Source organism: Nocardiopsis lambiniae (assembly GCF_031845465.1).
GTDB classification, from domain to species: domain Bacteria; phylum Actinomycetota; class Actinomycetes; order Streptosporangiales; family Streptosporangiaceae; genus Nocardiopsis; species Nocardiopsis lambiniae.
On sequence record NZ_JAVREP010000025.1, the window covers coordinates 1 to 57,098 of the forward strand.

The following is a 57,098-nucleotide window of genomic DNA, read 5'->3' on the forward strand; positions in this document are numbered from 1 at the left end:
CCCCCGCCCCCACCCCCGGTTCACCCCCCCGGAACTCGCCCGGGTCCTCGGACGGCCCGAACCCACCGCCGAACAGTCCGAGGTGATCTCCGGCCCCCTGGAACCCGGGGTGGTCATCGCCGGCGCGGGTTCGGGCAAGAGCGAGACCATGGCCTCCCGGGTCGTGTGGCTGGTCGCCAACGGGTACGTGCGTCCCGAGCAGGTCCTCGGTCTGACCTTCACCCGCAAGGCCACCGCCGAACTCGCCGAACGCGTGCGCAAACGCCTCGACCAGGTGCGGGAGAAGCTGGGCGAGGACGTGATCGGTGAGGGCGTCCTCGACGGCGAGCCCACCGTGTCCACCTACAACGCCTACGCCGGGCGCATCGTGGCCGACCACGCCCTGCGCGAGGCCGTCGAACCCACCGCGCGGCTGCTCAGCGAGGGGCAGTCCTGGCAGTTGGCCGCCCGGATCGTCGGCGAGTACGACGGGCCCATGGACCTGATCACGGTGGGCGCGGACACCGTCATCGAACGGGTGCTGCACCTTTCGGGGGAGATCTCCGACCACCTCACCACACCGGAGAAGGTGCGCGGCATCGGGCGCTGGCTCCGGTCACAGGTGGACGTCCTGAAGAAGACCACCAAGGAGACCCGCGACCTGGTCGACACCCAGCGGCGGCGCGAACAGCTCCTGCCGCTGGTGGAGCGCTACGAACACGCCAAGCACATCCGGGAGGCGATGGACTTCGGCGACCAGATGGCGCTGGCCGCCCGCATCGCCGAGCACCATCCCGAGGTCGGGCTCATCGAACGCGGCCGGTTCCGGGTGGTGCTGCTGGACGAGTACCAGGACACCAGCCACGCCCAGCTCGTCCTGCTGCGCTCGCTGTTCGGCGAGGGACACGCCGTGACCGCCGTCGGTGACCCCTGCCAGTCCATCTACGGGTGGCGGGGGGCGATCGCCGCCAACCTCACCCGGTTCCCCACCGACTTCCCGGCCGCCCCGGGCCGCCCCGCCGCCGTGCGCGAGCTGTCCACGAGCTTCCGCAACGGCGAACGGATCCTGGGGGTGGCCGGCTGGATCTCCGAGGAACTGCGGGCCGAGGCCGCCGAGGTGCCGATCCTCTACCCGGGACCGGCCCGTCGCGGGCGGGGACGGTCCGACGTCGCCCTGTTCCGCACCGAGTCCGAAGAGGCCGCCTGGATCGCCTCGCGCATCGCCGACCTGGTCAAGGGGGTGCGCCGCGACCCGGAGACGGCGCCGGACGGGCTGCCCTGGCCGGCCGGTGAGACGGGCTGCGCCCGGGACGGCGGGGTCGGACCGGGCGACATCGCGGTGCTGTGCCGTCGCCGGGCCCAGTTCCCGGCGCTGCGCGAGGAACTGGAGGCGCGCGGAGTCCCCGTCGAGGTCGTGGGCCTGGGCGGACTCATGCTGGTGCCGGAGGTGCGCGACATCATCGCGACCCTGCGGGTGGTGCACGACGCGGCGGCGGGAAACGAACTCGCCCGGCTCCTCACCGGGCCGCGCTGGCGGTTGGGGCCGCGCGACCTGGCGGCGCTGGGGGCGCGGGCCACCGAACTGGCCCGGCACTCCCGGCGCGACCTCACCGGGGACGGGCCCGAGGACGACGACCGCGACGACGTGCTGCGTCGCACCGTGCTGGACCTGACGGCCGAGAGCGGCAGCCTGGTGGACGCGGTGGACGACCCGGGGGCGGTCGAAGCCTACTCCGAACTCGGGTACGAGCGGCTGTCGCGACTCTCCGAGGAGCTGCGCTCCCTGCGCAAACTCGTGGGGCAGCCGTTGCCGGACCTCATCACCGAGGTCGAGCGGATGCTGGGACTGGACATCGAGGTGGCGGCCCGCAGCGGTCGCGAACCCCTGTCGGCGCGCGCCGATCTGGACGCGTTCGTCGACCACGCCGTCCGGTTCGTCGGCAACAGCGAGGACCCCGGTCTGGGGAGTTTCCTCGGTTACCTGCGGGCTGCGGAGGAGAACGAGAGCGGCCTGGCGCCGGGGGAGCGGGTCGGCGGATCCGACAGCGTCAAGCTCATGACCATGCACGGGGCCAAGGGGCTCCAGTGGCCGGTGGTGTTCGTGCCGGGGATCAGCGGGGGACGCAACCCCGTGTTCCCGGCCGCCGCCCGCAACGCCCTGGCCTGGGTCAGGGCCGACCACCTGCTGCCCTACCCGCTGCGAGGGGACCGCGACAGCCTGCCCGTGCTGGGCGGTGTGGACAAGGGGGCGATCACCGCGTTCAAGGAGGAGGAGACGGCCCGCCACCTCATGGAGGAACGCCGCCTGGCGTACGTGGCGGTGACCCGGGCCTCGTTCCTGCTCGTGTGCACGGGGCACTGGTGGGGGCGCACGGGGACCACGCCCCGGGGCCCGTCGGTCTTCCTGGAGGAGATCCGCGAGGCCTGTGAGCGGGGGGCCGGCCGCGTGGTCGCGTGGGCGGAACCGCCGGAACTCGACGAGACCAACCCGCACGACGACGAGGAGGGGGAGGCCGTGTGGCCGCCCCTCCAAGGCGACCCGCAGAGCGACGGGGAGGCCACCCCGGACACCCTCGCGCAGGTGGAGGGCGCGGTGACCCGCCGGGCGCAGATCGAGGCGGGCGCCGTCCTGGTGGAGCGGGCCCGGGCGGCGCTGCGCGAGGGGAAGGCGGTGCCTCCGGACCCGGCGCGGCACGAGAAGCTGGGCCGACGACTTCAGGGGTGGGAGCGGGACACGCACCTTCTCCTGGCGCACCGCGACCGGGAGGCGCACCGGGCCGACGACGGGACCGTCCAGGTGGAGCTGCCCGACCACCTGTCGGTGTCGTCGATGGTGTGGCTGGCCCGCGACCCGGCGGGGCTCGCCCGGCAGATCCGGCGGCCGTTGCCCCGTCCGCCGGCGCCGCACACGCGGCGGGGGACGGCCTTCCACACCTGGTTGGAACGGCGGTTCGGGCTGGGAACGGCGACCCTCCTCGACGACCTGCCGGGGGCGGCCGACGAGACCGCCGGGGAGGACGAGGACCTGGAGGAGCTTCAGCGGCTCTTCGAGGAGAGCGAGTGGGGGAGACGGATCCCGAGCGAGGTCGAGGTGCCGTTCGAGACGGTGATCGGCGACCGTCTCATCCGCGGCCGGATGGACGCGGTGTTCCACGACCCGGAGACCGGACGTTACGACGTGGTCGACTGGAAGACGGGGCGCCCTCCGCAGAACGCGCGCGAGCGGAGCGCCGTCGGTGTACAGCTCGCGGCCTATCGGCTGGCCTGGGCCGACCTCCAGGGCGTACCGCTGGAGGAGGTGCGCGCGGCGTTCCACTACGTGCGAGCGAACGAGACCGTGCGCCCCTCGGACCTTCTGGACGCCGACGGCCTGGCCGCCCTCATCGAGTCGGTCCCCGAACCCGGCGGCTCCGCTCCGACGGACGGGGCGTCGGCCCCGGGGGAGACCCGCCCGGGCCCGGCGTCCCCCCGCCGCCCGAAGCGCGACCCCCGTCCGCGCGGCGACGCCCGCCCGGACGACGGTCGGGTCGACCGCGCCGTGGAGTGAGTCCGGTCGTGCGGACCGCCCCGGGTGCGAAGGGGAAAAGGGTCGGCGTGGCTCGGGCGGACGTGCGAGGATCGGCGGCCATGGAGACGATCGCGACCGCCGTCGCGGCACGGCACGGCACGGGATACCGTCCGGTGAGGTGACGGCCCTGCCCGCCGGGCTGGCCGACCATGTGCTGGCACTGGGGGACGCACTCGTGCTGAGGATCCCCCGGGACTCCGCTTTCGAGGAGGATCTGCGCAAGGAGGCGGCGCTCATCCCCGCCGCGCGCGCCGCCGGGGTGCGCACACCGGCGCTGGTCGGGTTCACCGAGGGCGCGCCGCCGACGATGCTGCTGGAGCGGGTCCCCGGCACCGACCTGGTCGGGCGCGAACCGAGCCGGGGCGTACTGGTCGACCTCGGGGAACAGCTGGCGAGAGCGCACGCGATCCCCGTCCCGCCCGGCCTTCCCCGTGACACCGGGCCCCCGGATCCGGTGGCCCTGGTCGGCCGCGTACGCGACGACGGTCTCATCGACTCCGGAACCGCCGACCGGCTGCGCGCCTGGTGCGAGGCCCTCGCCGGCCGGTCGCCCGCCGAGGTCCGACCCACCCTGATCCACGGGGACATCGCCCCCCCAGAACCTCATCGTGACCGCGGACGGCGCTCTCTCCGGGATCGTGGACCGGGGCGACGCGTCCGTGGCCGACCCCGCCACCGACTTCGCCAAGCTGCCGCCCGCCTGGCTGCCCGCCGTGCTGGAGGGTTACGGCGGCGAGGGTCGGGAGGCGCGGGTGCTCCGGCACCACTTCACCTGGGCCCTCGGCCGGTTGGCGTCGCCGGACCCCGTACCGGGGCGACGCCACTGGACGGCGCCGCCCCTGAGCCGGATCCTCGGTCTGCTGTGTTTCCTCGCGTCGGGCCCGCCCGAGCCGTGGCCCTCGCTCGCCCCACCCTCCTGATCCCCCTCGCACGTCCCGGCGCGCGGCGAACCGGAACCCCTCAAGCGCCCGTGGCCGAATCGGTGGTCGTGCGGCATCACCGTGGTCGACCGCCTCGTCGGCTGAACGTGCGACGGTGCCCGGCGGGAGCGCCGAGGGGCCGCGCGGTGGGGTGCTCGGGCCTCAGCCGGCGAGCAGAGCGTCGATCTGGCCCATCGCGCCCTCCATGCCCTCGTCCATGCCCATCTCCATGAGTTGCTCCATGTGCTCCCTGGACCGGAACGTGGAGCGGATCACCATGCGGGTGCCGTCGCCGTGCGCGGAGATCTCGACGGATCCGTGGGCCGTGGGCATGTCGGTGCTCGGGGCGCCGTCGGCGTCGGAGAAGCCGTCCACGAACTCCAGGGCCGTCGGCGGGTTCACGGAGACGATCTCCCACCGGCCCCGGTGCTTCTCACCGTCGGGGCCGGTCATGTGGTACGTGACCTTGCCGCCGGGGGTCAGGTCGTGTTCCTCGACGGTCGCGGGGTAGGTGGGCGGGCCCCACCACCGCTCCAGCTGACGCGGGTCGGCCCACAGCCGCCACACCCGCTCGACCGGGGCGGAGAAGTCGGCGGTCAGGGTCAGGGAGAGGTCGTCGAAGTTCTTGTCGACGCTGGTGACGCTCATCGGTCCGTCTCCTTCGGTTCGTCCGGTCCGGTGGTTCCGGCCGGTTCGGCGAGCAGGTCGACCATGCGGTCGACCCGTCCGCGCCAGAGTGCTTCGAGGTGGTCCAAGGCCTGCCGGGCCCGTCGTACGCCGTCGGGATCGGTGCGTACGCGCTGCTCCCGCCCGTGCCGTGTCTTGGTGACCAGTCCCGCCCGTTCCAGTACGGCGACGTGTTTCTGAACCGCCGCGAAGCTCATCGGGTACAGCTCGGCGAGCCGCGACACGGACGGTTCGCCTTCGATCGAGCGGCGAAGGATGTCGCGCCGGGTGGTGTCGGCCAGAGCGTGGAACAGACGATCGGCGGCCTCTTCATCTACAACCATTTGGTTGTACGTTAGCGCGTGCCGACGACGAAATGAAGGGAGCGCGGGGTGCCGCCGGGTCGTGGACGGCGGGACCGGCCGACGGTAGCGTGACCGACCATGAGCGTCCTCGTCATCGGTGGTAGCGGGTTCCTCGGCGGCGAGGTCGTCCGGCAGGCCCTGGAGGCGGGCCATCGGGTGGCCGCGACGTACGCGACACGTCGGCCCGACGGCGAAGGGGTGTCGTGGTCCCCCCTGGACGTCCGGGACCGCCGACAGGCGATCGACCTGATGGCCGCCGCCCGGCCGGACACCGTCGTCAACGCCGCCTACCGACAGGACGACTGGGCGATCACCGCCGACGGCGCCGCGCACGTGGCGCTCGCCGCCGCCGCGACCGGGGCTCGGCTGGTCCACGTCTCCAGCGACGCCGTGTTCTCGGGCGCCGCGGTCCACTACGACGAGACGGCGGACCCCGACCCGATCACCCCCTACGGTGCGGCCAAGGCCGCGGCCGAGACGGCGATCAAGGCCATCGACCCGGGCGCGGTGATCGTCCGCACCTCGTTGATCGTCGGCGACGGAGGCTCGGTCCACGAACGTCGGGTGCACGACCTGGCGGCGGGAAGGCTCGGGGGAGTGCTGTTCACCGACGTCGTGCGCTGCCCGGTCCACGTCCGCGATCTGGTCGCCGCGCTCCTGGAGCTCGCGTCGTCCGAGCACGGGGGCGTTCACCACGTCGCCGGGGCCGACGCGGTCAGCCGCCACGAACTGGGCGTGCTGATCGCCCGTCGGGACGGCCTGGACCCGGCCGCGCTGCCTTCCGGACGGCGCGCCGACACCGGCCTGTCGGGACCGACGGACGTGCGCCTGGACTGCGCGGCCACACGGCGGCGACTCCCGCACACCGACCTGCGCGGTGCCCGGGAGTTCCTGAGCTAACCACACGTTCCCACGGTCGGCCGCCCCGTGCAGGCAGCCGAGCAAGGCGGAACTTGCTCTTACTGTGAGGGAAAAGCAGGCGATGTGGGGCATTGCTCAGGTTGATGTGCTTCAGGCTCTCGTGCAAGAGGGTGACGCGGCCGATTCTGTCGGCTCCCGATGGTGGCGGAAATCCGAGGCGCAATTCGTACCGGAGATAGGTGCTGGTGGCTTTTGCCTCCCGGCCGAAGTCATCCTCCACCGCTTCGGGAACGATCATCTCCGCTGCAAAACTCATTTCACGTTCATGAGTCCCATAGCCGTTCCAGAAAAGCTCTCGTGGGTCTCCTGAGCGCTCCCCTCCTGTGCCTCGTACCTCGATCGCGGCTTCGATGAGCGAACGGCTGGACAGCAAGCTCAAGAACTGGATCACGTCGAACAGGTTCGACTTTCCTGTTCCATTTTCTCCGGCGATGCACGTGAACGGTCCGAAATCAACCTCCAGCCCGAGCAGGTTCTTGAAGCCGTTGACCTCCAGTCGGGTGAGCATGCGATCCCCTCTCCATCACTGCCGGGTCCTTCGGCCGCCCGTATGCGGGACGTCGGTCGAGGAGAAGGACGACCGCATGACATACGGTCAATCGGCGATCTAGCAAGCCGAACCGGCGAACCGGTCGGCTCGGCGCCACGGATCCGCTCGGACACCCCTCGGGGGTGCGACCGCCCGGACCTCGGACGGCCGCACCCGTCGTCGCCTCACACCACGCCGAAGACGAATCCGCCCGGGGACTTCGTGTCCTCGCCGAAGAGGTACTCCCGCGCCGACAGCACGAACTCCTCCCGGCTGATGTGCCCGTCGCCGTCGATGTCCACGTGCGCGAACCGGGTGCGGGCGTCCGCCTCGGTCGCGCCCAGCGCGGCCGCGTAGACCAGGAACTCCGCCAGGCTGATCCGCCCGTCCCCGTCCTCGTCCAGCAGGTCGAACACGGCCTCGGCCACCGCCTCCGCCGCGTTGAACCGGCTGCGGTCCTCCGACGCAGCGTGCATCGCCGTCACGAACGCCTCGCGCTCCAAGCGGTCCTCGGCCCCCGAGTGCCGCACCAGTTCCTGCCACAGCGACCGGTAGGCCGTCTCGATCGCGTGCGCCTTGGGCTCGGTGGGGTCCAGTACGTAACCGGTCACGTACCTGTCCACGAGCCGTTGATAGTCCGCCCAGGTCGCGACCTTGTCCCCGTCGGTGTCGAGCACGTCGAACAGCTCGTTGAAGCGGGCGATGATCGCCTCGGAGGGGGTGACGCTCACGTGGTTCCTTCCATCGGTCGGGGCGGGCGGGTCCCACCCCTGTCGTACGAGTCCCATGCTGCCGAAAAGGTTCCCTCCGCGTGCCGTTATCGGCGTGTTCACCACGCGCGCCGGACGACCTCCCGCCCTCCGGACCAGGGGATCCACGCGACCGCGGTGCCCCGGCGCCCTTCGGTCGGGTGCCCGGGCACCGTGGACCGTGTGCACCGAGCGCGGTGCCCCGGTGACGCCACCACCGGGAGGGGAGGTGGGCGCCGAGCGTCCACGTGTCCGGGTCTAAGGTCGAGTCCGACAACGACGTCGAGACGAGGACACGAGGATGGACGTACGCACCTACATCGAGGAGAACCGGGACGGTTTCCTCTCCGCACTCAAGGAGTGGCTGGCGATCCCCTCGATCTCCGCCGACCCCGAGCACCACGATGACGTGCGCGGATCCGCCCGGTGGCTGGCCGATCACCTCACCGCCACCGGTTTTCCCACCGTCGAGGTGTGGGAGACCCCCGGGCTGCCCGCCGTGTTCGCCGAATGGCCGGCCGCCGACCCCGACGCGCCCACGGTGCTCGTCTACGGCCACCACGACGTGCAGCCCGTCGACCCCGTCGAGGCCTGGGACACCGACCCCTTCACCCCCACCGAGCGCGGCACCTCCCTGTTCGCCCGCGGCGCCTCCGACGACAAGGGCCAGGTCCTCTTCCACGCCCTGGGTGTACGCGCCGCCCTGGCCGCCTCCGGCGCCGACGCCCCGCCCGTCACCCTCAAGTTCCTCGTCGAGGGTGAGGAGGAGTCCGGATCGGTCCACTTCGCCGACCTCATGCGCGCCAACCGCGACCGCCTGGCCTGCGACGTCGTCGTCATCTCCGACACCACCATGTGGGCCGCCGACACCCCGTCCATGTGCGTGGGCATGCGCGGCGTCACCGACGTCGAGATCTCCCTGTACGGCCCCGACCGCGACCTGCACAGCGGCTCCTTCGGCGGTGCCGTCCCCAACCCGCTCCAGGCCATGAGCGGCCTGCTCGCCGCCCTGCACGACGATGACGACCGCGTCGCCGTCCCCGGGTTCTACGACGGGGTCGTCGAGGCCGACGCCGAGGAGCGCGAACTCATCGCCCGCCTGCCCTTCGACGAGAGGGAATGGCTGGCCACCGCCGCCTCCACCGCCACCTGGGGTGAGAAGGGCTACAGCACCCTGGAGCGCGTCTGGCTGCGGCCCACCGCCGAGATCAACGGCATGTGGGGCGGTCACACCGGTGCCGGTGGCAAGACCATCGTCCCCCGCTCCGCGCACGCCAAGATCAGCTTCCGCCTCGTCCCCGGCCAGGAGCCCCTGGAGATCCAGGCCCGCGTCCGCGCGTTCGTCGAGGCCCGGGTCCCCGCCGGCCTGCGCGCCGAACTGGAGTTCGGCGGCGGCGTGCGCGCCTGCGCCTCCGACCTGTCCTCCACGGCCCTCAAGGCGGCCCGCGCCGCGATGGAGCGCGCCTTCGGGGTCCCGGTGCTCTTCACCCGGGAGGGCGGCAGCGGCCCCGAGGCCGACATCGCCGACATCCTCCGGGCCCCGCTGGTGTTCGTCGCCGTCGGACTCGACGAGGACCGCATCCACGCCCCCAACGAGAAGGTCGAGGTTCCGCTCCTCCTCAAGGGCGCCGAGAGCGTCGCCTACCTGTGGGAGGAACTCGGCGGCGGGGTCTGAACCGGACGGGTTCCGCGTTCGGGCATGACGCGGGACCCGATGGTGTTACTCCTTTAGGCATCGGCCGCGCCCCTCCCGGGGCGCGGCCCGCCCGATCCGCACGTTCCCGGAAGGCCTCATGCACGTCGACACCACCCCCACCCTGTCCCGCGCCGCCGTCGACCCCGTCGCGCACCGCCGCTCGGACGACGCCTGGCTGGAGAAGGCGTGGGCGGACCCCGACACCCGGGTCCTGGAACTGGAGGGCGGCGACCCCCTCTCCCACGGGTGGAAGGCCCTCATGGCCAAGCAGTCCCGGGCGCTCGCCACCACCGAAGGTCCGCCCGCGCTGGTCCTCACCTCACCGGAACGGGCACCGGAGGGGGAACGCTACCTGCTGGGGGAGGCCGACGGCCGGGCCTACTTCGCGGTCCGCTCGCCCCGCGAACTCACCGAACGCGACGGAGCCCGTCCCGCCTCCCTGCGCGAACTCGGCCCCCTGCTCGGCGACCACGACACGGGGCTGCTCACCCGCGCCGTCGCCCTGGCCAACTGGCACGCCACCCACCGGTTCTGTCCCGCCTGCGGATCGCCCACCGTCATCTCCGCCGCCGGCCACCTGCGCACGTGCGAACGGGAGGGCCGCGAACAGTTCCCCCGTACCGACCCGGCGGTCATCATGCTGGTGCACCGCGAGCAGGAGGGGGAGCAGGAGATCCTGCTCGGCAACAACCCGCACTGGGACGCGCGCCGCTTCTCCGTGCTGGCCGGGTTCGTCGAGGCCGGCGAGTCCCTGGAACACGCGGTGATCCGTGAGGTGGCGGAGGAGGCGGGGATCGTCGTCGAGGCCCCCCGCTACCTGGCCTCACAGCCGTGGCCGTTCCCGCGCAGCCTCATGATGGGCTACACCGCGCGCGCCGTCGGCGAGACCGAGCGCACCGACGACGAGCTGGGCGCCCTGCGCTGGTTCACCCGCTCCGCGCTGGCGGAGACGGCGGCAGCCGGTGAGATCGTGCTCCCGGGGCGGATCTCGATCGCCCGCACCCTCATCGAGCACTGGTACGGGGGAGAGCTCCCCGGCCAGTGGTAGCCGGGGCGGCCGTCGCGCGGCGAAGGCCCCGAAGCCGACCGCTCCCGACACGGTCGCCTTCCGGACCCCTTCGAGCCCTCGCCCGTCCGTCCACCTCGGGAAGGCCCCGACGGCCGGCCGTTTCCCCGTCGCCGTCCCCGGGTGCCCGGAGAACGGGACCGGGGTGCGAGAGGGCGCGGTGGTCGTCATCGTCCCCGGGACGTCCACTCCACCGGCCTCCGGCACCCCGCGAGCGCCCCAGGGCGTGTTCGACGGGTCATTCCGCCTCGCGACCCCCGGGCGCTCTCTCGCCGCGCCGCCGGAAGGCCGACCCCGGGCCGACCCGCGCCTGTCGTCTTGCGAGAGAGCGACTGGAGGCCACTCGTGTCACTCGGCGCAAGCGTCGAACCGAACGAAAGCATCCGCCGAACACGCCCTAGTTCGAGTTCGCGCCGGGGGAGACGCTCAGCTCGTCCGGGAGCACCATCAACGGACTGGTACTGCTCTCCACCACGTCACGGGCCAGGTCGGCGACCTTGCGTCCGCGCGAACGCGCCGATGAGCGCAGCCGCTCGAACGCCTCGCGCGTCGGCATGGTGTGCCGCTCCGCCAGGACACCGATCGCCTGCTCCACCACCACACGCGAATGCAGCGCGTGCTCCAGCTGGGCGATGGTGTGGCGCAACCGTTCCACCTCCGTGGCGCCCTCCGGCGCCCGACCGGGCGCCTGCGACCGGGGCCGCTCCCCGCCCTCCTCCTCCGTGAGCAGGTCGGCGAGGACCATCGCGCTCACCAGGTCGGGCAGCTCGTGCCCGTTCCCCACGCGCCACCCCGTCGGGGTGCGGCGCACCACGCCGACCGCGTCGGCGACCGCTATGTCATGAGAACTCACGTCGTCCCCCAACTCAACACTCCCCGTCGTCATCCGTCCGAGCCGTCAGCGGCCGGCGCGGTCGTGCCGGGGACGCCCCTCGGGGTTCTGGGGGGCCGCCGCCCCGCGGGAGGGAACCCACGGGGCGGCGTTTCTCCGACCTACGACAGCTCGGCCAGCTTCTTCTTCACCTGAGCGAGCGACGGGTTGGTCATCGCCGCTCCGTCACTGAAGACCACCGTCGGGACCGTTTGGTTCCCGTTGTTGACCTTCATCACGAGTTCCGCGGCCTCCGGGTGTTCCTCGATGTCCACCTCGTGCCCGGTGATCCCTTCCCGGGCCAGCTGGCTCTTGAGCCGCTTGCAGTACCCGCACCAGGGGGTGGTGTACATCGTGAAATTCTCGGTCGCCGTGCTCGTCATCTCGCTCACGTTCTCTCCGTCCTGCGGTCGGCGTTCCACGCCCGGTCCCACATCCCAACACCGTGGGCTCCGGTCCGCTTCCCTCGACCGCGCGACACAACGTGGGACGCCTCACAGGGCCGGGTGGTTCTGAAATGTGTCATTCGGCTCGATCGGCCCGCTCACGCGTCCCGGCGGTCGCTCCGACCCCTGTGCCCCCTTTCGGAACCGCCCTGTGGACAGGTGCGGATCCGTCCTCCGGGAGACCGATACTTGAGAGACTGTCCCCGGAACAGCACAACCGTCTCGACCACCCTCAGGAGCACCATGGACCCCGACCGCGTCCTGGAGGGACTGGACCCGGAGCAGACCCTGGCGGCGCGTGCGCTGCGCGGCCCCGTGTGCATCCTGGCCGGTGCCGGAACCGGGAAGACCCGCGCCATCACCCACCGCATCGCACACGCGGTCGCCGCCGGAGTGGTCTCCGAGCAGCAGGTCCTCGCGGTCACCTTCACCAACCGCGCCGCCGGTGAGATGCGCGGTCGCCTGCGCTCCCTGGGCGCCCCCCGGGTACAGGCCCGCACCTTCCACGCGGCCGCCCTGCGCCAGCTCTCCTTCTTCTGGCCCCAGGTCATCGGTGGCGAGAAGCCCACCCTCATCGACAGCAAGATCCAGGCGGTGGCCCGCGCGGCCCACTCCGTCGGCGTCCAGCCCGACCGCACCGGCCTGCGCGACCTGGCCTCCGAGATCGAATGGGCCAAGGTCACCCAGGTCCGCCCCACCGACTACGAGCGCGTCATCGCCAAGACCTCCCGCCAGGCCCCGATGCCCGCCGGCGAGGTCGCCCGGGTCTTCGAGGCCTATGAGGAACTGCGCCGCGAGCACAACCTCCTCGACTTCGAGTCGATGCTCGAACTCACCGCGGCCATGATCAACGAGTACCCGGCCATCGCCCAGCGCGTCCGCGACCAGTACCGCTATTTCGTCGTCGACGAGTTCCAGGACGTCAACCCGCTCCAGAAACTCCTGCTCGACGCCTGGCTGGGCGACCGCGACGACCTGTGCGTGGTCGGCGACCCCAGCCAGACCATCTACTCCTTCGCCGGCGCCACCCCCTCCTACCTCACCGGTTTCGCCGCCCGCTACCCGCACTCCACCGTGGTCGAACTGGTCCGCGACTACCGGTCCACCCCGCAGGTGGTGCGGGTCGCCAACCACGTCATCTCCCAGGCCGGCGGCACCACCTCCGCCGGACACCTCACCCTCCAGGCCCAGCGCCCCGACGGGCCCGACCCCGTCTACCAGGAGTACGAGGACGAACCCGCGGAGGCCACCGGGGTCGCCCGCAAGATCGGTGTCCTGCTGGAGGAGGGCGTCCCGGCCGGCGAGATCGCCGTCCTGGTGCGCACCAACGCCCAGTCCGCCGCCTACGAACAGGCCCTCACCGACCAGGGGGTGCCGTTCACCGTGCGCGGCACCGCCCGGTTCTTCGAACGCCCCGAGATCAAGAAGGCCGTGCACCTGCTGCGCGGCGCCCGGCACGAGGCGGCGGGGGAGGAGCCGGCCCCGCTCATCTCCACCGTCCGTCAGCTCCTCGGGCAGATCGGCCTCACCGATACCGCCCCCGAGGGCCGTCAGGCCCGCGAACGCTGGGAGTCGCTGACCGCGATGGTCCAGCTCGCCGAGGACATGGCGGCCAAGCCGCATCCGGACGGCACCCCGGTGACCATGAACGACCTCGTCGAGGAACTCGACGTGCGCATGGCCACCGAACACGCCCCCGGGTTCGAGGGTGTCACCATCGCCTCCCTGCACGCCGCGAAGGGCCTGGAGTGGGACGCGGTGTTCCTGGTCGGCCTCACCGAGGGCATGATGCCGATCATCTACGCCGAGACCGACGAACAGGTCGAGGAGGAGCGTCGGCTCTTCTACGTCGGCGTCACCCGCGCGCGCGAACACCTGGCCATGTCGTGGTCGCTGGCCCGCTCCCCGGGCGGTCGCAAGAGCCGCAAGCCCTCCCGCTTCCTCGACGGGCTGCGTCCGGCCTCCCCCACCACCACCGCCCGACGGGCCGAGCGCAAGCGCGGCGGCCCCGCCCGCTGCCGGGTCTGCGGGTCCTCCCTCACCGACGCGGCCGAGCGCAAGCTCGGCCGCTGCCTGGACTGCCCCTCCAGTTACGATGAGGCGCTGCTGGAGCGCCTGCGCGACTGGCGACGCGCGGTCTCCCAGGAGCAGAAGGTGCCCGCCTACGTGATCTTCACCGACGCCACCCTCCAGGCCATCGCCGAACAGGAGCCCTCGGGGCTCTCGCAGCTGGCGGCGGTGTCCGGTGTCGGGGCCGTGAAACTCGACCGCTACGGTGAGGCGGTGCTCGCGCTGGTCTCCGGTGCCGACCCCGTCGCGGTCACCGAAGGTCGGGACGCCCCCGACGACGAGGAGGACACGCCGGAATGAACGACAGAGTCGACGAGAGCCGACAGCAGTCCCTGGCCGACCTGTTGGCCGTGCTCGACCTGGAACGGATCGAGGTCAACATCTTCCGGGGCAGCAGCCCGGAGGAGGGCCCCCAACGGGTCTTCGGCGGGCTGGTCGCCGGCCAGGCGTTGGTGGCGGCGGGCCGCACCGTACCGGCCGACCGCTACGTTCACTCCCTGCACGCCTACTTCATCCGCCCCGGCGACCCGACGGTCCCGATCGTCTACGAGGTCGACCGGGTCCGCGACGGCCGATCGTTCACCACCCGCCGGGTGGTCGCCATCCAGCACGGCAAGGCGATCTTCACCCTGTCGGCCTCCTTCCACAACGAGGAGCCGGGCCTGGACCACCAGACCCCCATGCCCGACGTGCCCCCGCCGGAGGAACTGCCCAGCACCCGCGAGCGACTGCGCGCCGAGTTCGGCCGGATCCCGGGGTTCGTGCGCTGGCACCCCATCGAGTTGCGCCCGGTGGGCCCGCTGTCCTACGAGGCCGAGCGCGACCCCCGCCTGCGCACCGCCGTGAACCCGGTGTGGCTCAAGGTCGACGGCGAACTGCCCGACGACCGGCTCACCCAGGTGTGCCTCATGACGTACGCCTCCGACCTCACCCTCCTCGACACCGTGCTGTTGCGTCACGGGCGTTCCTTCGCCGGGATCTCCATGGCCAGCCTGGATCACGCCATGTGGTTCCACCGGCCGTTCCGCGCCGATGAGTGGCTGCTCTACGCCCAGGAGACCCCCAGCGCACAAGGGGCCCGCGGGCTGGCTCGGGGGCTGGTCTACACCCGGGACGGACAACTCGTGTGCTCCGTGGTGCAGGAGGGCCTCATCCGCGTCGTCGACGCCGAGGGCTGGTCCGACGCCGTGCGCTCCGACTCCGTTTGACCGGTACCGGTCGAGGTCCCGCGGTGGTCCCCCGAGAACGCCGGGGATTACCGCGGGAACGTGGCCGGATCCGGACGTTTTCGCAGGTGGAAAATAGGTTGCTTGTTTTCGTGGGCAGCCCCTAGTCTGTACATCGTCGCCAAGACCGTTCTACCGGCGCGGGTGAGAGATTCCCGTCGCCCGACTCTGAAGGAGGTGCCCGATCCAATGACGAACATCACCACGAACTTCGTCGCGCAGTCCCGTCAGTCGCTGACCGCTGCTCCGGGCACCGCCATGCGCGGTCTGTCCGGCGGCCTCGCCCTCCGCGGCGAGCGCGCCATCGCCTGTGGCGCCTTCACCGGCGCCGGCTCGGTCTGGAGCGAGGGTGCTCTCCAGGGCACCCGTATCGGTGAGGGGATCCAGGGAGGTCTCGGAGGTTTCGGCCTCCGTCCCGGTGCCCAGGTGATCCTCGCCGCCAAGTCCGAGTCCCATGGCAGTGGTGTGTCCACCGGCAATGAGAGCGCCCGTGACCGAGGCGCGCTGACGGCGGATCACGTCGAAGAAACCCCGCGTCGTTACGGCGCATCGGGTGAGTGTTCACGGAGAAATCCGGCCTGGTAGAACAGGTCGAGAGTTTCGACCCGTGGCCGCGGACCCCGATCTAGGGGCCGCGGCTTTCTTTGTATCCTCGTCCGCTCGATCTCCCCCAGGGAGGCAGAGCAGGCGTCTGCATCGCAAGTCAGGTCCCACACCGGACCGGTTCCGGTGAACCGAGAACACCGACCGCGTTGTACGAGACGAACAAAGATCTTGGAGGGCACCGATGCTCGCGTCGGTCCTGGAAACGCCCTGGTTGGGCGAGGCCGAAATCCCCTGCCGCCTACAGCCCGACCTGTTCTTCGCCGAGGCCCCCGCCGACGTCGAGGCGGCGAAGGCCGTCTGCGGCGCCTGCCCGGTCCGCGAACAGTGCCTGTCCGACGCCCTGGACCGCAAGGAACCGTGGGGCGTCTGGGGCGGACAGCTGTTCGTCGCCGGTCAGATCGTGGCGCGCAAGCGTCCGCGCGGCCGTCCCCGGAAGAACCCGGCTCCGGTCGCGGCCTGATCACCGCGCCGGAACGCACACCACCCCCATCGCACGACACGAACCTCAGAGAGAACGAAGACACATGATGATCCTGGAAATCCTGACCGTGGCCAAAGAGATGGACACCGAGAGCCGCGAACACCAGGGGCGGCGACTCACCGCCCGAGAGATGCGCGCCCGCCAGCGGGAGCAGCGTCGTGCGGAGAACGCGATCATGGAAATCGCGTGGTCACGTCTCTGTTGACCCGGTGATCGGGATGGTGGCCACCGAGGGTGACCACCGCACCCGATGAACCGGGTCGAGAACAGGGCGGACGCATCGCGGAGCCGGTCCGGGACCGGGCGGGGACCCCAGAAAAGGGGTCACCGTCCGGTCTCTTTTTCATGTACGGATGATCAAGAGATCTTCTCCGGAGGCCTCCGAGAGGGCCTGAGGGGAAGGCCGGAATGCCCCAGGTCAACGCTGAACGCTCGACGGGGTGGCGTTTTCCGAGCATCGACGCCGATCGGGTCGTCCCCGTGAGATCAATGACATAACAGGACAACACACTCCTGTTCGAGAGCGCTCTCCTCGGCTACCGTAAAGTTCGTGCCCTCGAACACCAAAATCGAGGTCCGACGCAGTCCTCGCCGCCGACGCACGGTCTCGGCTTACAGGGACGGGGACACCACCGTCGTCCTCGTGCCCGCGACGTTCTCCCGCGCAGAGGAAAAGCGCTGGGTGGGCCGCATGCTGCAACGACTGGAAGCCCGCGAGGAACGCCGTCGCCCCGGTGACGGGGAACTCCACGACCGGGCCGTCGAACTGGCCCGGCGTTATCTGGACGGAACCCGGCTGCCCGACAGCGTCCGCTGGGTGGACAACCAGAATTCCCGGTGGGGTTCGTGCACCCCCGACACCCGCACGATCCGTATCTCCCGACGCGTCGCCGGAATGCCCGAATGGGTCGTCGACTACGTCCTCATCCACGAACTCGCGCACCTGTTCATCCCGCATCACGGCCGGGAGTTCTGGGAACTGGTGCACCGTTATCCCAAGGCCGAGCGCGCCCGCGGCTACCTGGAGGGGTTCAGCGCCGGTTCGCGCGCCGAACCCTGTGGTCCCGAATTCGTCCCCGACGAGGAGACGCTCGACTCCACCGAGGTCGCCCTCGAAGAGGAGTGAATCGGCAGGCCCGGCAGCCGATGCCGGTCCTCCGGTGACGCGGGTCCGCGCCCGGGGCGGTGCCCGCCGCGCCGACACCGGACGGAACGGACCTCTCCGAGAAGCCCGCCATCCCCTCATCGGTCGAGGGGCTCGACCACGGACCGGCCGTGCCCCACTCCCTCCGTCGGGGAGGGCGGGTCGGCCCGTACCGGGGCCCGGACCGCTCAGCCGACGCCCAGGATCCCCGCCGAGAGCAGGCCCCCGTCCGAGAACAGGACGGTCGACGGGACCGGGCGGCCGTCGCGGTCGCCGGAGGGTTTCACCGGACGTAACCCCGATGGGCGGCGACCGCCTCGACCGCGGCCGAGACCAGGGAACGGGTGACCTCGTCGGTGGGCTCGGGCAGCGCCTCCACCGGGAACCAGCCCAGGTCGGCCGACTCCTCGGGGTCGATCACCGGCGTCGCTCCCGGGGGTGCCAGCACCGCGTACTGCACGTCCAGATGGAAACTCCCCCCACCGCACGGCACCGCGTGACGGTCCAACCTGACCGGCTCCGGCAGCAGCGTCAGATCCTCGATGCCGGACTCCTCGACCGCCTCGCGCAGCACCGCCGCGCCCAGGGTGGCGTCCCGCGGTTCGCAGTGCCCCCCGGTCTGCAACCACATCCGGTGGACGCGGTGCAGGGTCAGCACCACCCGGTCGCCCTCGGCCGAGATGACCGCCGAGCTGGCGGTGATGTGCCCGGGCAGGCAGGAACGCCACATCGCGTCCGGGTGGGTGTCCAGGTGGTCCACGTAGGAGCGGCGCAACCCCTCCTGGCGCTCGTCGGGCGCGGCCCAGGCGGACAGCACCGCCCGGGCGTCGGCGTGCAGCGACACCTAGGAGTCCTCTCCCGGCTCGTCCTTCCTCGGGTCCTTCTCTCCCTCGTCCTTCGCGACGCCCGGCGCCTCGTCGGTGAGCGCCGAGATGTCGAAGTCGGTGTCGGTGAACGCGCCGCCGCTGACGAACGCGGCCGGGTCGTCCAGATCCTCGCCGGTCGGCATCAGGTCCGGGTGCTGCCAGACCGCGTCGCGACCGTCGATCCCGCGTGCCTCCTCCAGCGCCGTCCACAGGGCGGAGGCCTCGCGCAGCCGACGCGGCCGCAGCTCCAACCCGACCAGGGCCGCGAAGGTGTGCTCGGCGGGACCGCCGGTGGCCCGACGGCGCCGGGTGGCCTCGGCCAGGGCGTTCGCCTGCGGCAACCGTCCGTCGACCGCGCCCGACACCACGATCGCCACCCAGCCCTCGATGAGGGCCAGAGTGGTCTCCAGCCGGTTCAGCGCCGCCTTCTGCTGCGGGGTGTCCTCGGGCTGGAACAGGCCCTGACCGCCGCCCGCGCCGCCCAGCACCTCCTGGAGCGCCTCGGGGTCGGTGAGATCGATCTCTCCGAGCCGGTCCTCCAGGCCGCTGACGTCGAACGACATGCCGTCGGCGTACTCGGCGACCAGTCGGAACACGTGCGAACGCAGCCACGGCACGTGGGCGTAGAGCCGGTGCACCGCCGCCTCGCGGGCGGCCAGGTACAGCCGCACCTCGTCGTCGGGGATCTCCAGTCCTTCGCTGAACTTCTCCACGCCCAGGGGCAGCAGAGCGGCGTTGCCCTCGCCGGCCAGCGGCAGCCCGATGTCGGCGGTACCGACGACCTCCTGGGACAGCTCACCGACGGCCTGACCGGCCTGCTGGCCGACCATCATGCCGCCCATCTGCTGGATCATGCCGAGCAGGGGGCCGGCCATCGACCGCATCTCCTCGGGCAGGCTCTGCCCCATGGATCGCACGGTCTTGCTGGTCAACGGGTCACAGAGCTGCGACCAGGAGTCCATGGTCTTCTCGATCCACTCCGACCGGCTCCACGCCTGGATCGACTGGATCCCGGAGGGCAGCGCGGTGGACTGGTCGAGCCACAGGTCGCCCAGGCGCAGGGCCTCCTGGACCTTGGCGTAGTCGGCGGGCGGCACACTGGGGTCGCCCTTCTGCGCGACGACCTGTCGCGCTATGTCCTTGGCCATGCTCCAGTTGATGCCCGACGCCGAAGCGGGTCGGTCACCGCCGGGGGCGGGTTGGGCCGACATCATGTCGGCGAACTGCCGCAGCATGTTCGCCATCTGCTGCGGATCGCCGAACGGGAATCCGTCCGGCGTACCGGAGTCCCCTCCGCCCGGGCGGCCGCTGCCGGCACCACCCGAGCCGGAGTCGCCGGGGCGGCGTCCGGACTCGTCATCGGGATCGTTCGGCATGCTGAAACCGAAAGGCAGGTCGCTCACAATCAGACCTCAGGCAGGATTAGGTTTGGTCTCCACTGTCACGTTAGCTGGGAGTCGCCCGGAGTGAATACCGAAAGCAACCAGGTTCGCCCAGAGCACAGCCGGTCCGGAGGGGCCGGGGTGGTGGTCGCGGTCACCGGTGCGGCCTCCGGGGTCGGCCGGCTCCTCGTGCAACGCCTGGCCGGGGCGGAAGGTTCCGCGGTCCCCCGCGAGGTCATCGCCATCGACGAGGAGTTCGCGGACCTGCGCGGTGTCACCTGGCGCATCGCCGACGTGTGCGACCCCGGTCTGGTCTCCCGCCTGGGCGGCGTCGACGTGCTGGTGCACACCGCCGACGACCGTTCCCTGGACACGAGACCGGCCCGACGGCGCGCGCACAACATCCGCGCCGCGCAGACCGTCCTGACCGCCGCCGCCGCCGCGGGCGTCCCCCGCGTGTTCCTCATCACCAGCACCATGGTCTACGGCGCGGCACCGGACAACCCGGTCCCGTTGCCGGAGAACACCCCCCGTGTCTCGGACAGCGGCGACGGTCTCATGGGCGACTTCGCCGAGATCGAGGCGTTGGCCGAACGCGCCCGTCGCGCCCACCCGGGCCTCACCGTCACCGTGGTGCGCCCCGCGCCGCTGGTGGGCCCCGGCCTGGACACCCTGCTCAGCCGGCACTTCTCGGCCCCGCGCCTGCTCACCGTCAAGGGCCGCGAACAGCATTGGCAGTTCTGCCACGTCGAGGATCTGGCCGGAGCGCTGGCCTTCTGCGCGCTGCGCGGGGTGGACGGCCCGGAGGGGGTCATCGCGGTGGGCGGCGAGGGTTCCCTCACCCAAGGGGAGGTCGAGGAGATCGCCGGGATGAAGCACTTCGAGGTCCCCGCGAACCTGGCCTTCGGCACGATCCGCCGGCTGCACCAGGCGAAGATCACCCCGGCCGCCGAGGGGGAGCTGAAGTTCCTGGTCCACCCGTGCGTGGTCGACTGCTCGGTGCTGCGCGAGGCCGGGTGGAAACCCGCCTACGACAACGGGGCCGCCCTGAGCGGCCTGCTCGATTCCAGGGGAGGGCCGGCCCTGGTCGGTCGGAGCATCGGCCGCAAGGAGGTCGCGGTCACCGCCGCCGGCGCCGCGGGCGCCACCGCGGCGGCCATCGGTGCGGCCGTCACCATCCGGCACCTGCGCAAGCGCAAGGGCGGTTGATCCGTCCGCGGTCACCGCGGCCCCGTGGTCGGACGCCCCGCCGCCCGCCCCGGACCACCGCCGATGCGCGGGGCGGGACGATTGGTACCTTCGTAACGTGGAACAGATCACTCTCGCGTCCGTTCGCGACACCCCTCTGTCGGTGGACGAGGTCCTGGCGGCCGTCACCGACCCCCGCGCCGGCGGTACCGCCGTCTTCATCGGTACCGTCCGCGATCACGACCACGGCCGTGACGTGGCCCGCCTGGGCTACTCCGCGCACCCCACCGTCGAGGCCATGCTCCGCTCGGTGATGGAGAAGGTGCTCGCCGACACCTCGGTCCCCGGCCGGCCGGTGGTCAGGCTGGCCGCCGTCCACCGCGTCGGCGACCTGGAGATCGGTGACCTCGCCGTCGTCGTCGCGGCCTCCGCCGAACACCGCGAGGAGGCCTTCGCCGCCTGCCGGCGGCTGATCGACGACCTCAAGGCACAGGTGCCCATCTGGAAGCACCAGGCCTTCTCCGACGGGGACGAGGAGTGGGTGGGGGCGCCCTGACGCACCCCGTACACCGACGGCAATAAGGTGTGCAGCATGGTTCGTCGTGTCATGACCCTTGTTGTCGCCCTCGCCCTTCTCGTCGGGCTCGGGGTCGGCAGCCGCTACCTTCCGATGCCCTATCTGGTGGCCGGTCCGGGCATCACCCTCGACACGGTGGGCCGGACCGAGGAGGGCCCGGTCATCCGGATCGACGGGGCGGACAGCTACGAGCACGAGGGCTCGCTGTCGATGGTCACGGTGCAGTACGCCGGCGGCCCCCAGCGCCGACTCGACTTCCTCACGGTCGTCCGCGCCTGGTTGTCACCGACGGAGGCGGTCCTGCCGGAGGAGCTGCTGTTCCCCGCCGGGCGCAGCCCCGAGGAGGTCAGCGAGCGGCAGACCGTCCAGATGAACGACTCCCAGACCAGCGCCACCGCCGCGGCCCTCAACCAGCTCGGCCTCGGCTACGACGCGATCCCCGTGGTCGGCGACACCGTCGAGGGCATGCCCGCCGACGGGCTGGTCGAGCCCGGTGACGTCGTCCTCGCCGTCGACGGCGAGAAGGTCCTGACGCGTTCCGAGGGCGAACCCGGCACCGTCGTCGGCACCGCACTCGTCGTGGAGCGCGTGGGTTCGCGCGAACCCGGGGAGCCCGTCGTCCTGACCCTGGACCGGGACGGCGAGGAGATCGAGGTGGAGATGGTCTCCGAACCGGGCGAGGAGGGCCGGGCCGCCGTGGGCGTCCTCATCTCCGACGAGATGGACTTCCCCATCGAGGTCGACATCACCGTGGGCGACATCGGCGGCCCCAGCGCGGGCATGATGTTCGCCCTGGGCATCATGGACCGCCTCAGCGAGGAGGGGCTCACCGGCGGCGCCTCCATCGCCGGTTCGGGCACCATCACCTCCGCCGGCGAGATCGGCGGGGTGAGCGGGATCCAGCAGAAGATGGTGAGCGCCCAACGGGCCGGCGCCGGCTACTTCTTCGTCGCCGCCGACAGCTGCTCCCAGGTCTTCGAGTCCGCCGCCTACGGCGAACTGGAGGTCGTGAGGGTCGAGACCCTCACCGACGCGGTGGAGGCCCTGGAGACCATCCGCACCGGTGAGGGCGAGCTGACCCGCTGCGAGTAGCGGCGGTGAGGGGCGGGGGAGGCCCCGCCTCCGGGCCGCCCGCCACGGCGAGGCGCCGTCGGCCTCCGGCCCGACCACCGAGGGTCGTGGGTGACGGGGGCGACCGACGGCCTCAGCCGTCCAGGTCCAGGGTCAGGGCCAGCGCGGAGGTCAGCGCCGGGATCAGGTCGGCGCCGTTGAGCACCGACTTCTCCTCGTCGTGGCTGCGCATGCGCATCGCGCAGTGCCGGGCGCCGTCCCGCAGCACGCCCGCGACCATGCGGATCTCCTCGGTCTCCCGGCCGTCCGCCGTGGCGTCCTCACCGGGGGCCAGGGTCTCGTCGGAGCCCTTCACCACCAGCCGCTCCATGACCAGCGCGCAACCGGCCACCCCCTCCGGCCACATGATGCGGCCCAGCGCCTCCTCCAACGGCAGGTCGGTGGGGAGCGGATCCTGCTCGACCGGCGTCAACTCCTTCGGATCCGGAGTGCCGGTGACGCCCAGCATCTCGGCGAGGGCGGGTTCGGCGGCCAGCAGGTCGACCGTCGGCACCAGGGCGTACAGCCCCAGCGGTCGGTCCCACCCCTGCTCGGCTGCGTGGCGTTCGAGGTCCATGACGGCTTCGCGAATGTTCGACACGTTTCCATAGTGGCCGATGTGGGAACCTCGCCGCTCCCGTTCGCGGACAGTAGGGTCACAAAGGCACCGGCGGGTTGCCTCGCCGATACACCAACGATGCGACCTTGTCACCCCCGAAGGACGGATTTCGGGAACTCCGAAGGGCCTAAGTGAAGTTCTCCGTTAACAAGGCGCTGCACGCGCACCGAACGCACCTATCAAGCCATAACGAGGGGGAGGCGTGAGCTTCCGATCGCCCGGCGCACCACCTGCGCGCATGCCTCGTCGATCAAGGTTGCTCGCGCCAGTCGCGGCGACCGTGGTCGTCATCATCGCGGGGTTGATGTTCGCCGCGAACTTCTGGACCGACTACATGTGGTTCCAGTCCGTCGGCTACACCTCGGTCTTCCTGACCGAACTCTGGACACGGGTGCTGCTGTTCGCCGTGGCCGCCCTGGTGATGGCCGTCATCGTCGGCGCGAGCATCTTCTTCGCCTACCGGGCCCGCCCCGGTATCCGGCCGATGAGCCTGGAACAGCAGGGCCTGGACCGCTACCGACAGTCCATCGACCCGCACCGCAAGCTCTTCTTCTGGCTCGCCGTGGGCGCCCTGGCCCTCCTCTCCGGCGCCGCGGCCAGCGGTGACTGGCGTTCCTACCTGCAATTCGCCAACGGCGTCGACTTCGGGGTGACCGACCCCGAGTTCCAGATGGACGTCGCGTTCTACGCGTTCGTCTACCCGTTCATACGGATCCTGCTGGGCTACCTCTACGCCGCCGTCATCCTGGCGTTCATCGCGGCGGTCATCGTCCACTACCTGTACGGCGGTGTCCGTCTTCAGAACGACACCGGACAACGCGCCACCCCCGCGGCCCGGGTGCACCTGTCGGTGCTGCTCGGGTTGTTCGTGCTGCTGCGCTCCGGTTCGTACTGGCTGGACCGCTACGGGCTGGTCTTCTCCGAGCGCGGCTACACCTTCGGTGCCTCGTACACCGACGTGCACGCCGTCAAGACCGCCCTGACGATCCTCACCGTCATCTCGGTGATCTGCGCCGTGCTGTTCTTCGCCAACATCTACTTCAAGAACACCATGGTCCCCATGGCCAGCCTCGGCCTGCTGGTGCTGTCCGCGGTGATCGTCGGCGCGGCCTACCCGGAGATCGTCCAGCGCTTCCAGGTCAACCCCAACGAGCAGCGCCTGGAAAGCCCCTACATCGAGCGCAACATCGAGTCCACGCGTGAGGCGTACGGCATCGACGACGCTGACGTGGTCGCCTACGACGCCACCACCGAGCTGAGCGCCGAGGAACTGGTCCAAGAGGCCCAGGGCACCACCGTCCGTCTGGCGGACCCGTCCGTGGTCTCGCAGACCTTCCAGCAGATGCAGCAGGTCCGCGGCTTCTACCAGTTCCCGGAGGTGCTGGAGGTCGACCGCTACCCGGACGCCGACGGAAACCTGATCGACACGATCGTGGCCGTCCGCGAGCTGGACGGTCCGCCCTCCGACCAGGACAACTGGCTCAACCGGCACCTGATCTACACGCACGGCTACGGGTTCGTGGCCGCCGCGGGCACCCAGATCGACGCCGAGGGCCGCCCGGTCTTCACCGAGTACAACATCCCTCCGCGCGGTGAGCTCAGCGACGTCGTCGGCGACTACCAGGAGCGCGTCTACTACGGTCGCGAGGGCGCCGGCTACGTCATCGTCCAGGCCGAGGAGGAGTACGACTACCCCCTCGACGAAGAGGGCGAGACCGCCGACGTCCCCACTCCGGAGGACGCGGTCGAGCCGGAGGTCGGCCCCAGCCCGGACGACGCCCAGGCCCCGGCCGACGCCGACACCGAGACCACCGACGAGGAGGCCCCCGCCGAGGGCGAGGAGGCCACCGATGACGACAGCGGTGCCGCCGGCTCCAGCGGCTCGCAGGCCTACAACCGTTACGACGGCAGCGGCGGCGTGCAACTGGACTCGTTCTTCGAGCGGATCCTGTACGCGATCAAGTACCAGGAACCCAACATCCTGCTCAACAGCGCGATCACCGGTGACTCGCGCATCCTCTACGAGCGGGACCCGCTGGACCGGGTCGAGAAGGTCGCCCCGTTCCTCACCGTGGACAGCCGCCCCTACCCGGCGATCGTCGACGGCAAGATCGTGTGGATCGTCGACGCCTACACCACGTCCGACGGTTACCCGTACGCCAACCGGATCGACTTCACCCAGGCGGTGACCGACACCTTCACGGACGGGACCCTCCAGCCGGTCGGCGCGCTGCCCGGCAACCAGGTCAACTACATCCGCAACTCGGTCAAGGCCACCGTGGACGCCTACGACGGCACGGTCACGCTGTACGCCTGGGACGAGGAGGACCCGGTCCTCAAGACGTGGATGAGCGCCTTCCCCGGCGTCATCGAGGACAGGGACGAGATGAGCGACCAGCTCATCGACCACCTGCGCTACCCGGACGACCTGTTCAAGGTGCAGCGCGAGATCATGCGCGAGTACCACGTCACGAACGCCGCGGCCTACTACGGCGGCCAGGACTTCTGGGCGGTGCCCAACGACCCGACCGGCGCCACGGACCGGCCCGAGTCGCCCTACCGCCAGACCATCCAGTACCCGGGCGACGAGGAGGCCAGCTTCTCGCTGACCACCACCTACGTGCCCCGGGGCCGTGAGAACCTGGCGGCCTTCATGGCGGTCAACAGCGACCCGCGCTCCGACGACTACGGACAGCTGAAGCTGCTGGAGCTGCCCCGCAGCACGGTCATCTTCGGTCCGGGGCAGGTCCAGAACGCCTTCGACGCCGACGCCAACGTCCGCGAGGTGCTGCTCCCATTGGAGCAGTCCAACGCCGAGGTGACCCGGGGCAACCTGCTCACCCTGCCGTTCGCGGGCGGTCTGCTCTACGTCGAGCCGCTGTACGTGCAGGCGGGCGGCGGCGGTGCCGCCTCCTTCCCGCTGTTGCAGCAGGTGATGGTGGGCTTCGGTGAGGAGGTCGCCATCGGCAGCAACCTCCCCGACGCGCTGAGCAACCTGTTCGACGGCGCCGCCGCGCCGCCGGCCGAACCGGAGGGTGAGGAGGAGGCCCCCGAGGAGGAGGCCCCCGAGTCCGAGGCCGGCTCCGGCGGCGACCAGGACCTCACCGACGCCCTCAACGAGGCGGTCGAGGCCTGGGAGGAGTCCCGCGAAGGCCAGGAGGAGGCCGACGAGCGCCTCCGTGAGGCCCTTGAGGCCATCGAGGAGGCCCTCGCCGAGCAGGAGGGCGGCGACTAGCCGTTCGCCGGCACACGGCACTCCACGGGGCGGGATCCGCAAGGGTCCCGCCCCGTTCGTATCGCGCCGATTCGCGTTCCCGTCCAGGGCACGCTACTCTGAAGACACAACGACGCGGGGTGGAGCAGTTCGGTAGCTCGCTGGGCTCATAACCCAGAGGTCGCAGGTTCAAATCCTGTCCCCGCTACCAAGGCCCGGACCCGGGATGTATTTCCCGGGTCCGGTGTTTTCCCCGGTTCATTCCCTGTGGACGGGCCGGGGGGAAGATGTTCTTCGCGAACATCCCGCATCCGGAGTTCGCAGCCGGATGATCAGGCCCGATCTCGATCGTTCCCCTCACGGGAAACGATTTGCGGCCCGGAGGGAAAGCCTCTAAAGTAGAGATCAACGACGCGGGGTGGAGCAGTTCGGTAGCTCGCTGGGCTCATAACCCAGAGGTCGCAGGTTCAAATCCTGTCCCCGCTACTGAAATCGGGCCCGGAAATCCAATGGATTTCCGGGCCCGAGTCTTTTCCAGGAGAAGCGGATTCTCCTCCGCCGTTATCGCGGCCCCACCATCACGCCCACGGTCCGGGATCGGTCGGGTGGGCGGGGGCTCCGGGCGCCGTCGGGCGAGGGGACGCGACGACGACGCCCGGAGGTCTCAGCGGGTGCGGCCCTCCACGAGTTCCACCACACGGTGGGCCCGCTCGGCGACCTTCGGGTCGTGGGTGACCACGACCACCGCCGAGTCGCGGATCCGGGCCTGCTCCAGCAACTGGTCCATGATCATCTTGCTGCTGTCGGCGTCCAGGGCGCCCGTGGGCTCGTCGGCGAGGATCAGCGCGGGGTCGCGACTGAGCGCCCGCGCCAGGGCCACACGCTGCTGCTCACCGCCGGAGAGCTGGTGCGGCTTGGAGTGGAGACGGTGCCCCAGCCCCACCGCCTCCAAGAGCTCGCGGGAGCGCGACCGGCGACGCAGCGCCGGTTGCCCGGCGAGCACCAAGGGCACGCCCACGTTGGCCAGTGCCGTCCGCCGCTCCAACAGGTGGAACTGCTGGAACACGAACCCGATGCCCTCCCCGCGCAGCCGTGACCGGGGACCCTCGCCCAACCGGCTGGTGTTCACCCCGTCGAACACGTACTCCCCGCCGCTCGGCCTGTCCAACAGACCGAGCAGGCTCAGCAGGGTCGACTTGCCCGAACCGGACTGGCCGACGATCGCGACGATCTCACCCCGGTGCACCTCGAATGTGCAGTCGTGCAGCACGTCGATCCGGGTTCCCGACACCATGAAGTGCCGGGTCAGACCCTCCACGCGCAGAAGCGGCGCCGACGGCGGCACGGCCTCCGGCGCCAGGGGGGACGGCATGCCCACGGACATCTACATCCCCTCCTCTTCGAGGTAGTGGTCCTCGTCGTCGCCTTCGTCCGCACCGGGGACGTCGAAGCGCGGGTCGAGGGGGATCGGGTCCATGACCTGCTCGCCGACCTCCACACCGGAGACGACCTCGATGAGCGATCCGTCGGAGACGCCCAACTCGACCTCGCGGGTCTCCTCGGTGCCGTCCTCGGCGATCACGATCACCTCACCGGAGCCGGTGGTGCCGCGCACCGACGTCACCGGGACGACGATGACGTCCTCGGCCTTGCCGGTGCTGATCGAGAGCTTCCCCTGGACGCCCTCGAACACCTTCGTGTCGGAGGGGACCCGGCAGGCCAGTTCGCCGCCGCCACCACCGCCACCGCCGCCGCCCTCCTCCATCGAGAAGTCGAACTCGTCGGTGCTCTCCTGCTCCTCGCCGTCGCCCCGGGCCGCTCCCAGGGAGAGGAAGTCGCACTGGGCGGGCGGCGGGCCGTTCTTGATCTCCAGGAGGATGTCCTTGGGCTCCTCGTAGAACCGGTACAGGTCGTTGGCGGGGATCGTGGCGACCGCCCGGTACACGTCCGGGGCGACGGAGGCCACGACCGCGCCGGGCTCCAGCACGTCGCCGACCTCCACGTCGGCCAGCCCCGACACCTTGCCGGAGACGGGCGCGTACAGGCTGACCTCACGGGTCACCGGGGCGGCCGGCGCCTCGTCCTCGCCGCCCGCCGCGGACTCCTCGGTGATCTTCACGTTGATGATGGGCGCGCCCTGCTCCACCTCGGCGCCATCGGTCACCCACAGGTGGGCGACCTGGCCGCCCTTCTTGGCCTTGACGCTCCTGCCGGGCTCGGCCTGGACGGTGGCGTCCAGCACCATGACCGAGTCGACCGTGCCCAGCTCGACGGGGTAGGGGACGCCGTTCACGTCGAGGGCGCCGTCGGAGATGAACTCCTCTCCGGAGGATCCGCCCAGTCGGGACATCAGGAAGTACCCGGAACCGGCGATGGCGATGACGAACAGCAGCGCCGCCGCGCCGATGATGATCCACTTCTTCACGTGTGTCTCCTATTCCCGCAGTCCGGCGACGACGGACGAGCGCAGTGCCCGAAGGGCGGGGATGACTCCGGCGAGCAGGCCGACACCGGCGGCACTGCCCAGGCCGACCAGTACGGCGGTCAGGGGGATGGTGAGGGCCACATCGGGCGGCAGGTCGATGAACGAGGCCGCGATCACCCCGCCCGTTGTGACCAGGACCCAGCAGCCGAGCAGGGCGAGGACACCCGCGACCAGCGACACCACGACCGACTCCATCACCACGGCGACGAACAGGGTGAACCGGGTGGCGCCCAGCGCGCGGTAGGTGGCCAGTTCGCGACGGCGCTCGCGCACGGTGACCAGGCCGACGTTGAGCACGCCGAGCAGGCCGGTGGTGAGGGTGATGGCGGCGATGCCGATGAGGCCGATCGACAGGTAGGTGATCAGCTCGTTGACCTCCTCGGCGTAGTCCGCCCGATAGCTCGTGAGGGCGTCCTCGGACAGATCCGGACCCCAGCGCTCGGAGGCCGACATCATCCGATCGGAGAAGACGGTGCCCCAGGGGTCCTCCGCCGCCGTGTCGGAGGGGTCGATTCGGACGAGGTACTCGAAGTCCTTCAGGGACACGGGCGCGGTGGCGCCGTCCTCGGAGGTCTCCACGGCCTCGCCGAAGATCAGCTCCTCGGTGGCGGGCGCGCGCAGCAGGTAGGCGCTGTACCAGCCGAAGTCGAGGGTCGAACTCTGCGAGACCCCGACGACGCGGACGTCCATCCAGTGGTCGGTGCCGATCTGGACGGTCGTGACGTCGCCGAGGTCGGCGGCCAGGGTCTGGTTGACCACCATGACCGGGGCCAGGGACCGGGAATCGGCCTCCGTGAACCAGCGGCCCTCGGTCATGTTGATCCGGCGGATGTCTGCCAGGGTGGCGTCCACGGCCCGGAACTCCACGTCGCGGACGACCTGGTCGCCGGAGCGCATGGAGGTGTTCCCGATGGAGTGGTAGATCGACACGTCCTGGCCGCCGGCGCGGTGGAGGTCCTCCTCGAAGGCCACCACGTCGGTGACCTCGCCTCCCCAGAGCCCGACGCTGAGGGTGGCGGGGCGGCCGGCGTTGGCCTCGCTGTAGGAGACGGCGAAACGTTGGCCGAAGTCGCCGGCGGTGACCACGGCGATCAGTGAACCGACACCGACGACGATGCCGGCGCAGGACAGGATGGTCCTGGCGATATTGGCGCGGGAACCGGCGAAGGCGAGCAGGATCCCGGCCACGAGGGAACGCAGCATACGGTCCCTTCCCAATGTGTGCGTGGGGTGACGCCGCGTCGAAGGCGGCGTTGTGAAGGCCCGCGGGGGCGGTGCCTCACGGACATCATCGCGGAGCCCGTGGGTTTCGGTTCATGATCACTGGGGGATTTTTGTTTTTTCGGCGCCCGGTCGCGGGGGCCCGGGGGGAGAGCCGTCCCGCTCGCCGTCACATTTCGAAACCATCGCAGGTCAAGGGGGTTCCAGTGGTGCTCTCCGACCAGAGCACCGTGTACACGCCGGGAGGTGGTCCGCCCTCGCCCTGCTCGGGATAACGGACATGAGACCACTCCCCGGGGGCCGTGTCCGTTTCCAGGGTGTGGACGTCATCGTCCGGAGTGCGGACCGTGACGGTCACGGGAGCCGGGTCGACGTCGTCGGGCGGCAGGATCCCCAGTTCGACCGGGCCCTCCTCGACGTCCGCGCGCGGTGCCTCGGTGCGCCAGGCGCCCTCTCCCGGAACCTCGGCGGTGTCCACGGCCGGGACGCACAGGAGGAGGCCGGGGTCGAAGACGGTCTCGGGCGGGGCGGTGGGGGCGGCGTCGGTGTCGGACGCGCGCACGGAGTCCGCGATCATCGCGTCGAGTTCGTCGGGCGTGTAGCCGTGGCCGCCGCCGCAGGCGACGGTGGTGAGCAGCAGCACGGCGGTCGCACCCAGGCGACCTGAGAGAGGAGTGAGCGTCGGCACACATGACACGCTACTACTCTCCGTGTTATGGCCGATGCCGATCGTGTCGATCGGTGCGTCCGGAACCCGGATCTCGGGGTGTTCCGCGACACCGAACGCCGACTCACACCGGACGCAGCGGCGTCGGGCCCCCGTTCAGCCAGGTGAGCGCCCGATCGTGCAGGACGCCGTTGGTGCACACCAGCGGCCCGCCGTCGACGAATCCCTCACCGCGCAGGTTCGTGGCCCGGCCGCCCGCCTCCTCCAGGATGATCGGCAGCGGTGCGGCGTCCCACAGCGACAGCTCCGGCTCGGCGGCGATGTCCACCACACCCTCGGCGACCATCACGTGCGACCAGAAGTCGCCGTAGGCGCGGGTGCGCCACACCGACCGGGTCAGGCCCAGGAACGACTCCAGCCGACCCTGCTCCTCCCAACCCGTCAGGGACGAGAAGCTCAGTGAGGCGTCCGACAGCTCGGAGACCTTCGACACGCTGCAACGCGATGCCTTGGACAGGCTCCGCCCCTGCCAGGCGCCGCCGCCCAGGGAGGCCCACCAGCGGCGGTACAGCGCCGGGGCCGAGACCACGCCGACCACCGGCCGGTCGCCCTCCAACAGGGCGATGAGCGTGGCCCACACCGGAACGCCGCGTACGTAGTTCTTGGTGCCGTCGATCGGGTCGATCACCCACACGCGGTTGCTGTTGCCGGTCTTGCCGTACTCCTCGCCCACCACGGCGTCCCGGGGACGGGCACGCGACAGCACACCGCGGAGCGTCTCCTCGACCAGGCGGTCCGCCTCGGTCACCGGGGTCAGGTCGGGTTTGGTGTCGACCACCAGGTCCAGCGCGCGGAACCGCTTGAGCGCGATGTCGTCGGCGGCGTCGGCGAGCACGTGGGCCAGTCGCAGATCATCGTCAAAGGACAGCATGGGCGGTAACGCTACCCTCCCGGGCGCGGACATGGCCAAGGGGCTCCACCCGAGTGATCGGAGTGTTGTCGAGAAGGCTCCTCCGGGGGCGGACACGGGGGGTGGGAGTCGACGCGGTCGGGTGCGACCATGGGGGAATGGATACCAGACAGGGCGGACCGGTCCGGGAACGGCTGATGGACGCCGCCTACGCCGAGGTCGTCTCCGGGGGGTGGGGCGAGCGGCGCATGGCCGACATCGCGGCCGCGGCCCAGGTGTCCCGCCAGACCCTGTACAACGTGTTCGGCAGCAAGGAGGGGCTGCTCCAGGCCGTCGTCGTGCGCGAGGTCAACGCACTGCTCGACGGGGTGATGCGGGTCCTGGCCGTCGAGCACGGCGATCCGGCCCACACCGTGAGCCGGACCGCGCGTCTCATCCTGGACACCGCTCGGGACAACCCGCTGCTGCACGCGGTGGTCACCGGTGACCGCGAACTGCTGCCGGTCCTGACCACCCGCTCCCGCCCCCTGCTCGGGGTGCTCGGCGACCGCATCGCGGCCTCCCTGCGCGAGAACCGGCCCGACCTCGATCCGGCCGTGGCCGAGGCGGTCGCCGACGTCGGTGTGCGTCTCACCGTGTCCTACGCCCTCCAGCCCATCGATCCCGCCGAGGCGGCGCGCCGGGTGGAGACGGTGACGCACGGAATGCTGCTGGTCGGCCACCGGGAGGGGTGTTGACCGGAGAGGACGCGGGCGAGGAGCTGCGGGCGTACATCCGTGAGGGACGGATCACGTCCATCCCGGTGCGCCGCCCCGCGCGACTGCTCCTGCTCGACCGGGTGGCGCGGGCGTTCGAACCCGGCGTCCGGTACACCGAGGCCCGGGTCAACGAGGTGATCGGCGTGTTCAGCGCCGACGTCCCGGCGCTGCGCCGGGGCCTGGTGGACGAGGGGTTCCTGGAGCACGACCGCGTCCATTACTGGCGCTGTGGCGGCACCGTCGACCTGTGAACCCCGCTCAGGCCGGGTCCCGCAGGAGCCGGTCGACCAGCCCGGCGCCGTCCTGGTCCCCGTGTCCGTCGGCGACGTGCCGTTCCATGAGGTCGGCGTAGGGGCGCAGCAGTTCGGTGCTCATCCCCTGTTCCTCCGCGGTGCGCAGCTGGGTGTCGTAGCCCTGCGACTGCATGGCCAGGTTGGAGACCACCCCGGTGGTGAGGTCGCCGCCCTCCAACCGCTCGGCGAACCCGCCGGCGGCGTCCGACAGCATCGCTCCCACCCAGCCCTCAAGGAGCCCGGCGACCTCTCCGAGCGGGACCCCCGACCTCCGGGTCAGCGCGAAGGCATGGGTGATCCCGGCGAACATGCCGTTCATGGCGCTGAGCAGGGCCACGTCCAACAGGGCGGCCAGGCCCGGGTCCTCTCCCGAGAACCGGGTGCCGGTGGGCACCGCCAACGTCTTCTCGTGCTCGGCGAACGCCTCCGTCGATCCGCTGTAGAACGTGTAGGCGCCCGACTCCGCGACGCCCACCATCGGCGGGACGGCCATGATCCCGCCGCTGACGAACCGGGCCCCGCGCGCGGTGGCCCACTCCGCGCGGGCGCGCGCCTCCTCCGGGGTGCCGGTGGTGATGTCCACCAGGTCCTTGCCGGTCAGGTCCACCCCTTCCAGCACGGAGCCGACGGAGGCGTCGTCGAGCAGGCAGGTGACGATGAGCCGCCCGGCGGCCACCGCCGCGGCCGGATCGACGGCCACGTCGGCACCGGCGGCGGCCAGGGGCTCGGCACGGGACGCGGTGCGATTCCAGGCGGTGAGGGGGCGGCCGGCGGCGAGCCAGGCGCGGCCGAACGCGGCGCCCATGTCGCCCAGTCCGAGCAGGACGACGCGGGTCGGGTCAAGGGTGTTGTCCGTCATGTCGACTAGGCTCGCGCCGGGCGGGAACGCCCACAAGTACGCACTTCGAAGTGGGTGCTCACCCCGGGGTGAGCGTGCAGGAAGGGGGAACACGGTGGCTCTTCGCCGTCCGGGGTCGTATCACTGCGGGACCTCCGCCGCCATGGACGTGATCGGCGGCAAGTGGAAGATCGTCATCCTGTGGGCGCTGGGCGAGCGCCCGCACCGGTTCGGTGGACTGCGCCGCACCCTGGACGGCGTCTCCGAGAAGGTCCTCGCCGCCCACCTGCGCGAGATGGAGGAGGACGGGATCGTCCGTCGAGAGGACTTCGACGAGGTTCCGCCCCGGGTGGAGTACTCCCTGACCCCGCTCGGCGTCTCCCTCAACGAGGCTCTGGAACCCCTGGGCGACTGGGGGAACGGCACGTCATCGGCCGGAACCCCACCGGCGGAGGCGCCGGCGGGGTTCCGGACCCCGGGCAGGAGGACGTCCCGGGGGAGGAGGAGCGCCGGCCGCGGGCCGTCCGCTGAGGTCGGCGGGCGGGTGGAGCGGAGGGGCCGCGGTGGGTGGGATCAGGGCTCCCGCTCGTGTTCCTCCTCGACATCGCCCTCGCGGCTCGCCAGCAGCCTGCGCAGCGATGCCACCCGGGCCGGGTCGGCCCCGCCCCGCGCCAGGGCCGCCTCGACGGCGCAGTCCTCGGCGTCGGCCTGGTGGGTGCATCCCGCCGGGCAGTCCGAGGCGAGGTCGGCCAGGTCGGGGAAACCCTCGACGATGGTCTCCGGGGAGATGTGCGCCAGCCCGAAACTGCGCACCCCGGGGGTGTCGATCAGCCATCCGCCCTCGAACGGCAGCGCGACCGCCGAGGTCGAGGTGTGCCGTCCCCGGCCGGTGACCGCGTTGACGTGGCCCACCGCCCGATCGGTGCCCGGGATGAGCCGGTTGAACAGGGTCGACTTGCCCACGCCCGAGGACCCGACGAGCACGGTGGTGCGTCCGGCCAGCTGTTCCGCCAACCCGGTGAGGTCGCCGTCCGGACTGAGCACCTCGTAGGGCACGCCCAGCGGCGCGTACACCTGGAGGAGTTCGTCGGGGCTCGCCAGGTCGGCCTTGGTCAGGCACAGCAGCGGGGTCAGCCCGGCGTCGTAGGCGGCCACCAGGCACCGGTCCACGAACCGGGGCTGGGGGGCCGGGTCCGCCAGGGCGCACACGATCGCCAGCCGGTCCGCGTTGGCCACGATGATCCGCTCCACCGGGTCGGTGTCGTCGGCGGTGCGGCGCAGCACCGAGCTGCGCTCCTTGACCCGCACGATGCGCGCCAGGGTGTCCGGGAGCCCCGAGAGGTCGCCGACCACGTCCACCCGGTCGCCCACCACGATCGACCCGCGGCCGAGTTCGCGGGCCTTCATGGCCACGATCCGGTTGCCCTCGACCAGACAGCGGTACCGTCCCCGGTCCACGGCGGTGACCAGGCCCTCCACCGCGTTCTCGTGTTTGGGGCGGGTGCGGGTGCGGGGGCGCGAACCGCCCCGGGCGCGCACCCGGATGTCGTCCTCGTCGAGGTGGCGTCCCCCGCCCCGGATACCGCTCATGCCAGGGCCTCCGCCCACAGACCGGGGAAGTCCGGCAGGGTCTTGCGGGTGGTGGCGATGTTCTCCACCTCCACTCCGGGCACCGCGAGCCCGATGACGGCGCCGGAGGTGGCCATGCGGTGATCGTCGTAGGAGTGGAAGACGCCGCCGCGCAGCGGCCGGGGCTCGATGATCAGGCCGTCGGGCAGCTCCTCGACCGCACCGCCCAACCGGTTGATCTCGGTGGCCAGCGCGGCGATGCGGTCGGTCTCGTGTCGACGCAGGTGCGCGATGCCGGTCAGCCGGGACGGCGTCGAGGCCAGGGCGGCCACCGCGGCGATGGTGGGCGTCAGTTCGCCCACCTCCCGCAGGTCCGCCTCCAGACCCAGGACCCGACCGGTGCCGCGCAGGGTGAGGGCGCCGTCGGCCCACTCCACCTCGCCGCCCATCCGGGTGAACAGAGAACGCAGGTGGTCGCCCGGCTGGGTGGTGCGCTCCGGCCAACCGTCGATGGTCACCTCGCCGTCGGTGACCAGGGCGGCGGCCAGGAACGGGGCCGCGTTGGACAGGTCGGGTTCCACGGTGATCTCGGTGACCTTGATCGGCCCCGGCTCCACCGCCCACACGTCATCGCCGACCGTCACGGTCACCCCGGCGGCGCGCAGCATCTCCACCGTCATGTCCAGGTGTGGGCGGGAGGGCACCGGCGCGCCCTCGTGACGCACCCGCACACCCCGCTCGAACCGGGCGCCGGCCAGCAGGAGCGCCGACACGAACTGGGACGAGCCCGAGGCGTCCAGGACGACGTCGCCGCCCCGGACCCGGCCGGTCCCGCGCACGGTCATGGGCAGGGCGCCGTCGGTGTCGTCGATGGCGGCGCCCAGCGCGCGCAGGGCCGCCAACAGCTCGCCGACGGGCCGTTCGCGGGCCCGGGGGTCGCCGTCGAAGTGCACGTCGCCCGCGGCCAGCGCGGCCACCGGGGGCACGAACCGCATCACGGTGCCCGCGTTGCCGACGTCCACCGAGGCCGGACCGCGCAGAGGGGCGGGCGTGACCACGAGGTCGTCGCCGCGTTCGACGACGACGGTGCCCAGCGCCCGCAGCGCCCCCACCATCAGTTCGCTGTCCCGGCTGTTCAGGGGACGGCGCACCAGGCACGGCGTCTGCGACAGCGCGGCCAGGATGAGTGCGCGGTTGGTCACCGACTTCGATCCGGGCAGGGTGAGTCGGGCGCGGACCGGACGGTCGGCGACGGGAGCGGGCCAGTGCTGTGCTGCTGCGGTGTGCTCGGGCATGCCCCAAGGTTATCGGTCGTGCTTCCCTGAGGCTTATCCTTGGTGGGCCATGGTGTATCTGGATCACGCTGCCACGACCGAGGTCCGCCCCGAGGTGGTCGCCGACGTGGCGGCCGGGCTCGGCGCCCTCGGTAACCCGTCCTCCCTGCACGGTCACGGCCGCGCCGCCCGTCGCACGGTCGAGGAATCCCGCGAACGCGTCGCCGAGTCCCTCGGGTCCACTCCGCACGAGGTGGTCTTCACGGCGGGCGGCACCGAGTCGGACAACATCGCGATCAAGGGCCTGTACTGGTCGCGCAACGCCGAGGACCCGCGCCGAAGACGCGTCATCACCAGCGCGGTCGAACACCACGCCGCCCTGGACCCCGCCCACTGGACGGCCGAGCACCAGGGCGCGATCCACGAGACGCTGCCCGTGGACGCCCTGGGCCGGGTCCGCCCGGAGACCCTCCGCGAGGCGATCGAGCGCGACCCCGACTCCGTCGCCGTGGTGTCGGTCATGTGGGCCAACAACGAGGTCGGCACGGTACAGCCGATCGTCGAACTGGCCGCCGTCGCCGCCGAGCACGGCATCCCCTTCCACACCGACGCCGTGCAGGCGGTGGGCGTGGAACCGATCGACTTCGCCGCCTCGGGGGTGAGCGCCCTCACGGTCAGCGGGCACAAACTCGGCGGTCCGGTGGGCACCGGGGCCCTGGTGCTGGCGCGCGGACTGACCCCGGTGCCGATCCTGCACGGCGGCGGTCAGGAACGCGACATCCGTTCGGGGACCCTGGCCACACCTCTGGTGCTCGGTCTGGCCACCGCCGTCCACCTGGCGGTCATCGAGCGTGAGAAGCACGTGGAACACCTGAAAAACCTGCGCGACTCCCTGGAGGAGCGGGTGCGCGCCGTGGTCCCCGACGTCGTGGTCAACGGCGACCCGCGCGGGCGGCTACCGGGCATCGCGCACCTGTCGTTCCCCGGCTGCGAGGGCGACGCCCTCCTCATGCTCCTGGACGCCAAGGGCGTCTCCTGCTCCACCGGCTCGGCCTGCTCGGCCGGGGTCGCCCAGCCCAGTCACGTGCTGCTGGCGATGGGCGCGGACCCCGACACCGCCTCCAGCAGCCTGCGCCTGTCCCTGGGGCGCACCTCCACGGAGGCCGACGTCGACGCCCTGGTCGAGGTGATCGGCCCGGCCGTGGAACGCTCCCGCGCCGCCCTGGCCAAGCGGCGGCGCGGGTAGCGGCGGTCACCCGCAGGGGATCCCGGCTAGCCGGCGCGGTGGACGGTGACCGACTCGATCACCACGTCCTCCGCCGGTTTGTCGTTGGGACCGGTGGCCACCGTGGAGATCTCCTCGACCACGGCCATCGACGCGTCGTCGGCGACGTACCCGAAGATCGTGTGCTTGTCCTCCAGGTGCGGCGTCGGCTCGACCGTGATGAAGAACTGCGAACCGTTGGTGCCCGGACCGGAGTTGGCCATGGCCAGCACACCCGGCTCGTCGAAGGTCTCGCCGGTGCCGACCTCGTCCTGGAACCGGTAACCGGGGCCGCCGGTGCCGACGCCCTCCGGGTCCCCGCCCTGGATCATGAAGCCGGGGATGACCCGGTGGAAGATCGTGCCGTCGTAGAACTCCGGTTCCCCGGTGACCGGGTTGGCCGGTCCGGCGCCCTCGGCGAGCCCGACGAAGTTGGCGACCGTGACCGGCGCGACGTCGGACAACAGGTCCACCGTGATGTCGCCGCGGTCGGTGTGCAGGGTGGCGCCCTCCACGTCGCTGACGTCCACGTCCGGGACCTCGGCGCCGTCCGGTGCGGGGGCGGAGTCCGTGGCGCCCGGGTCGGCGGCGGTGCCGTCGTCGCCGCAGGCGGTGGCCGTGAGGAGGAGGACTCCGGTCACGAGGGTCGTGGTCAGGGTGGACAGGCGCATGTGATCACTCTCAGGACGGGACGGCGGGGCGCCACTCAGGCTACCGACCCCGCCCGTCACCCGCGCCCCGTCAGGGCCGCGTCTCCTCCGGTCCGTCCTCTTCGCGGCGTTCGGCCTGCTCACGCGCGCGGCGACGCTGTTCCTCGGCGCGCTCACGGCAGCGGCGCAGGAATTCCTCGTCGTCCTCCGGGGTCACGCCCCGGGCCCGGTTGGGGTGGTCGTATTCGGGGAAAGGGGAGGAAGGACGCACGGGACCGGCCTCGACCCGCGGCGGCCGACCCAGGGCGAACCACAGCAACGCCCCCAGCTTGGGCAGCAGCAGGACGATCACCGCCCAGGCGGGTTTGGGCAGCAGCCGTACGGCGTCGGCATCGGATCCGATGACGTCGAACAGCGCGTACACCCAGACGGCGAGCGCCACGATGAAGAACATCAGGTAGAGGTAGGCCACGGGATCTTCCTGTTTTCGGGGGAGCGTTCGACGTGCCGGGTGGCATTGTCAGACCTTGTACTGACTTATCACGGATCGCCGCACTCCATCGGTCGCTTGACCGGGCACCTCGCTCCGGGAGAGGCTCGACCCACGGGGCCGTGCGGTGTCGATCCCAAGGAGGTTCGGCCCCGCCGGGCGACGGGAGAGGATGATGGGCGTGAACACTGTATTGCCCTCGGCGGTATGGCTCCCCTTCGGCGAGCGGATCCTCCGGGCCCGCTCCGACAAAGGACTCTCGCGCGCCGAACTCGCCGCCACGGTCGGGGTGAGCGACGACAAGATCGGCGAGGTGGAGAGCGCCCGCTGCCGGCCGGCCCGCTCCCTCGTCGAACGGGTGGACACCGCGCTGGGAACCGACCACCAGCTGGTCGACGCCTGGGCGGTCGCCCTCCAGGCGGAGGCGTTCCCCAACGAGTTCGGGGACCTGCGCGAACTCACCGTCCACGCTCCGGAGGTGTGGGAGACCCAACCCGTGGTCATCCCGCCCTTCCTGCGCACCCGAGAGTACTCGTGGGCGGTGCTGCGCCCCAGCTACTTCGACCTCTCCGACACCGAGGTCGAGGCCATGGTGGAGGAGGAGATGGCCCTGAGGGCCGCGATGACCGGCCCCGAGGGGCCCTCGCTGCGCGTGGTCCTCAACGAGACCGTGCTCCGCCGCCCCCAGGGCGGCGCCGACGTCCTCAACGCCCAACGCGACTTCCTCGCCGACCTGGTGGCGGCGGGCATCGTCCGGTTGGGCATGATCCCCGAGAAGTCGCCCCGGCACCCGGAACTGGGCGGCCCCTTCCGGCTCATGGAGTACGGGGACCGGGCACCCATCGTGTACGCCTTCGCCGCCCAGGGCGGTGAGCTGATCACCGACCCCGAGCAGGTCACGCGGTGCTCCATGGTCCGCGACGCCATCGAGGAGGTCACCGTGGAACTCACCCCCGACTCGGAGGTCCTCACCGCGCGGTGGCCCGAGGGCTGATCCCGGGGCCGCGTTCCCACCCGCGGGCCTTGGGGTGGGGTCCCCTCATGGGCTAGGTTGCCGGCCATGGATATCGCGATCACATCCGGATACGTCGTACCCGTCGACGGAGACCCCATCGACGGCGGCACCGTTCTCATCTCCGACGGCAGGATCACCGCGGTCGGGCCGGACGGCCGGGTCACCGTTCCCGAGGGCGCCACCGTCGTCGACGCCTCCGGCAAGTGGGTCCTCCCCGGCTTCGTCGAGGCCCACGGGCACATCGGCATCGACGAGGAGGGCATCGGCTGGGCCGGTGACGACACCAACGAGATGACCGACCCCAACGGCGCCCGCATGCGCGCCCTGGACGCCATCAACCCCGCCGACCGGGGCTTCGTCGACGCCCTGTCCGGCGGCGTCACCAGCTCGGTGGTCAAGCCCGGGTCGGGCAACCCCATCGGCGGGCAGACGGTCGCCATCAAATGCTGGGGCCGCAGCATCGAGGACCGGCTCATCAAACAGCCCGCCAGCGTCAAGAGCGCGCTCGGCGAGAACCCCAAGCGGGTCTACGGCAACAAGGACAAGCTCCCCTCCACCCGCCAGGGCGTGGCCGCCGTCATCCGCGACGCCTTCACCAAGGCCCAGGACTACAAGGCCAAGCGGGCGCAGGCCGAGGCCGAGGACAAGCCCTTCGACCGGGACAACACCCTGGAGGTGCTGGTCCGGGTCCTGGACGGTGAACTCCCCTGGTGCCAGCACACCCACCGGGCCGACGACATCCACACCGCCATCCGACTGGCCGACGAGTTCGGGTACCGGTTGATCGTCAACCACTGCACCGAGGGCCACCTGCTGGCCGACGAACTGGCCGCCCGGAACATCCCCGTCATCACCGGTCCGCTGATGACCAACCGGTCCAAGGTCGAGGTCAACAACAAGACCCTGGCCAATCCGGGCATCCTGGACCGGGCCGGGGTGAAGGTGGCCCTCACCACCGACCATCCGGTCGTGCCCATCGAGTTCCTGATCCACCAGGCCACCCTGTGCGTGAAGGAGGGCATGGACCCGGTGTCGGCGATCCGCGCCCTCACCGTGAACCCGGCCGAGATCATGGGCCTGTCCGACCGCGTCGGCTCCCTCAAGCCGGGACTGGACGGCGACGTCGTCGTGTGGTCCGGCGACCCGCTCGACGTGATGAGTCGCGCCGAACGGGTGTTCATCGAGGGCCGCGAGGTCTACACCTACGACTACGAGGCCCGCCGCGGGGTCGCCGTCGACGCCTATTACCGCGAGTCGTGAGGCGGGTCCGGGGCCGGGCCGCCGCGCGCGGTCCGGCCCTCGGGCCGTGACCCGGGTCCCCAGGGCGGGAAACGAGGTGGTCGTGGCCGACGATCCACGGTGACCCACCGATCTGCGGTCAGGGTCCTCGGAAGGCGTGCGGAATCGGTCGGGACGACGGAGCCCGACCCGCTCCGGGAGGACACCATGACCACCCACGACCTCGCCGCGGTCCCGCGTCGCGTCGACCGTGGCTGGGCCCGGGATCGGAGCGGACCCGACACCACCCACGACCTCGCCGTGCGGCTCCCCGGTGGGGAAGGGCGGACGGTGCGTCGCGCGGGGCACCGTCCGCCGCACGTCACACGAGGCGCGATCGGCGGGGAGGGCCGCCCACGGTCGTCCCCGGGTCCCCGAGGGGCCCTCGACCCCTCCTCGAACCCGGACGGCCGGCCTCCGTGACCGCGCTCAGTCCGTGAGGGAGATCCGGCGGAAGGGGAGGTCGCCGAAGACGGTCCCGCCCCCACCGGCCGCCATCACGGTGACCCGTTCCGACTCCAACCGCTTCCGGACCGACTCCGCGTCGGTCTCCGCCGGGAACGGCGTCAGGACGATCGGCGCGCCCGCGGCCATCGGCCCGAGCAGGAGTTCGGCGCCCTGGCCGAGCGAGCGCAGCGGCTCGTCGGAGGCCGCGAACAACGCCATCCGGTCGGCGTCGGTCAACCCCCACCGCTCCGCGCGGGACCGGGCGTCGGCGACCAGGTCCGCACCCGAACGGTCCGCGTCCACGCGCAGCGCCGGCGTCCCCGGGTCCACCGGGTAGGGGGAGAAACGGTCGCCGTGGGCGCGCACCTCCACCGAGTAGTCCTGCACCATCGGCGGCACCTCCCGCAGCGGCAGCCCCAACGGGTGCAACGAGGTGCCCACGACCTCCTCGGCGCCGCTGTCCAGGGCGGCCTCCAACCGGTCGGCGTCGGCCACCGCGACCAGGGCGCCCTCGGGCAGGTCCGGTCCGGTGGCGATCTCGGCGATGGCCCCGACCGACCAGCACGCCGTCAGCCACACCAGGGACTGCCAGTGCACCGGCAGGGCCAGGACCACCCGGTCGCCCGGCTGCGCCCCGAACCCGTCCACCAGCATGTTCGCGGTCTTGGACACCCAGTTGTCGAACGTGGCCCGGGACAGCTCCACCCGGCCGCCGGAGGCGTCGTAGGAGGTCGTGAACGGGCGGGTGGGATCGGCGGCGACCAGGTCGCGCCACAGCTGCGCGGGAGTTTCGGACATGGCCCACACTCTAGGTGTTCCGCTCTGGGAGGTGGGTGACACGGGAGGCGGGAGGGCCGCCGATCGCGGTGCGCGGCCCCGAGGCGGCGGGTCCGTAACGAACCCCCGCCGGGTGTGCGTCGGGGTGACGGGAAGTGACACAGTGGCCTCATGCGTTTGCCTCCCGGACGATTCCTCGCCCGTGTCACCGCGCTGCCCGCGATCGCCGTCTCGGCCTGGCTCCTGGTTGCCTTCCCCCTTCTGGCACTCGGCCTGTTCACCCCCTGGATCGCCCTGATCCTCGGGGCCCCCGCCGTGATCGCGGCCGGTGCGCTGGTGCCGCGGCTCATCCCGGACCCCGACGAGGACGTGCCCTGGTGGCCCGTCCTCCTGGTCCTGGTCATCACGGTCGCCTTCGCCATCGTGCAGATCGCCTACCACGCCGAGGCCCTGGTCATCCGCCGCGACCCCGCCTCCTACGCCATGTACACGGTGTGGATCGCCGAGAACGGGTACCTGCCGATCCCGCAGCAGCGCGACCTCATCGCCGGGAACGACCCCGCGCTGAGCTACCAGAGCCTGGCCCACTACGAACGCGGCGACGCCATCTGGCCCCAGTTCATGGCGGGCGCCCCCCTCATCACCGCCATCGGGTACTGGATCGGAGGGCTCGACGGCATGCTCGTCGTCACCCCGATCCTGGGCGCGCTGGGCGTGCTCACCTTCGCCGGGCTCACCGCCCGACTGGTCGGCGCCCGTTGGGCCCCCCTGGCCGCCCTGGTCCTGGCCCTGTGCCTGCCCCAGCAGTGGGTGAGTCGGTTCACCTACAGCGAGCCCGTCACCCAGATCCTCCTGCTCGGCGGGCTGGTCCTCGCCTACGACTCCCTGGTCCGGCGCACGCACATCTCCGACCGCTGGTCGCGGGACCGGACCCTGGCGGGCATCGCCGGCCTGGTGCTCGGCCTGGCACTGGTGGTCCGCATCGACGCGATCCGCGACCTGTTGCCCGTCGTGGGGTTCATCGCCCTGCTCCTGCTCGCCCGACGCGGGCAGGCGCTGCCCCTGCTGGGCGGCCTGGCACTGGGCGTCGGCCTGGGCCTGTACGCCGGGTACGGCCTGTCCCTGCCCTATCTGGAGTACCTGTCGGACTCCCTCGACCCGCTGCTGATGATCAGCGGCGGTGTCATCCTCGCCGCCGTCATCGGTACCGCGGTCCTGTGGCGGTACGGGCCGCCGCACACGGACCGGGTGCGGTGGCTGCCCAACACGGTCGCCGCCCTGGCCCTGCTCACCATGGTCGGCTTCGCGATCCGCCCCCTCCTCTGGCCCGACCACGGCCACGGCAGCGACTTCACCGACGGCTGGGTCGCCTATGTCCAGTCCCGGGAGGGCCTGCCCGTCGAGGGCAGCCGCACCTACTACGACATGAGCCTGTACTGGGTGGGCTGGTACGTGGGGCTGGGCACCGTCCTGTTCGCCTCGCTGGGCGTGGCCCTCGTGCTGCGCCGCCTCACGTCGTGGCGCGACCCCCAGTGGCTGCTGCCCGCCATGCTGCTGGTGTGGTCGGTGGCCACCACCCTGATGCGCCCCGCCATCACCCCCGACCACCCGTGGGCCAGCCGTCGTCTCATCGTCCTGGTGATCCCCGCGTTCGTGCTGTTCGCGGTCTGGTTCCTGGCCTGGCTCACCCGCTACTGCGCCATCGCCGTGCGTGCGGAGAGGGACGCCTCGCCGGTCCGCGCGCTGCCGGTGGTGGTCGCCGCCGGCGCGGCCGTGGCGATGATCGGCCCCACCGCCATCACCTCCTTCGCCGGGATCATGGGGTACCGGCAGGACGTGGGGACCGTGGCGGCCACCGAACGCCTGTGCGCCGCGTTACCCGACGACGCCTCGGTGATCGTCGTCGACTCCGGGATGGCGGGCAACTACATGCCGCTGCTGCGCAACGTCTGTGGTGTGCCCACCGCCGCCCTGAACGACGCGACACCGGAGAACGTCGACCGCGTCGTCGCGGGGATCCACCAGCGGGACCGTACCGCCGTGCTCGCCTCCGAGGACTGGGACCAGCTGACCTCCCTGGCCCCCGAGAGCGAACCGGACCGCCCCTTCCACGTGGTCGCGCAGATGGATCCGAGTACGCTCATGGCACCCCCCACCGGTCATTGGAGCTTCGTCGGGAGCGTGTGGATCACGGTCGTCCCCGACCCCTGATCCCGGCCCCCGTCCCATCCCCGTCCCCACCCGCTGAAGAGAACGTATGAGCCAGACACACGACGACGCCCGATTCCGCTCCGAGGCCCGCCCGTCGCCCACCACCCCCGACGGAGAGCCCTCGGCTCCGGTACCCCCCTCTGCCGAGGCCGCCGACCCACCGGTGCGGGTCACCATCGTCCTGCCCTGCTACAACGAAGAGGACCACGTCGTCGACGAGGTCAAGCGCATCTGCGCGGCCATGGACGCGTCCGACTACGGGTACGAACTTCTGGCCGTCGACGACGCCTCCACCGACGGCACCCTGGAACGGCTCCGTGAGGCCGCCCCCGCCCACCCGCACATGCGGATCATCGCGTTCGGCCACAACGGCGGTTCCGGGACGGTCCGCCGCATCGGCAGCCAGCGGGCCCGCGGCGAGTTCGTGGTGTGGACCGACGCGGACATGAGCTACCCCAACGAACGCATCCCCGAACTCGTCGCCCTGCTCGAAGAGGACCCGGAGATCGACCAGGTGGTGGGGGCCCGCACCCAGGAGATGGGCAGCCACAAGGCGCTGCGGGTGCCCGCCAAGTGGATCATCCGCAAGATCGCCGAACGCCTCACCAACACCCGCATCCCGGACCTCAACTCCGGCCTGCGCGTGTTCCGCCGCGACGTCGCCCGCCCCTACCTGCGGCTGCTCCCGCCCGGGTTCTCCTGCGTCACCACCATCACCCTGGCGTTCCTGTCCAACCAGCACCCGGTGCGGTACGTGCCCATCGAGTACGCCAAGCGGGCGGGGAAGTCGAAGTTCCACTTCGTCGGCGACGCCTACCGCTACATCCTCCAGGTACTGCGCATGGTCATGTACTTCAACCCGCTCAAGGTGCTGATGCCCCCGGCGCTCACCCTGTTGGGCGTCGGCGTCGCCAAGTTCGTGTTCGACCAGGTGCGCAACCCGCTGTACATGCCCAACAACACCGTCATGATCCTCATGACGGGGCTGATCATCGCCGCGCTCGCCCTCTTGGCCGACCTCATCGTGCGCTCCCGGAACGGGGCGTGAGCACCGTGCGGGTCGCCCTGGTGGGCCCGGCCCACCCGTACAAGGGCGGCGGCGCCCGGCACACCACCGAACTCGCGCACCGGCTTCGGGCGGCCGGCCACCCGACCGTGGTCGAGTCGTGGCGGGCCCAGTACCCGGCGGCGCTCTACCCCGGGACGCAGACCGTCGACGAGCCCGAGGGGGAGCCCTACCCCGACACCCGTCGCGACCTGGCCTGGTACCGACCGGACGGATGGTGGCGGATCGGGCGGCGGCTGGCCCGGGAGAACGACCTGGTGGTGCTCACCCTGTTCTCACCCGTGCAGGTGCCCGCCTACCTCGGGGTGCTGGCGGGGGCGCGGTCGGCGGGCGGTGAACGCACCCGGGTCGTGGCACTGTGCCACAACGTGCTGCCGCACGAGCGTCGTGCCGTGGACGTGTCGCTGGTCCGGGCGCTGCTGCGGCGGGTGGACGGGGTGCTCGCCCACTCCCACGAGCAGGCCGGCCTGGCGGAGGGGATGCGCGGTGCCGGGTTCGACGCCCCCGTCACCGCGGCGCTGCCCCCGCACCTGCCCGCCACCGGGGCCGTCGTACCCCCGGCGCCGGGAGAGCGCCGGAACCTGCTCTTCCTGGGCATCGTCCGCCCCTACAAGGGCGTCGACGTCCTGCTGCGGGCCCTGGCGGCCGGGGCGCCGGACGACGTGACCCTCACCGTCGCCGGGGAGTTCTGGGGTGGGACCGCGGAGCAGGCGGCGCTGGCCGGGGAGCTGGGACTCGCCGACCGGGTGCGGCTGCGCGACGGGTACGTGCCCGCCGAGGAACTGCCCGGGCTGTACGCGGCGACCGACGCCGTGGTGCTGCCCTACCGGACCGCCACGGCCAGCCAGAACGTGTGGCTGGCCCACGAGCACGGACTGCCGGTCATCGCGACCCGGGCCGGCGCCCTCGCCGACCACGTCCGCGAGGACGTCGACGGCCTGCTGTGCGCCCCGGGCGACGTGGACGACCTGGCCCGCGCGCTCGACCGCTTCTACGCCCCCGGCGCTCCCGAACGGCTCCGCGCCGGGGTGCGCCCGGTCGACCCGGAACCCTTCTGGGCCGACTACGTCGACCGTCTGCTGGCGGCCTGAGCCCGGGAGCCGCGCCGTCCACCGCGCGGCTCCCGGGCCCCGACCGGCTTCCTACAGCGGCCAGTCGTCGGTCCAGCCCATCTCCTCGTAGACGACGTACCGAGTGTGCTCGCCCGGCCGCCGCCAGGCCGCATGGGACGTCGAAGGCTCGATGACGATCGTCTCGTAGGAGAGCGGCATCGCGGTCTCCGGGTCGAACAGCAGCCGGTATTCGAACCGCCCCGAGGTGCCTTCCCCGGCGGTCTGGGAGATGCCGACCGCCGGGCGCCCCAGAACGTCCTCGCCCTCGAAGGGCACCGCCTCCGGGGCCTGGGCGATCATCGCGTAGATCCCCGCCCGCACCTCAGGCGATGCCGGCAGGACGGCGGCGTCGTGGTAGGGGAGCAGGGGTTCGTTGCCGGGGCGGACCGTTGTGCCCAGGCCGAACTCGTGCCGAAGCCCGTCCGGATCGGCGGGCAGGTCGAACACGTCCGAGCCCTCTGCGAGGAAGCGGTCCCCGACCGGGGTGTACCGGTCCTCGTACGGTTCGCCCAGCTCCAGGGGGAACTCTCGGGGGATCTCCATCTCCTCCCCGTACAGGGTCTCGGTCCACCGCTGGGGGGAGCCGTCCCGCTCCCAGGCGGCGCGCTGCCCCTCGGAGGCCAGTTCCCAGCTGTTGCCCAGGGGCCGGCCGACCGACTGCCAGGAGGTGGTGTCCCGCCAGTACTCGGCCGGGCTCCGGTACAGGATCGCGTAGGGGTCGTCCTCCGGCCCCACCCCCATGGACTCGGTCCGTTCCACGCTGGTGTACCACACGGTCCCGGTCTGCTCCTGGGCGCCGATCTTCTCGATGAGCGGCCCCATGGTGTCGAGCGGATCGGCCCCCACGGTGCCCTCGGTCGCCTCTTCGGAGGGGTCGGTGGCCGGGCCCACACCGACCGTGAGCGAACCCGGGAACACCACCAGCGCCAGGAACACGGTGGCCGCCGCGACCAGCGCGACACCGCTCAGCACCAGTGGCAGCATGCGTGGCCGGCGCACCGACCGGAGGCCTTCGCCGCCCGGCCGCCAGCCGGTCAGCAGCGCCAGTTCCTCCGGGGAGCGTTCGGAGATCTCGGACCTCAGGGTCCTCAGGTGGTCGAGCTCGTTCACCGGGTCACCTCCTCGTGGTCGACGGCGGACGCGGGCAGGTCGGCCCGCAGGCGTTTGCGGGCGCGGTGGAGCCGCGAGCGCACGGTGCCCACGGGGATGCCCAGCACCGAGGCGACCTCCTCGTAGGTCAGCTCGCCCCAGGCGATCAGCAGCAGGACGTCGCGGTCGCCCTTGGACAGTCCGGCCAGGGAGGCGGCCAGGGAGGCCGAGACCGAGTCGGCGTCCACTCGTGCCTCCACCCGGTCGGCGTGCCCCTCCAGGACCGGGTCGACGCCGGTCCGTGCCAGGGCGCGGTAGTGGCGGGTCTCGGTGCGGTGGTACCGGCGGATCAGGTTGGCGGCGATCCGCCACAGCCAGGGGCGTGCGTCGGGGTACGCCGGGTCGTAGCGGTGCCGCTTGCGGAAGGCGATGTGGAAGGTCTCGGCGACCACGTCGTCGGCCTCGGCGGGGCCCAGTCTTCGGGCCGCGTAGCGGTGCAGCGCGGGTGCGTGCCGGCGGAAGATCTCACCGAAGTCGGTGGGTTCGTGCAGTGACCGGCGGACGACCGACGCGTCGCTCTCCGCTCCTTCGGGCCCGTGCGCCCAGGAGGCGGTAGGGGGCATGGGGGGTCCAATCCGTGGGGACGCCAGGGACGTGCTTCTACCTGTGTTAGCCCGATCCCCGCAAAGGGGTTCACGACGGTCCGGACCGGGACCCGTCCGCGTCCACCAAGCGGCCCCCCAGCCGCGACAGCGGCACCGACAACCCCGCCCATGCCACATCGGCGACCGTCATGACCAGACGCGACAGCACCGCCGCCACCAGCGCCGCCCCGGCGTCCACCACCGGGGCCAGGGCCACCACCAGCACCGCCTCGCGCACCCCCAGCCCGGCCGGGGCGAACACCACCAGCAGTCCCAGCGTCCACGCGAGCGCGTACGCGCCCACCGCCGGGGCCAGCGACCCCCACGGGTCGCCGCCCACCGCCCACGCCAGCAACCACAGGTGCAGGCCCAGCGGCACCCACGCCACCAGGGTCCACCCGAGCGCCGCCGCCATCGCCCGCCCGCCGATGTCGAGCGGACCGGCCTCCGCCACCTCTCGGAACCGGGCGAACGGACGGGCCACCAGACGCACGCCCCACCGCACGACGCGCGGGTGCAGGCCCGCGAGCAGCAGCGGGGCCAGGGCCAACGCCCACCACCAGGTCCGGGCCGCCTCCACCGACGACAGCGGCAACGCCACACCCGCCACCGCCAGGCCGGCGGCCACCGTCACACCCACCGCCAGCAGGGTCGCCGCGGTCCCCCGCACCCGGGGCACGTCCCGGTCGCGGGCCAACTCCACCTGGGCCACGAACGCCCACACCGACCCCGGCAGGTACTTGCCGAGCTGGCCGACGAACATCACCCGGGCCGCCACCGGCACCGACAACGGCGATCCCAACCCCGCCAACAGGGCCCGCCAGGCGAGCATCTGCGCGGTCAACCCGGCCATGCCGGAGAGCACCGCCACCGGCAGCGTCCACAGGGGCAGCGCCGAAGCGGCGTCGCGCGCCTGTTCCCAATGCCCGCGCAACGCCCATCCGGCGCACGCGCACACCAGGACCAACAGCGCGAACCGTACCCAGGGGTCACGGCGCAGCCGAGAGAGCACCCGGTCCCTCCTCACATCTCCTCCGCCGACCCTACGCCGTCCTTCCGGACGCCCGGCGTGACCGCGTCGTCACGGCGGGGCCGGGGCGGCGGGATCGGGGTGACGCGGTCGACGGTTCCGGAACCCCCGGGGCGTAGGGTGCCCCCTATGACCGGTGCGAACGAATCCGACCCCGCCCCGAGCCCGTCCGCCATGCGTCGGGCCCTGGCCCGGGCCCGGGACGGCAAGACCCTCGACGTCACCGAGGCGGAGGTGCTCCTGCACGCCCGCGGCGAGGACCTGGACACCCTCCTGGGGTACGCCGAACGGGTCCGTGACGCGGGCCTGGAGGCGGCCGGCCGGCCCGGCGTCGTGACCTACAGCCGCAAGGTGTTCGTCCCCCTGACCCGCCTGTGCCGCGACCGCTGCCACTACTGCACGTTCGCCACCGTGCCCGGCCGGCTGCCGGCCCCGTTCCTGTCCCCCGACGAGGTCCTGGACATCGCCCGCCGGGGCGCCGAGACGGGCTGCAAGGAGGTCCTCATCACCCTCGGGGACCGACCCGAGGACCGGTGGGAACAGGCCGCCGAATGGCTCGACGCCCACGGGTACGACGACACCCTGTCCTACGTGCGCGCCATGGCCATCATGATCCTCGAAGAGACCGGACTCCTGCCGCACCTCAACCCCGGGGTGCTCACCTGGGCCGACTTCCAGCGACTCAAGCCCGTCGCCCCGTCCATGGGCATGATGCTGGAGACCACCTCCCGGCGGTTGTTCACCGAGAGGGGGCAGGCCCACTACGGCAGCCCCGACAAGGACCCCGCCGTCCGCCTGCGCGCCCTGGAGGACGCGGGCCGCTCCAGCGTCCCCTTCACCACCGGCATCCTCCTGGGCATCGGCGAGACCCTCGCGGACCGGGCCGAGTCCATCTTCGCGATGCGCTCCGTCGCCCGCCGTCACGGCGGGATCCAGGAGATCATCGTCCAGAACTTCCGCGCCAAGCCGGACACCCCGATGATGCACCGGCCCGACGCCGAACTCGACGAGATGGCCGCCACCATCGCCGTCACCCGGCTGATCACGGGCCCTAAAACGCACATCCAGGCCCCACCGAACCTCATCGACGGTGAGCACGGCGGCCGTGACGAGTACGCCCTCATGCTGCGCGCCGGGATCGACGACTGGGGCGGGGTCTCCCCGCTCACCGCCGACCACGTCAACCCCGAACGCCCCTGGCCCCAGATCGAGGACCTGGCCGCCCGCAGCGCCGCCCAGGGGTTCACCCTCAAGGAACGGCTCACCGTCTACCCCGAGTACATCCGTGCCGGGGAGCCCTGGCTCGACCCCCGCCTGCGGGCGCACGTCGAGGCCCTGGTGGACCCGGAGACCGGCCTGGCCCGCGAGGACGCGCCCCTGGTGGGCCGTCCCTGGCAGGAACCCGAGGCGGTCCTCGCGCCCACCGGGCGCACCGACCTGTACACGGCCGTCGACACGGAGGGGCGTACCGGGGACCGTCGCGGCGACTTCGACTCGGTCTACGGCGACTGGGAGTCGCTGCGCGAGGGCGTCGACCGCGACGGCGCGCTGCCCCGCCGGTTCGACCCGCGGATCGCCGAGGCCCTGCGCGCCGCCGAGAAGGACCCGGCGGGGCTCTCCGACGAGCAGGCCCTGGCCCTGCTGCACGCCGACGGGCCCGAAATGGAGGCCCTGGCGGACCTGGCCGACGGGATCCGACACGACGCGGTCGGAGACGACGTCACGTTCGTGGTCACCAGGAACATCAACTTCACCAACGTCTGCTACGCCGGCTGCCGGTTCTGCGCGTTCGCCCAGCGCCGCACCGACGCCGACGCCTACACCCTCTCCCTCGACCAGGTCGCCGACCGGGCCGAGGAGGCGTGGAAGGCGGGCGCCACCGAGGTGTGCATGCAGGGCGGGATCCACCCGGACCTGCCGGGCACCGCCTACTTCGACATCGCCGCCGCCGTCCGCGAGCGCGTTCCGGACATGCACGTCCACGCGTTCAGCCCGATGGAGGTGGTCAACGGGGCGGCGCGCACGAACCTGCCGATCCGCGAGTGGTTGACCCGAGCGCGCGAGGCCGGTCTGGGGTCGATCCCGGGTACCGCCGCCGAGATCCTCGACGACGAGATCCGCTGGGTCCTCACCAAGGGCAAGCTTCCGGCGAGCGAGTGGATCGAGGTCATCACCACCGCCCACGACCTGGGCATCCCCACCACGTCCACGATGATGTACGGGCACGTGGACTCGCCCCACCACTGGGTGGCGCACATCAAACTGCTGCGCTCGCTCCAAGAGCGCTCCCTGGAGCGCAACGGGCGGCCGGGGTTCACCGAGTTCGTGCCGCTGCCGTTCGTGCACACCAACGCGCCCATCTACCTGGCGGGCCTGGCCCGCACGGGGCCCACGGTCCGCGAGAACCGGGCGTTGCACGCGCTGGCCCGCCTGCTGTTGCACGGATCGATCGACAACATCCAGTGCTCCTGGGTCAAACTCGCCGAGGACACCTGCCGCCACCTGCTGCGCGGCGGCGTCAACGACGTGGGCGGCACCCTGATGGAGGAGACCATCAGCCGCATGGCGGGCTCGGGGCAGGGGTCGTACAAGACCATCAGCGACATCCGCGCCCTGGTGGAGCCCACGGGTCGGCCGCTGCGCCAGCGCACCACCCTCTACGGTGAGGCCTCCGCGGAGCGCCGCCGCGTGGCCGAGGCCTGCGACGGCGTCGCCCCGAGCATCCTGCGCAGATCCCTGCCCCTCGTCTGAGAGGGTCCGACCTCGGGGCGGCCGTGTCCGCCTCGGACCCGGAGGACGTCGAAAGGCCCGCCCCGCCGTGGCGCCGAGGGTGTTCCGAAGCCGGGAACGGCGAAGGGGCGGGAGCACCGTGATGGTGCCCCCGCCCCTCCCCTCAGGGCCGCGCGGAGCGGGTCCGGGGGCCGGCGGGCCCCCGCGCGCGGCCGGGGGTCAGCAGGACCCTCGGTCGATCCAGACGCCCCACTCGCCGGTGGTGCCCGGCTGGTCGCCCTGCGTCCACCAGCGCGCCTCGTACTCGCGGCCGTCGTGGCTCACCCGATTCCCGCCGGTGTAGACGCTCTGGGCGTTCCAGGCCGGTGCGGTGCAGTCGCCCGGCTCGCCGTCGCCCGGCCCCTCTCCACCGGGCCCGCCGTCGTCGGGACCGTCCACCACGGTTCCCTCGCGCGGGTGGTCGTAGGTGATGGCGTACTCGGTGCCGCCCACCTCGACCCGCCAGTTGGAGGGCTGGGCGATGGGCAGACGCCAGTTGAGGTTGAACGTGAACGTCCCGCCGGCCGGGATCGACTGCCAGCCCGGAACGGTGATCCGCGCCCGGTGGAAGTCGCCGTCGAGGCCGCCGATGTTGTCCGACCGCGAGTGCCCGATCTGGAGGTGGGTGAGACCCAGCCCCGACTGGTCTCCCATGTTGCCCGGGGCGGAGGTGCCGTAGTCGAAGGTGATCTTCGAGCCGCCCGGGATCTCGGCGGCCGAGTTGTTGGTGATGGTCACCTTGGGGTTGATGGGGTAGTTGTTGTCGCCCAGGGCGAACTCGTGGAATTCCACGTCCACGTCCAGGACCTCGGCCGGGGCCTCGGTCTCGGCCTTGCGGGCGCCGTAGGGGCCGGCGTCGCTCAGGGTCTCGTGCAGCGAGGTGATGAGCGTGTCGCCCATGACGTACTGCCCGGCGTCCTCGTCGTAGTCGTAGTCGCCCGCCATCTCCCAGATCATGATGCCGCCCAGACCGGTGTCGGCCACGTAGTCGGCCTTGGCCTGGATGGTTCGATCGGCGTCACCGGACAGGAAGGTGCGCGTCTCGGCGTTCCACCACCACTCGTTCTTCGTGACGTCGTCCCAGTGCCGCTCGTAGGTTCCGACGATCCCGTCGTCCACCCCGTAGTCGTCCACGTAGTCGCCGACCACGCCGTTCTCCAGGTTGAGGACGTGCCACATCGGGTTGGCCCCCGCCGGGATCTCGCCACCGGTCACCGGGTCGCTGTCGTGCCACAGGTTGTCGATGCCGTCGGCCCCGTTGCCGCAGGGGGTGTTGACGCCGGTGCCCGGCAGGCACCGTGTCTGGTCCGGTAGCGCGGAGGTGCCCCACAGTCCGTCGGTGCCGCCCTGGACGTCCTTCCAGCCGCGCGTGTAGAAGGGCACGCCCAGGTTGATCCGGCCCGCCTGCATGGCGCCCCGGAAGTAGTGGTGGGCCCAGTCGGCGTTGAGGTAGCCGATGCCGTTGTAGGCCCCGTACACCGCGCTCAACTCGGGGTCCAGGCCGCTGTCGTACAGCGCCCCGTTGTGGCCGACGAAGTGGTTCCAGGTGCCGTGCAGGTCGTAGGACATCATGTTGACGAAGTCCAGGTACTGCACGACCTGGTGCACCTCCTGGCCGCGCAGCAGCCAACCCGAGGCGGGGACGGCCGCGGTGAGCTGGTAGTACGTGCCGTCCTCTGCGGAGGCCTCGTCGAGCTTCTCGCGCAGGACCCGCATCAGCTCCTCGTAGCCCTCCCACAGCAGGCCGCGCCGGGCGTCGGAGATCCAGAAGTCGTCGGGACTGCCCGCGCCGTTGTTGGAGGTGGCGTACTCGTAGTCGATGTCGAGCCCGTCGAACCCGTATTCGCGCACGAACTCCACGGCCGAGTCGGCGAACGTCTCGATGCCCGCGTGGTTGACCCCCGTCGAGGTCGTCGTCATCGAGTAGAACCCGCCGCTGTCCACCCGCTCGCCGTCGGGCCCGAAGTACCCGCCGGTCTCGGCCCAACCGCCGACCGCGACCAGGGTCTTCACCCCGGGGTGGTCCTTCTTGAAGGTGTTGAGCAGGTTGAAGTGGCCCTCGTAGTCGAGTTCCGGGTCCGGGGTCAGGCCCTCCCAGGTCATCCCGGTGGCCGGGTTGTCGGGGGTGTCGGCGCCCACGGACACGCGGTCGTCCGGACCCACGTGCGCGAAGGCGTAGTTGATGTGGGAGATCCGGTCCCAGGGGATGTCGTCGACCAGGTACTCGGGCTGCTCGTTGGAGCCGTTGCGCCAGCTGGTGAAGTAGCCGATGACCCGTCGGTCGAGGTCGTTGGGCAGCTTCTCGCGGCCGTCGGTGTCGTAGACGTCGCAGTAGGGGACGTCCACGCCGGGGGTCGGGTACAGGCCGTCGGGTCGGCACTCGGCGTCGGTGGAGGCGACGGGTTCCGCCGGTGCGGCGTGCGCGACCGCGGGCGTGAACAGCGCCCCGGCGGCCAGTGCCAGGGTGGCGAGGGCCGCTCCGAGGGAACGGGCCCGGTGTGCGGGCCCACCGCGGGGTCGGGTGTCGGACATGGGACCTTCCTCGTTGTTCTCGGGGGATGCGTCGGCCCCGGGTGAGGGCACGACAGAGGACCCCGCCGGCGCGGGGGCCGGGGGGAGCGTGTGGAGAAGAAGGGGTGGGGCGGGCCGCCCGGCGGTCGCCGGGCGGCCCGGTCAGGGGAGGGTCAGCAGGCGGCGACGAGGCGCCAGACGCCCCACTCGCCGGTGGTGCCGGGCTCTTCGCCCCGCGTCCACCACTGGGCGCGCCACTCGGAACCGTTGTGGGAGACCACGTTGCCGCCGGTGTAGACGTCGCCGCTCTTCCACGCGGGGGCGGTGCAGTCCCCGGGGTCCGGGGTGGGCTGCTCCGTGGGCTGCTCGGTGGGCGGGTCGGTGGGGACGCCGCCGCCCGGGCCGCTCGCGAGACGGTCGGAGACGGTGTTCGCGAACGCGTAGCCGTTGGTGGCGTCCCAGTTGATGGACCAGGTCATCACGCCGCCGATGGGGCCGTACGGGGTGTCGGGGGAGAAGCTCCCGCAGTTCGTCCCGGCCTCCAGGCAGTCGAGGGCGCGGACGATCTGGCTCGGGGCCATGTATCCGCCGCCGGCGGCGGAGGGCACCGCGGGCAGGCCCAGGCCGACCTGGCTCGGTTCCAGCCCCATCTCCAGCTGGATGCAGGCCAGCGCGGCGACGAAGTCGGGCGTGCCCTGGGCGTAGACCTTCTGGTCGCAGCCCATCATCGTGCCGGAGTTGTAGTACTGCATGTTGACGATGGTGAGGATGTCGGAGATGTTCGACGCCAGCTGGTAATAGCCCATGCTCGGGGCCTGGAAGTCGATCGTCTGCGGTGCCATCGCGATGATGAGGTCGTCGCCCGCCTGCCCGTGCAGGTCGCGCAGCGCGTCGGTCAGGTACTGGGCGTTGATGCCGTGTTCGAGGTCGATGTCGACACCGTCGAACCCGTAGTCCCGCATCAACGCGTACGTGGTGTCGGCGAAGTTCCGCGCCTGGGTCGGGTTGGAGACGATCACGTTCCCGAGTTCGCCGCCGACCGAGATGATCACCTTGCGGCCCTCCGCCTGGATCGCGGCGATGTCGGCGCGGAACTGCGCGTCGGTGTAGCCGCCCAGTTCGCCACCGGCCAGGTTGAACGTGATGCCGCCGTCGAGGCTCGGGTGGTTGTCGGCGAAGGCGACGGCGACGAGGTTGTACTCGGAGGGGATCGCGGACAGCGGCATCACGGTGGAGCCGTTGTCGAAGTTGTGCCAGTAACCGGTGAGCCACTGGCCGTTCTGCTGCGCCGCGCTCTCCTCGTTCGCCACGTTGTGGACCTCCGTGGAGGCGGGGGAGAGCTGGGTCGCGCCGATGGCGAGCGCGGCGGTCAGTGCCGCGAACGCCCCGGCCAAGAGGGCCTTCGCCCGGGGGGTGCGGGCTCGGTGACGGTTCATGGTCGGGGGGTTTCCTTCCGTCGAGCGGGGAAGACGAAGGTCGGAGGGTTGAATTGTTAAGAAACTTTAGAGTTGCCTTACTCACGCGTCAATGGAATGGGAAGGAAAGCTTTCAGTTTCATTCGGTACCGGGTTCCCCTCTGGGAACGTGAAGGACGCCCGGAGTTCATTCGTGCTACGGACGGCTCCTCCTCTCACCGAGGACCGGATCCCGGCTCTCCCGCGCCGGGCGGACCCGGTGGGTACGGCCCTCCCGGCGCGGCGCGCTCAGGGCCCCGATCCGCGCACGGCACCGCCGCCCACCGCACGGCCCCGGCTCGGGGGCGCCTTCCGGTGCGGCGGAGGGGAGGGCCGGGCCGCGGTCGCCCGTCGAGGGCCTCCGGAAGACGGACGGGCCCGCCGACCTGTGGTCGACGGGCCCGACTCGGCTCAACGGACCTCGATGAAGTCCTCCGGATCGCGCGGAGGCCGCTCCCGGGGCGGCTCGGCCGCGTGGCCCACCGCCACCGCTCCCATCGGCCGCCAGTGCGCGGGCACCTCCAGCACCTCGCGCACCACACCGGGGCAGAACATCGTCGAGGAGATCCACGCCGAGCCCAGACCCTCCACGGCCAGCCCGACCAGCAGTCCCTGGACACCGGCGCCCATCGCCACGTGGAACATCGTCCGCTCCGCGTCGGCCCGCCGATCGTCCGGGTAGGCGTGCGCCCCGTCGGGCACCAGGAACGGCACCACGAGGTAAGGGGCGCCGCGCAGCACGTCGCCGCGTCGCGTGCGCCGCGCGATCGCCGCCTCGTCGAACCCGTCGCCGCGCAGATCGGCCACCCAGGCCTGGAGCATCGCGTCCAGCAGACGCTTGCGCACCTCCGCGGACTCCACCAGCACGAACCGCCACGGCGTCGTGTGATGCGGGGCGGGCGCCGTGATCGCCGTCGCCACCGCGCGGCGCACCGCCTCGGGGTCCACCGGGTCGTCCGTGAACGCGCGCACCGTGCGCCGGGCCGGCACCACCTCGCGCGAACCGTAGCGGAACAG

Annotated in this window: 49 protein-coding genes, 2 tRNA genes and 3 pseudogenes (1 of these 54 running past the window's edge); 28 read left to right on the plus strand and 26 right to left on the minus strand. The window is 71.6% G+C overall.

Translation table 11 applies throughout. From position 1 onward, the window contains the following. From RM479_RS24495 to RM479_RS24500, 3 genes and pseudogenes are all read left to right on the plus strand, one after another. Positions 1 to 3,526 (plus strand): ATP-dependent helicase (locus RM479_RS24495; protein WP_311514067.1); only part of this gene is annotated, 3,526 nt, incomplete at its 5' end. Between the two features lie 139 nt (positions 3,527 to 3,665). Further along, positions 3,666 to 4,127: pseudogene (locus RM479_RS27650) on the plus strand (phosphotransferase); the annotation flags it as partial. 25 nt (positions 4,128 to 4,152) lie between these two features. After that, complete coding sequence (locus tag RM479_RS24500) at positions 4,153 to 4,467, plus strand: hypothetical protein (protein WP_311514122.1); 315 nt, start codon at positions 4,153 to 4,155, stop codon at positions 4,465 to 4,467. A gap of 162 nt (positions 4,468 to 4,629) precedes the next feature. Here the strand turns inward: RM479_RS24500 and RM479_RS24505 are convergent, their stop codons facing one another. Continuing rightward, positions 4,630 to 5,115 (minus strand): SRPBCC family protein, encoded by a 486-nt coding sequence (locus RM479_RS24505; RefSeq protein ID WP_311514068.1) that lies wholly within the window; start codon positions 5,113 to 5,115, stop codon positions 4,630 to 4,632. Next, a complete protein-coding gene (locus RM479_RS24510) occupies positions 5,112 to 5,477 on the minus strand; it encodes an ArsR/SmtB family transcription factor (protein ID WP_311514069.1) in 366 nt (121 codons plus the stop codon). Before RM479_RS24510 ends, RM479_RS24505 begins: the two co-directional genes overlap by 4 nt. Before the next feature lie 99 nt (positions 5,478 to 5,576). Here RM479_RS24510 and RM479_RS24515 point away from each other — a divergent pair, with 99 nt between their 5' ends. After that, positions 5,577 to 6,398 (plus strand): SDR family oxidoreductase, encoded by an 822-nt coding sequence (locus tag RM479_RS24515; protein WP_311514070.1) that lies wholly within the window; start codon positions 5,577 to 5,579, stop codon positions 6,396 to 6,398. A 412-nt stretch (positions 6,399 to 6,810) separates the two neighbouring features. Here RM479_RS24515 and RM479_RS27655 read toward each other — a convergent pair. Further along, positions 6,811 to 6,927, minus strand: a pseudogene (locus tag RM479_RS27655) (AAA family ATPase); the annotation flags it as partial. A gap of 206 nt (positions 6,928 to 7,133) precedes the next feature. Next, the gene (locus RM479_RS24525; protein ID WP_274808666.1) at positions 7,134 to 7,679 is read right to left on the minus strand and encodes an EF-hand domain-containing protein; all 546 of its coding nucleotides are present in this window, start codon (positions 7,677 to 7,679) and stop codon (positions 7,134 to 7,136) included. Positions 7,680 to 7,998: 319 nt separating this feature from the next. Between RM479_RS24525 and RM479_RS24530 the strand changes: the two genes are divergently transcribed. Further along, positions 7,999 to 9,372 (plus strand): dipeptidase, encoded by a 1,374-nt coding sequence (locus RM479_RS24530; protein ID WP_311514071.1) that lies wholly within the window; start codon positions 7,999 to 8,001, stop codon positions 9,370 to 9,372. 118 nt (positions 9,373 to 9,490) lie between these two features. Beyond that, positions 9,491 to 10,441: an NAD(+) diphosphatase gene (gene nudC, locus RM479_RS24535; RefSeq protein WP_311514072.1), complete on the plus strand. Its 951-nt coding sequence runs from the start codon at positions 9,491 to 9,493 to the stop codon at positions 10,439 to 10,441. A gap of 415 nt (positions 10,442 to 10,856) precedes the next feature. Here nudC and RM479_RS24540 read toward each other — a convergent pair whose 3' ends face one another. Continuing rightward, positions 10,857 to 11,345: an ANTAR domain-containing protein gene (locus tag RM479_RS24540; RefSeq protein WP_311514073.1), complete on the minus strand. Its 489-nt coding sequence runs from the start codon at positions 11,343 to 11,345 to the stop codon at positions 10,857 to 10,859. Between the two features lie 107 nt (positions 11,346 to 11,452). Continuing rightward, a complete protein-coding gene (locus RM479_RS24545; RefSeq protein ID WP_311514123.1) occupies positions 11,453 to 11,713 on the minus strand; it encodes a mycoredoxin in 261 nt (86 codons plus the stop codon). A gap of 306 nt (positions 11,714 to 12,019) precedes the next feature. Between RM479_RS24545 and RM479_RS24550 the strand changes: the two genes are divergently transcribed. The 6 genes from RM479_RS24550 (at position 12,020) to RM479_RS24575 (ending at position 17,285) form a co-directional block, all read left to right on the plus strand. Next, positions 12,020 to 14,146 carry an ATP-dependent DNA helicase UvrD2 gene (locus RM479_RS24550; RefSeq protein ID WP_311514074.1) on the plus strand — a complete coding sequence of 709 codons (2,127 nt, stop codon included), beginning with the start codon at positions 12,020 to 12,022 and terminating at the stop codon, positions 14,144 to 14,146. Next, on the plus strand, positions 14,143 to 15,054 hold the full coding sequence (gene tesB / locus RM479_RS24555) for an acyl-CoA thioesterase II (RefSeq protein WP_274808661.1): 912 nt from the start codon (positions 14,143 to 14,145) through the stop codon (positions 15,052 to 15,054). The genes RM479_RS24550 and tesB overlap by 4 nt, the downstream gene beginning before the upstream one ends. Before the next feature lie 207 nt (positions 15,055 to 15,261). Continuing rightward, entirely contained in the window at positions 15,262 to 15,657 is a 396-nt protein-coding gene (locus RM479_RS24560; protein ID WP_311514075.1) for a hypothetical protein, read from the plus strand. Between the two features lie 202 nt (positions 15,658 to 15,859). Continuing rightward, positions 15,860 to 16,138: a WhiB family transcriptional regulator gene (locus RM479_RS24565; RefSeq protein WP_274808659.1), complete on the plus strand. Its 279-nt coding sequence runs from the start codon at positions 15,860 to 15,862 to the stop codon at positions 16,136 to 16,138. Between the two features lie 64 nt (positions 16,139 to 16,202). Continuing rightward, a complete protein-coding gene (locus RM479_RS24570; RefSeq protein WP_311514076.1) occupies positions 16,203 to 16,364 on the plus strand; it encodes a hypothetical protein in 162 nt (53 codons plus the stop codon). Positions 16,365 to 16,709: 345 nt separating this feature from the next. Beyond that, the gene (locus RM479_RS24575) at positions 16,710 to 17,285 is read left to right on the plus strand and encodes a M48 metallopeptidase family protein (RefSeq protein WP_311514077.1); all 576 of its coding nucleotides are present in this window, start codon (positions 16,710 to 16,712) and stop codon (positions 17,283 to 17,285) included. A 301-nt stretch (positions 17,286 to 17,586) separates the two neighbouring features. Here the strand turns inward: RM479_RS24575 and RM479_RS24580 are convergent, their stop codons facing one another. Together RM479_RS24580 and RM479_RS24585 are read right to left on the minus strand one after the other, a co-directional pair. Beyond that, positions 17,587 to 18,147 carry an NUDIX hydrolase gene (locus RM479_RS24580; RefSeq protein WP_311514078.1) on the minus strand — a complete coding sequence of 187 codons (561 nt, stop codon included), beginning with the start codon at positions 18,145 to 18,147 and terminating at the stop codon, positions 17,587 to 17,589. After that, the gene (locus RM479_RS24585) at positions 18,148 to 19,572 is read right to left on the minus strand and encodes a zinc-dependent metalloprotease (RefSeq protein WP_311514079.1); all 1,425 of its coding nucleotides are present in this window, start codon (positions 19,570 to 19,572) and stop codon (positions 18,148 to 18,150) included. A gap of 123 nt (positions 19,573 to 19,695) precedes the next feature. Between RM479_RS24585 and RM479_RS24590 the strand changes: the two genes are divergently transcribed. The 3 genes from RM479_RS24590 (at position 19,696) to RM479_RS24600 (ending at position 22,408) form a co-directional block, all read left to right on the plus strand. Next, positions 19,696 to 20,760, plus strand: a complete 1,065-nt coding sequence (locus RM479_RS24590) for an NAD-dependent epimerase/dehydratase family protein (RefSeq protein ID WP_311514124.1) — start codon at positions 19,696 to 19,698, stop codon at positions 20,758 to 20,760. Positions 20,761 to 20,857: 97 nt separating this feature from the next. Then, entirely contained in the window at positions 20,858 to 21,295 is a 438-nt protein-coding gene (locus RM479_RS24595; RefSeq protein WP_311514080.1) for a molybdenum cofactor biosynthesis protein MoaE, read from the plus strand. Between the two features lie 51 nt (positions 21,296 to 21,346). Beyond that, positions 21,347 to 22,408, plus strand: coding sequence for a YlbL family protein (locus tag RM479_RS24600; RefSeq protein ID WP_311514081.1), 1,062 nt, complete (start codon positions 21,347 to 21,349; stop codon positions 22,406 to 22,408). A 112-nt stretch (positions 22,409 to 22,520) separates the two neighbouring features. Here RM479_RS24600 and RM479_RS24605 read toward each other — a convergent pair whose 3' ends face one another. Next, positions 22,521 to 23,027 (minus strand): PPA1309 family protein, encoded by a 507-nt coding sequence (locus RM479_RS24605; RefSeq protein WP_311514082.1) that lies wholly within the window; start codon positions 23,025 to 23,027, stop codon positions 22,521 to 22,523. Between the two features lie 256 nt (positions 23,028 to 23,283). Between RM479_RS24605 and RM479_RS24610 the strand changes: the two genes are divergently transcribed. From RM479_RS24610 to RM479_RS24620, 3 genes are all read left to right on the plus strand, one after another. Then, positions 23,284 to 26,280: a UPF0182 family membrane protein gene (locus RM479_RS24610; protein WP_311514083.1), complete on the plus strand. Its 2,997-nt coding sequence runs from the start codon at positions 23,284 to 23,286 to the stop codon at positions 26,278 to 26,280. 113 nt (positions 26,281 to 26,393) lie between these two features. Beyond that, a tRNA-Met gene (locus tag RM479_RS24615) sits at positions 26,394 to 26,470 on the plus strand. A gap of 201 nt (positions 26,471 to 26,671) precedes the next feature. Next, a tRNA-Met gene (locus RM479_RS24620) sits at positions 26,672 to 26,745 on the plus strand. A 178-nt stretch (positions 26,746 to 26,923) separates the two neighbouring features. On the opposite strand, the gene RM479_RS24625 is transcribed toward RM479_RS24620, so the two are convergent. The 5 genes from RM479_RS24625 to hisN all read right to left on the minus strand — a co-directional run bounded on the left by RM479_RS24625 (position 26,924) and on the right by hisN (position 31,563). Beyond that, complete coding sequence (locus tag RM479_RS24625) at positions 26,924 to 27,643, minus strand: ABC transporter ATP-binding protein (RefSeq protein ID WP_311514084.1); 720 nt, start codon at positions 27,641 to 27,643, stop codon at positions 26,924 to 26,926. Then, positions 27,644 to 28,684 carry an efflux RND transporter periplasmic adaptor subunit gene (locus tag RM479_RS24630; protein ID WP_311514085.1) on the minus strand — a complete coding sequence of 347 codons (1,041 nt, stop codon included), beginning with the start codon at positions 28,682 to 28,684 and terminating at the stop codon, positions 27,644 to 27,646. Positions 28,685 to 28,693: 9 nt separating this feature from the next. Then, a complete protein-coding gene (locus tag RM479_RS24635; RefSeq protein WP_311514086.1) occupies positions 28,694 to 29,947 on the minus strand; it encodes an ABC transporter permease in 1,254 nt (417 codons plus the stop codon). A gap of 187 nt (positions 29,948 to 30,134) precedes the next feature. Beyond that, positions 30,135 to 30,653, minus strand: a complete 519-nt coding sequence (locus RM479_RS24640) for a hypothetical protein (RefSeq protein WP_311514087.1) — start codon at positions 30,651 to 30,653, stop codon at positions 30,135 to 30,137. A gap of 103 nt (positions 30,654 to 30,756) precedes the next feature. Beyond that, entirely contained in the window at positions 30,757 to 31,563 is an 807-nt protein-coding gene (hisN, locus tag RM479_RS24645; RefSeq protein WP_274808645.1) for a histidinol-phosphatase, read from the minus strand. Positions 31,564 to 31,700: 137 nt separating this feature from the next. Here hisN and RM479_RS24650 point away from each other — a divergent pair, with 137 nt between their 5' ends. Both RM479_RS24650 and RM479_RS24655 read left to right on the plus strand, forming a co-directional pair. Beyond that, the gene (locus tag RM479_RS24650) at positions 31,701 to 32,279 is read left to right on the plus strand and encodes a TetR family transcriptional regulator (RefSeq protein ID WP_311514088.1); all 579 of its coding nucleotides are present in this window, start codon (positions 31,701 to 31,703) and stop codon (positions 32,277 to 32,279) included. Further along, positions 32,276 to 32,551 (plus strand): DUF2087 domain-containing protein, encoded by a 276-nt coding sequence (locus RM479_RS24655; protein WP_274808643.1) that lies wholly within the window; start codon positions 32,276 to 32,278, stop codon positions 32,549 to 32,551. Before RM479_RS24650 ends, RM479_RS24655 begins: the two co-directional genes overlap by 4 nt. 7 nt (positions 32,552 to 32,558) lie before the next feature. Here RM479_RS24655 and RM479_RS24660 read toward each other — a convergent pair whose 3' ends face one another. Beyond that, positions 32,559 to 33,452 (minus strand): NAD(P)-dependent oxidoreductase, encoded by an 894-nt coding sequence (locus tag RM479_RS24660; RefSeq protein WP_311514089.1) that lies wholly within the window; start codon positions 33,450 to 33,452, stop codon positions 32,559 to 32,561. A 142-nt stretch (positions 33,453 to 33,594) separates the two neighbouring features. Between RM479_RS24660 and RM479_RS24665 the strand changes: the two are divergent. After that, positions 33,595 to 33,795: pseudogene (locus RM479_RS24665) on the plus strand (winged helix-turn-helix transcriptional regulator); the annotation flags it as partial. Positions 33,796 to 34,004: 209 nt separating this feature from the next. Here RM479_RS24665 and rsgA read toward each other — a convergent pair. Both rsgA and aroA read right to left on the minus strand, forming a co-directional pair. Beyond that, a complete protein-coding gene (rsgA, locus tag RM479_RS24670; protein WP_311514090.1) occupies positions 34,005 to 35,021 on the minus strand; it encodes a ribosome small subunit-dependent GTPase A in 1,017 nt (338 codons plus the stop codon). Then, entirely contained in the window at positions 35,018 to 36,295 is a 1,278-nt protein-coding gene (gene aroA / locus RM479_RS24675; RefSeq protein ID WP_311514091.1) for a 3-phosphoshikimate 1-carboxyvinyltransferase, read from the minus strand. Before aroA ends, rsgA begins: the two co-directional genes overlap by 4 nt. A 49-nt stretch (positions 36,296 to 36,344) precedes the next feature. Here aroA and RM479_RS24680 point away from each other — a divergent pair, with 49 nt between their 5' ends. Next, positions 36,345 to 37,520 carry a cysteine desulfurase family protein gene (locus RM479_RS24680; RefSeq protein WP_311514092.1) on the plus strand — a complete coding sequence of 392 codons (1,176 nt, stop codon included), beginning with the start codon at positions 36,345 to 36,347 and terminating at the stop codon, positions 37,518 to 37,520. Between the two features lie 26 nt (positions 37,521 to 37,546). On the opposite strand, the gene RM479_RS24685 is transcribed toward RM479_RS24680, so the two are convergent. Beyond that, a complete protein-coding gene (locus RM479_RS24685) occupies positions 37,547 to 38,209 on the minus strand; it encodes a peptidylprolyl isomerase (protein WP_311514093.1) in 663 nt (220 codons plus the stop codon). Between the two features lie 70 nt (positions 38,210 to 38,279). Next, a complete protein-coding gene (locus tag RM479_RS24690; RefSeq protein ID WP_311514094.1) occupies positions 38,280 to 38,660 on the minus strand; it encodes a PLDc N-terminal domain-containing protein in 381 nt (126 codons plus the stop codon). 193 nt (positions 38,661 to 38,853) lie between these two features. On the opposite strand from RM479_RS24690, the gene RM479_RS24695 reads away from it, so the two are divergent. Together RM479_RS24695 and RM479_RS24700 are read left to right on the plus strand one after the other, a co-directional pair. Next, on the plus strand, positions 38,854 to 39,672 hold the full coding sequence (locus tag RM479_RS24695; RefSeq protein ID WP_274808636.1) for a helix-turn-helix domain-containing protein: 819 nt from the start codon (positions 38,854 to 38,856) through the stop codon (positions 39,670 to 39,672). A gap of 66 nt (positions 39,673 to 39,738) precedes the next feature. Further along, positions 39,739 to 40,953, plus strand: coding sequence for an amidohydrolase (locus RM479_RS24700; RefSeq protein ID WP_311514095.1), 1,215 nt, complete (start codon positions 39,739 to 39,741; stop codon positions 40,951 to 40,953). 447 nt (positions 40,954 to 41,400) lie between these two features. Here RM479_RS24700 and RM479_RS24705 read toward each other — a convergent pair whose 3' ends face one another. Beyond that, complete coding sequence (locus RM479_RS24705) at positions 41,401 to 42,216, minus strand: TIGR03089 family protein (RefSeq protein WP_311514096.1); 816 nt, start codon at positions 42,214 to 42,216, stop codon at positions 41,401 to 41,403. Between the two features lie 150 nt (positions 42,217 to 42,366). Here RM479_RS24705 and RM479_RS24710 point away from each other — a divergent pair, with 150 nt between their 5' ends. The 3 genes from RM479_RS24710 to RM479_RS24720 are packed head-to-tail and all read left to right on the plus strand — an operon-like array spanning position 42,367 to position 46,563. Then, positions 42,367 to 44,406, plus strand: a complete 2,040-nt coding sequence (locus tag RM479_RS24710) for a hypothetical protein (RefSeq protein ID WP_311514097.1) — start codon at positions 42,367 to 42,369, stop codon at positions 44,404 to 44,406. Between the two features lie 46 nt (positions 44,407 to 44,452). Beyond that, positions 44,453 to 45,454, plus strand: a complete 1,002-nt coding sequence (locus RM479_RS24715) for a glycosyltransferase family 2 protein (protein ID WP_311514098.1) — start codon at positions 44,453 to 44,455, stop codon at positions 45,452 to 45,454. Positions 45,455 to 45,459: 5 nt separating this feature from the next. Then, positions 45,460 to 46,563: a glycosyltransferase family 4 protein gene (locus RM479_RS24720; RefSeq protein WP_311514125.1), complete on the plus strand. Its 1,104-nt coding sequence runs from the start codon at positions 45,460 to 45,462 to the stop codon at positions 46,561 to 46,563. A 51-nt stretch (positions 46,564 to 46,614) separates the two neighbouring features. Here RM479_RS24720 and RM479_RS24725 read toward each other — a convergent pair whose 3' ends face one another. The 3 genes from RM479_RS24725 to RM479_RS24735 all read right to left on the minus strand — a co-directional run bounded on the left by RM479_RS24725 (position 46,615) and on the right by RM479_RS24735 (position 49,329). After that, positions 46,615 to 47,694, minus strand: a complete 1,080-nt coding sequence (locus RM479_RS24725; RefSeq protein ID WP_311514099.1) for a hypothetical protein — start codon at positions 47,692 to 47,694, stop codon at positions 46,615 to 46,617. Then, complete coding sequence (locus RM479_RS24730) at positions 47,691 to 48,296, minus strand: RNA polymerase sigma factor (RefSeq protein WP_311514100.1); 606 nt, start codon at positions 48,294 to 48,296, stop codon at positions 47,691 to 47,693. The genes RM479_RS24725 and RM479_RS24730 overlap by 4 nt, the downstream gene beginning before the upstream one ends. 70 nt (positions 48,297 to 48,366) lie before the next feature. After that, on the minus strand, positions 48,367 to 49,329 hold the full coding sequence (locus RM479_RS24735) for a lysylphosphatidylglycerol synthase domain-containing protein (RefSeq protein ID WP_311514101.1): 963 nt from the start codon (positions 49,327 to 49,329) through the stop codon (positions 48,367 to 48,369). 147 nt (positions 49,330 to 49,476) lie between these two features. Here RM479_RS24735 and RM479_RS24740 point away from each other — a divergent pair, with 147 nt between their 5' ends. Further along, complete coding sequence (locus RM479_RS24740; protein WP_311514102.1) at positions 49,477 to 52,098, plus strand: bifunctional FO biosynthesis protein CofGH; 2,622 nt, start codon at positions 49,477 to 49,479, stop codon at positions 52,096 to 52,098. 198 nt (positions 52,099 to 52,296) lie between these two features. Here the strand turns inward: RM479_RS24740 and RM479_RS24745 are convergent, their stop codons facing one another. From RM479_RS24745 to RM479_RS24755, 3 genes are all read right to left on the minus strand, one after another. Then, a complete protein-coding gene (locus RM479_RS24745; protein ID WP_311514103.1) occupies positions 52,297 to 54,648 on the minus strand; it encodes a chitinase C-terminal domain-containing protein in 2,352 nt (783 codons plus the stop codon). A gap of 152 nt (positions 54,649 to 54,800) precedes the next feature. Then, a complete protein-coding gene (locus RM479_RS24750) occupies positions 54,801 to 56,063 on the minus strand; it encodes a glycosyl hydrolase family 18 protein (protein WP_311514104.1) in 1,263 nt (420 codons plus the stop codon). A 429-nt stretch (positions 56,064 to 56,492) separates the two neighbouring features. Beyond that, positions 56,493 to 57,098: the 3' portion of a coenzyme F420-0:L-glutamate ligase gene (locus RM479_RS24755; protein ID WP_311514105.1), read on the minus strand. It continues 690 nt past the right edge of the window; the window shows 606 of its 1,296 coding nt (coding positions 691–1,296); the start codon falls outside the window, past its right edge; its stop codon occupies positions 56,493 to 56,495.

What these genes read in the sequence shown, in the direction of transcription:
- RM479_RS24505 (WP_311514068.1), bottom strand. Translation starts at nt 5,115, where the DNA reads ATGAGCGTCACCAGCGTCGACAAGAACTTCGACGACCTCTCCCTGACC.
- RM479_RS24510 (WP_311514069.1), bottom strand. Translation starts at nt 5,477, where the DNA reads ATGGTTGTAGATGAAGAGGCCGCCGATCGTCTGTTCCACGCTCTGGCC.
- RM479_RS24515 (WP_311514070.1), top strand. Translation starts at nt 5,577, where the DNA reads ATGAGCGTCCTCGTCATCGGTGGTAGCGGGTTCCTCGGCGGCGAGGTC.
- RM479_RS24530 (WP_311514071.1), top strand. Translation starts at nt 7,999, where the DNA reads ATGGACGTACGCACCTACATCGAGGAGAACCGGGACGGTTTCCTCTCC.
- nudC (WP_311514072.1), top strand. Translation starts at nt 9,491, where the DNA reads ATGCACGTCGACACCACCCCCACCCTGTCCCGCGCCGCCGTCGACCCC.
- RM479_RS24540 (WP_311514073.1), bottom strand. Translation starts at nt 11,345, where the DNA reads ATGACGACGGGGAGTGTTGAGTTGGGGGACGACGTGAGTTCTCATGAC.
- RM479_RS24545 (WP_311514123.1), bottom strand. Translation starts at nt 11,713, where the DNA reads ATGACGAGCACGGCGACCGAGAATTTCACGATGTACACCACCCCCTGG.
- RM479_RS24550 (WP_311514074.1), top strand. Translation starts at nt 12,020, where the DNA reads ATGGACCCCGACCGCGTCCTGGAGGGACTGGACCCGGAGCAGACCCTG.
- tesB (WP_274808661.1), top strand. Translation starts at nt 14,143, where the DNA reads ATGAACGACAGAGTCGACGAGAGCCGACAGCAGTCCCTGGCCGACCTG.
- RM479_RS24560 (WP_311514075.1), top strand. Translation starts at nt 15,262, where the DNA reads ATGACGAACATCACCACGAACTTCGTCGCGCAGTCCCGTCAGTCGCTG.
- RM479_RS24565 (WP_274808659.1), top strand. Translation starts at nt 15,860, where the DNA reads ATGCTCGCGTCGGTCCTGGAAACGCCCTGGTTGGGCGAGGCCGAAATC.
- RM479_RS24570 (WP_311514076.1), top strand. Translation starts at nt 16,203, where the DNA reads ATGATGATCCTGGAAATCCTGACCGTGGCCAAAGAGATGGACACCGAG.
- RM479_RS24600 (WP_311514081.1), top strand. Translation starts at nt 21,347, where the DNA reads ATGACCCTTGTTGTCGCCCTCGCCCTTCTCGTCGGGCTCGGGGTCGGC.
- RM479_RS24610 (WP_311514083.1), top strand. Translation starts at nt 23,284, where the DNA reads ATGCCTCGTCGATCAAGGTTGCTCGCGCCAGTCGCGGCGACCGTGGTC.
- RM479_RS24625 (WP_311514084.1), bottom strand. Translation starts at nt 27,643, where the DNA reads ATGTCCGTGGGCATGCCGTCCCCCCTGGCGCCGGAGGCCGTGCCGCCG.
- RM479_RS24635 (WP_311514086.1), bottom strand. Translation starts at nt 29,947, where the DNA reads ATGCTGCGTTCCCTCGTGGCCGGGATCCTGCTCGCCTTCGCCGGTTCC.
- hisN (WP_274808645.1), bottom strand. Translation starts at nt 31,563, where the DNA reads ATGCTGTCCTTTGACGATGATCTGCGACTGGCCCACGTGCTCGCCGAC.
- RM479_RS24650 (WP_311514088.1), top strand. Translation starts at nt 31,701, where the DNA reads ATGGATACCAGACAGGGCGGACCGGTCCGGGAACGGCTGATGGACGCC.
- RM479_RS24660 (WP_311514089.1), bottom strand. Translation starts at nt 33,452, where the DNA reads ATGACGGACAACACCCTTGACCCGACCCGCGTCGTCCTGCTCGGACTG.
- rsgA (WP_311514090.1), bottom strand. Translation starts at nt 35,021, where the DNA reads ATGAGCGGTATCCGGGGCGGGGGACGCCACCTCGACGAGGACGACATC.
- aroA (WP_311514091.1), bottom strand. Translation starts at nt 36,295, where the DNA reads ATGCCCGAGCACACCGCAGCAGCACAGCACTGGCCCGCTCCCGTCGCC.
- RM479_RS24680 (WP_311514092.1), top strand. Translation starts at nt 36,345, where the DNA reads ATGGTGTATCTGGATCACGCTGCCACGACCGAGGTCCGCCCCGAGGTG.
- RM479_RS24685 (WP_311514093.1), bottom strand. Translation starts at nt 38,209, where the DNA reads ATGCGCCTGTCCACCCTGACCACGACCCTCGTGACCGGAGTCCTCCTC.
- RM479_RS24695 (WP_274808636.1), top strand. Translation starts at nt 38,854, where the DNA reads ATGGGCGTGAACACTGTATTGCCCTCGGCGGTATGGCTCCCCTTCGGC.
- RM479_RS24700 (WP_311514095.1), top strand. Translation starts at nt 39,739, where the DNA reads ATGGATATCGCGATCACATCCGGATACGTCGTACCCGTCGACGGAGAC.
- RM479_RS24705 (WP_311514096.1), bottom strand. Translation starts at nt 42,216, where the DNA reads ATGTCCGAAACTCCCGCGCAGCTGTGGCGCGACCTGGTCGCCGCCGAT.
- RM479_RS24710 (WP_311514097.1), top strand. Translation starts at nt 42,367, where the DNA reads ATGCGTTTGCCTCCCGGACGATTCCTCGCCCGTGTCACCGCGCTGCCC.
- RM479_RS24715 (WP_311514098.1), top strand. Translation starts at nt 44,453, where the DNA reads ATGAGCCAGACACACGACGACGCCCGATTCCGCTCCGAGGCCCGCCCG.
- RM479_RS24730 (WP_311514100.1), bottom strand. Translation starts at nt 48,296, where the DNA reads ATGCCCCCTACCGCCTCCTGGGCGCACGGGCCCGAAGGAGCGGAGAGC.
- RM479_RS24740 (WP_311514102.1), top strand. Translation starts at nt 49,477, where the DNA reads ATGACCGGTGCGAACGAATCCGACCCCGCCCCGAGCCCGTCCGCCATG.
- RM479_RS24745 (WP_311514103.1), bottom strand. Translation starts at nt 54,648, where the DNA reads ATGTCCGACACCCGACCCCGCGGTGGGCCCGCACACCGGGCCCGTTCC.
- RM479_RS24750 (WP_311514104.1), bottom strand. Translation starts at nt 56,063, where the DNA reads ATGAACCGTCACCGAGCCCGCACCCCCCGGGCGAAGGCCCTCTTGGCC.